Genomic DNA, 56004 nt, shown 5'->3' on the forward strand with positions numbered 1-56004 from the left:
TCTCCGCGCCCCACATGGTGAACGCCGCCACCCGCTCCAGGGTGCTGACGGTGGCCGAGGAGCTGGGGTACCGGCCCAACCGGGCGGCCAGGGCGCTCACGACCGGGCGCACCCACAATCTCGGCCTGATCGTGGCCGACATCGCCAACCCGTTCTTCCCGCCGCTGATCAAGGCGGCCCACGCGGCGGCCCGCCAGCGCGACTACCACCTGTTCGTGGCCGACACCGACGAGGAGCCGGCCGCGGAGGAGGAGCTGGTGCAGGCGTTCTCCAAGCAGGTGGACGGCGTGGTGCTGTGCAGCCCGCGCTCGTCCAACAAGGCGCTCGAACGGCTGGCCGAGCGGGTGCCGTTCGTGGTGATCAACCGGCGGCTGCGCGGCGCGGCCACCGTGCTGATGGACGTGGGCCACGGCGCCAGGCTGGCGGTCGAGCATCTGGCCGGGCTCGGGCACACCCGGGTCGCGCTGGTGTCGGGGCCGGCCGGCTCGTGGACGAGCGCCGAGATCCGTACGGCCGCCGAGCAGGTGCCGGACGTCGACCTCGTCGTCGTGGGCCCCAACGCGCCCACCGAGCGCGGCGGGTACGCCGCGGCGGCCCGCGTGCGGGACTCGGGGGTGACCGGCGTGCTGGCCTACAACGACCTGGTCGCGATCGGCCTGATCGAGGGGCTCGGCGATCTCGGGCTGAGCGTGCCGGCGGACGTGAGCGTGGTGGGGATCGACGACATCGTGCCCGGGCGGCTGTCACGGCCGAAGCTCACCACGGTCGCCATGCCCACGGCCGCCGCCGGGCGGCTGGCGGTCGATCTGCTCATCCAGGAGGTGACGGCCACCACGTCGCTGGAGACCCGGCTGGTCATCAGGGACTCCACCGCGGCTCCACGATAGCGGGCTCTGCAAACGGTTGTACTAAACCGGATCGTAACTCATCTGACTTATTTGCGGGACGAGCTTGCTAGCAGGGGAAATGCGGTCGCGATATATCGGTAACGGCTATGTAACGTCTGCAAAGGGTTGACGGAACTTTCCTGCCAGCTATAGGAAAGCGCTATCCATTCGCTTCTTGCCGGAAGGTCCGTGATGACAGAAGTTTCGGTGGCGAGCGGGCCGGCAGGTGGCGGCCACCGATCCACGAAACGGTCCCGCCGTGAGGCACGGGCCGCCTACCTCTTCCTGGCGCCCTGGTTCGTCGGCCTGCTCGTCATCACGATCGGCCCGATCTTCGCCTCGCTCTACCTGTCGTTCACCGACTACAGCCTCCTGGAGGAGGCCAAGTGGGTCGGGCTCGACAACTACACCAAGATGTTCACCGAGGATCCGAGGTTCCTGAACTCGCTCAAGGTGACCACGGTCTACGTGATCGTCTCGGTGCCGCTGCAGTTGGCCTTCGCGCTCGCGCTGGCCCTCGTGCTCGACCGCGGGCTGCGCGGGCTGCCCATCTACCGCTCGATCTTCTACCTGCCCTCGCTGCTGGGCGGCAGCGTCGCCATCGCGATCCTGTGGCGCAAGGTCTTCGGCGCCGACGGCCTGGTCAACGCGGTGCTGTCGATCTTCGGCATCCAGGGGCCCGGTTGGGTGGGCCACCCCGACTACGCGCTGGGCACGCTGATCCTCCTGCACGTGTGGACGTTCGGCGCGCCGATGATCATCTTCCTGGCGGGGCTGCGGCAGATCCCGAGCAGTTACTACGAGGCAGCCGCCGTGGACGGGGCCGGCTGGCTTCGTCAGTTCCGCTCCATCACGCTGCCGCTGCTGACGCCGATCATCTTCTTCAACCTCGTGCTGGAGCTCATCAAGTCGTTCCAGTCGTTCACCCAGGCGTTCATCGTGAGCGGCGGCAGGGGCGGCCCGGCCGACTCCACCCTGTTCTACACGCTCTACCTCTATCTCCAGGGGTTCAAGAACTACGACATGGGCTACGCCGCCGCGATGGCCTGGGTCCTGCTCCTGATCATCGCCGGGCTGACCGGGGTGAACTTCCTCGCTTCCAAGTATTGGGTCTTCTATGGCGACACGAAGTAGGCCGATCCCGGTGCTGTTCCGCCCGCTCAACGGCGGACCCGTGGTCAAGCACATCCTGCTGATCGGCTTCGGCCTGGTCATGCTCTATCCGCTGCTCTGGATGATCTCCAGTTCGCTCAAGCCGGAAGAGCTCATCTTCCGCGAGCCGGGCCTTTGGCCCAGCCAGGTCACGACCGAGAACTACACCGAGGGCTGGTACGCGCTGAAGCACCCCTTCGGCTACTACCTGTGGAACTCAGCGGTGATCACCGTGCTGTCGGTGGTGGCGAACCTGGTGGCCTGCTCGCTGGCGGCCTACGCCTTCGCCCGGCTGAACTTCCCGCTGAAGAAGCTGTGGTTCGCGATCATGCTGGGCACGATCATGCTGCCGCACCACGTGACGATCGTGCCGCAGTACATCATGTTCTCGAAGCTCGACCTGATCAACACGATCTGGCCGCTGGTCATGCCCAAGGTCCTGGCCACCGACGCGTTCTTCATCTTCCTCATGGTGCAGTTCATCCGCACGCTGCCGCGGGAGCTGGACGAGGCGGCGGAGATCGACGGCGCCGGCTACTGGCGCATCTTCATCAGGGTCGTCATGCCGCTGTGCATGCCGGCGCTGGCCACCACCGCGATCTTCACGTTCATCTGGACCTGGAACGACTTCCTCAGCCAGCTGCTCTATCTCAACAATCCCGACAATTTCACCGTGCCGGTAGCGTTGCGCACGTTCCTGGACGCCAGTAGCGATTCGTCGTGGGGGCCGATGTTCGCCATGTCGATCATCGCGCTCGGCCCCATCTTCGGGTTCTTCCTGGCAGGCCAGAAATACCTGATCCGTGGTGTGGCGACCACGGGCCTGAAGTAGTTCGTCCACCCCCCAACAGAGAACATCCCCTAGGAGGTAGAGCCGTGAGCTCTGGCAAGAAGATGTGGTCGGCGGCACTGCTCGCCACCGCTGTGCTGGCGGTCACCGCGGCCTGCGGCAGCGGCGGTGGCGGCGGCGAGCCCGCCGACGGCAAGATCAAGCTGCGCTTCTCCTACTGGGGCAGCGACGCGCGGCAGAAGATGACCGAGGAGGCCATCAAGAAGTTCGAGGCGAAGAACCCGACGATCGACGTCGAGGGCGAGTTCTCGGACTGGGCCAGCTACTACGAGACGCTGTCCACGAAGGTCGCCGGCAGCGACGCGCCCGACGTCATGAGCCTGGAGATCCGGGGCCTGCGCGAATACGCCGAGCGCGGCACCCTGGCCGACCTGGCCAGCAAGGTCAACACCGCCGACGTCGACGCGAAGGTGCTGACCACCGGCGCCATCGACGGCAAGCAGTACGCCATCCCCACCGGCGTCAACGCCTTCTCGCTGCTCGTCAACAAGTCGCTGGTCGAGCAGGCCAAGGCGGAGCTGCCTGACGACAAGCAGTGGACGTGGGACGACTACATCGCGCTGGCCAACAAGGTCACCGCCGGCAGCGGCGGCAAGGTCACCGGCACGCAGCTCAGCTGGAACCCGGCCTACCTGCAGATCTACGCCACCCAGAAGGGCGAGCAGTTCTACGCCGGCAACAAGCTCGGCCTGACGCCGGAGACCATCAAGGAATGGTGGTCGATCATGCAGAACCTGATCAAGGGCAAGGGCGCGCCCGACGCGGCCAAGAGCTCCGAGATCGGCGCCACCAGCATCGATCAGTCGCTGCTCGGCACCAACACCGGCGCGATGGGCATGTGGTGGAGCAACCAGCTCGGCGCGGCGGCCAAGGCGTCCGGCTCTGACCTCGACCTGCTGCGGATGCCGAAGATCAAGGGCGCCACCGCCGGCGGCATGTTCCTGCAGCCGGCCATGTTCTACAGCGCCTCGTCGAAGTCCGAGCACCCCGCCGAGGCGGCCAAGTTCATCGACTACATGATCAACGACCCCGAGGCGGGCGCGATCATCCTGAGCGACCGCGGCCTGCCCGCCAGCTCCAAGGTGCTCGCGGCGGTCAAGGACAAGCTCCCTGACGCCGACAAGAAGACGCTGGCCTTCCTCGACGAGGCCAAGGGCGAGCTCACCGACCCGCCCGCCGCCCCGCCGAAGGGCGCCAGCGCCATGGAGGACATCCTCACGCGCTACTCGGAAGAGGTCATGTTCGGCCGGATGGCCCCCGACGACGCCGCGCAGAAGTTCATCACGGAGGCCAACGCCTCCATCGCTGGTTGATAGGAGAAGCATGAGGTACGCGTTCGTCGGGCTCGGGCACCGCGCGCAGATGTACGTCGACGCGCTGCTCGGGGAGTGGCGCGACGCCGGCACCATCGTCGCCCTGTGCGACACCAACCGGACCCGCATGGACTATTACGCCGAGCGGATCGGTCAGGAGGTGCCGCGCTTCGCGCCCGCGGAGTTCGGCAAGGTGCTCGAGCTCGCCGACGCGGTCATCGTCACCACCGTCGACGCCACGCACGCGAAATACGTGTGCGCGGCGCTCGACGCCGGGCGCGACGTCATCGTGGAGAAGCCGCTCACGATCGACGCCGACGGCTGCGCGGCCATCGCCGCGGCCGCCGAGCGCAGCTCGGGCAAGCTGATCGTGACCTTCAACTACCGGTACTCGCCGCGCAACTCCGCCGTGCGCCGCCTGCTGATGCAGGGCGCGATCGGCGAGGTGACCTCGGTGCACTTCGAGTGGATGCTGGACACCATCCACGGCGCCGACTACTTCCGCCGCTGGCACCGCGGCCGGGCCAACTCCGGCGGGCTGCTGGTGCACAAGTCCACCCACCACTTCGACCTGATGAACTGGTGGCTCGATTCGGCGCCCGAGCTGGTCTTCGCGCAGACCGCCCTGCGTTTCTACGGCGCCGACAACGCCAGGAAGCGTGGCGTGGGCGAGCGTCCCGAGCGCGCCCAGGGCGCGCCAGGCCTGGGCACGGACCCGTACCTGCTGGACATCTCCAAGGACGAGCGGCTGCGGCGCCTCTACCTGGAGGCCGAGCACGAGGACGGCTACATCCGCGACCAGGACGTCTTCGGCGAGGGCATCGACATCGACGACAACATGTCGGTGATGGTCCGCTACGCCAACCGCGCCGTCATGACCTACTCCCTGCACGCCCACTCCCCGTGGGAGGGCTACCGGGTGGCCTTCAACGGCACGGCAGGGCGGCTGGAGCTGGATGTGGTGGAGCGGGAGTGGACGCCCCCGCACGCCGCCATCGACCCGAGCGCGGCGGCCAAGGAGCACGCGACCGGCTCGTCGGAGCGGCTCACGCTGCGCCGGCACTGGAGCGAGCCGGAGGAGGTGCCGATCGAGACGGGGGCCGGCGGGCACGGCGGCGGCGACCGGCTGCTGCTGAACGACGTCTTCCGCGGCCCCGACAACGACCCGCTGGCCCGGCAGGCCGGCTACCGCGACGGCATCCGCAGCGTGCTGACCGGCCACGCGGCCAACGTCTCCGCCCGTACCGGGGCTCCCGTGCACCTCGCGGACGGCGGCACGCGTGTTCGCTGAGCTGGCCGGCCTCGCGCAGGCCCAGCTCGGCCTCTATCCCAGCCTGCCGGGGCCGGAGCTGGCCGCGGCGGCGCGGGAGGCCGTCGGGGTGCTCGACCTTGAGGCGGCCGGCGTGCGGGTCGAGCGCACTTGGAGCGCGGACGGCCTGGACGGCGAGGAGCTGTCGTGGTCGGTGGGCTTCGGGCCGCGTACCCACGCGTACCTGCTCAAACCGGCCGGTGCGGGCGGCCCGCTGCCCGGGGTGGTGGCGCTGCACTGCCACGCGGGCATGAAGTGGGCCGGCAAGGAGAAGATCGCCGACGGACCTGAGGGGCCGTCCCCCGAGGTGCGCCGGCTGCGGGACGAGATCTACGGCGGGCGCGCCTTCGCCGGGGAGCTGGCCAGGCGCGGGTTCGCGGTGCTGGCCCACGACGTGTTCGTGTGGGGCAGCCGCCGCTTCCCGCTGGAGCTCCCCGACGGCCCCCTGAGCGAGGCCGACCGTCCGCTGAGCGAGGCCGACCGTTACGACCAGGCCGCCAAGGAGCACGAGCACGTCGTGGCCAAGCAGTGCGCGGCGCTCGGCACCTCGTTCACCGGCGTCGTCGCGGGGGAGGACCTCGCGGCCGCGGCCTACCTGCGCTCGCGCCCCGACGTCGGCCTCGTCGGCTGCGCCGGGCTGTCGGGCGGCGGCGCGCGGGCCGCGCTGCTCGGGGCCTTCGACCCCGAGATGAGCGCGGTCGTGGTCACCGCGATGACCTCCACCTTCCGCGAGATGCTGGCCGCGCACGTGCCCCTGCACACCTGGATGTTCTGGCCGCCGGGGCTGCCGCGGCTGGGCGACTGGCCGGACCTGGTCGCCGCCCGCGCCCCGCGACCGCTCATGGTCCAGTACGCCATGCGCGACCGCCTCTTCCCCGAGGACGGCATGCGCCGGGCCCACACGATCATCGGCGACCGCTACGCGCAGGCCCCGGAAGCCTACGAAGCGGTCTTCGCCGACGTGCCGCACAGCTTCGACGTGCCCATGCAGGAACGGGCCTTCGACTGGCTGGGCGCGCACCTGAAGGGCTGACCGCCGCCCGTTCCTGCCACGGGCGGCGGTCGTCTTGTCAGTTCCCCTGCTTCCAGGTGGCGATCAGCTTGTCGTAGTCGACCGTCTCCGGCTTGCCGCGCTCGTCGGCCAGCTTCGGCGCGGGCGCGCCCGGCTGGTCGTACCAGTACTGGGCCGGCCGCTCCTGGTTGAGCTTGGGCGCGCACTGGCCGCCGTACCCCTGCCGCTCGCGCGACAGGCGCTCCAGGCGGGACAGGATGTCGTCCTGCTGCTTGGCCAGGTTGTCCATCGACTGCTGCGGCGTGGTCTCGCCGGTCACGGCGGTGGCCACGTTCTGCCACCACAGCTGCGCCAGCTTCGGGTAGTCGGGCACGTTCGTGCCGGTCGGCGTCCACTGCACGCGGGCCGGCGAGCCGTAGAACTCGATCAGGCCGCCGTACTTCTTCGCGTTGTCGGCGAAGTAGTCGCTCTTGATGTCCGACTCGCGGATGAAGGTCAGGCCGACGATCGACTTCTTCAGCGAGACCGTCTTCGACGTGACGAACTGCGCGTACAGCCAGGCCGCGGCCCTGCGCTCCTGCGGGGTGTTCTTCAGCAGCGTCCACGAGCCGGCGTCCTGGTAGCCCAGTTTGTTGCCGTCCTTCCAGTACGCCCCGTGCGGGCTCGGCGCGATGCGCCACTTGGGCGTGCCGTCGCCGTTGACGACCGGCAGCCCCTCCTTGGTCATGTCGGCGGTGAACGAGGTGTACCAGAAGATCTGCTGGGCGATCGAGCCCTGGGCGGGGACGGGGCCCGCCTCGCTGAAGTTCATGCCCGCGGCCTCTCTGGGCGCGTACTTCTTCAGCCAGTCCACGTACTTGGTGAGCGCGTAGACCGCGGCCGGGCCGTTGGTGTCGCCGCCGCGGGTCACCGAGGAGCCGACCGGGCGGCAGTTCTCCACCCTGATGCCCCAGTCGTCCACCGGCAGGCCGTTGGGGATGCCGGGATCGCCGTTGCCCGCCATGGACAGCCAGGCGTCGGTGAAGCGCCAGCCCAGCGACGGGTCCTTGCGGCCGTAGTCCATGTGGCCGTAGACCTTCTTGCCGTCGACGGTGCCGTTGCCGTTGACCTTGGTGGTGAAGAACTCGGCGATGTCCTCATAGGCCGCCCAGTTGACCGGCACGCCCAGGTCGTAGCCGTAGGCGTCCTTGAACTGCTTCTTGATCTCCGGGTCGGTGAACCAGTCGTAGCGGAACCAGTAGAGGTTCGCGAACTGCTGGTCGGGGAGCTGGTAGATCTTCTTGTCCGGGCCGGTGGTGAAGCTGATGCCGATGAAGTCGTCCAGGTCGAGCGTGGGGGAGGTGACGTTCTTGCCCTCACCCGCCATGTAGTCCGACAGCGGGACCACGTAGTCGCCGCGCGAGTGGGTGCCGATGAGGTCGGAGTCGTTGACGTAGGCGTCGTAGATGTTCTGGTCGCCCTGGATCTGCGTCTGCAGCTTCTCGACGACGTCGCCCTCCTGGATCAGGTCGTGCTTGATCCTGATCCCGGTGATCTCGCTGAACGCCTTGGCGAGCTGCTGCGACTCGTACTCGTGCGTGGTGATCGTCTCGGAGACCACGTTGATCTGCATGCCGCGGTACGGCGCCGCGGCCTTGATGAACCAGTCCATCTCCGCGAGCTGCTGGTCCTTGGACAGCGTGCTCGGGGTGAACTGCTCCGTCACCCATCTCTGGGCCGCCGCCTTCCCGTCGGCCTCCTTGAAGTCGCTGGTGGGCTTGTCCGCGCCCTGGGTGCAGCCTGCCGCCATCATGACGAGCACTGTCAGACCTGCGGCCGCGGACCTGCCTGCCCGATGCCTCATCGTTCAGCTCCTTCTCTGTTAGCCCCACATGCCGATCACGACCGCCACCAGCAGCGCGCAGCCGAGCGCGAGCCACATGGACAGGTCGGTGACCGCTATCCAGCCGGCCAGGACGACGGCGGCGCTGATCAGCCCGATGTAGAGCCGGTCGCCCCGGTCGGTCTCGATCCGCAGGAAGCCCCGCCTGGCCACGGGAGGGGAGATCCGGCCCCAGACCGCCATCACGGCCAGCAGCACGACCAGCCCGGCGAAGACCAGGGCGGTGGGCAGCGTCCAGACCATCCAGTCGAGCACGGCTAGACCCTTCCCAGGGCGAAGCCCTTGGCGATGTAGTTGCGGACGAACCAGATCACGATCGCGCCGGGCACGATCGTGAGCACTCCCGCCGTCGCGAGCAGGCCCCAGTCCACGCCCGCCGCGCTCACCGTCCGCGTCATCGTCGCGGCGATCGGCTTCGCGTTCACCGAGGTGATCGTCCTGGCGATCAGCAGCTCGACCCAGCTGAACATGAAGCAGAAGAACGCGGTCACGCCGATCGCGGACCGGATCATCGGCAGGAAGATCTTGACGAAGAAACGCGGCAGCGAATAGCCGTCGATCGCCGCGGTCTCGTCTATTTCCCGCGGAATTCCGGACATGAATCCTTCCAGGATCCACACCGCCAGCGGGACGTTGAAGAGCATGTGCGCGATGGCCACGCCGAGATGCGTGTCGAACAGGCCGACGCTCTGATAAATCTGGAAGAACGGCAGCAGGAATACCGCCGGCGGGGCCATGCGATTGGTCAGCAGCCAGAAGAACAGGTGTTTGTCCCCGGCGAACCGGAAACGCGAGAAAGCGTAGGCGGCGGGCAGCGCCACGATGAGCGACATGACCGCGTTCAGCGAGGTGTAGACGATGGAGTTCAGATAGCTCGAATACCACGAGGAGTCGGTGAAGAAGGTGGCGTAGTTGTCGAACGTCACGCGCTGCGGGATGAGCGAGAAGCTGCCGAGGATGTCCTCGTTCGGGCGGATCGACATGCCGAACATCCACAGCAGCGGCAGCATGAGCGTGGCCACGTAGAGCCAGAAGACCGTGCGCGCCCACGGCAGCCGCCGGCCGGTGGTCCTGGTCATGGTCCTCACCTCCCCGACCTGGTGAGCACGGTGAAGAAGACGTAGCAGAGGATCTGCACGAGCAGGAAGTAGAGCAGCGAGAACGCCGCCGCCGGCCCCACGTCGAACTGGCCGACCGCGATCTTCGACAGCAGGATGCTGAGGAACGAGGTCGCGTTGCCAGGCCCGCCGCCGGTCACCACGAACGGCTCGGTGTAGATCATGAAGCTGTCCATGAACCTGAGCAGGACCGCGATCGTCAGCACGCCGCGCAGTCTGGGCAGCTGGATGTGCCGGAACGTGGCCCACGCCGAGGCGGCGTCGATCTGCGCGGCCTGGAAGTACGGCTCGGGGATCGAGCGCAGCCCCGCGTACGCCAGCAGCGCCACCAGCGGCGTCCAGTGCCACACGTCCATGAGCAGCACCGTGATCCAGGCGTCCGTGGAGTCCAGCGTGTAGTTGAAGTTGACGCCCAGCACGTTGTTGATCGTCCAGCCGCCGAGCCCGATGTCGCCGCGGGCGAAGATCTGCCAGATCGTGCCCACCACGTTCCACGGGATGAGCAGCGGCAGCGCGACCAGCACCAGCGCGACCGACACCCACACGCCGCGGCGCGGCATCACCACCGCCAGCGCCACGCCCAGCGGGATCTCCAGCAGCAGCACCTGCGCCGAGAACAGCAGCGTGCGCACCAGCGCCGCGCGCACCTCGGGGTCTCTGGAGATCGAGCGGAACCACTCCAGGCCGACGAAGACCCGGTCGACCGGGCTGAAGACGTCCTGGACGGAGAAGTTGACCACGGTCATCAGCGGGATCACCGCCGTGAACGCCACGGACACGACGACCGGCAGGACCAGCCACCAGGCCCGGTTGTCCTTGCGCTTCAGCGCGGGACGCGACTCCTCCGTCCGAACGTCGCCCTGTTCGCTCACCTCTGGCCCCCTTCGTTCAGGGGTGCGAGTGAGCCGCACCTGACCTGGTCCCTGAACAGGAACGTGCGCTCGACGGGGAAGTGCAGGAATGTGCGCGTGCCCGGCTCGTGGGCCGAGCCCGCCTCGGTCTTGGCGACCACCTGGTGCTCGCCGACCGTGGTGTGGACCAGGTCGTACGCGCCCATCCGATCGGTCCCCCTCACCCGGGCCGCGACGCCGGGGGAGACGCGCTCGGCGGTGATCCGGACGAACTCCGGCCGCACCCCGATCCGCACCGGGCCCGGCGGCAGGCCGTCCGCGACCGCACCGACCACGGACTGCCCGACCTTGACGACGTCGCCGGTCACCTCCGCGGGCAGCACGTTCATGCCGGGGGAGCCGATGAAGTGGCCCACGAACTCGTGCGCCGGAGACAGGAACAGCTCCGCCGGCTCGCCCGCCTGCACGATCGCCCCGTCGTTGAGCACCACCACCTCGTCGGCGAACGTCAGCGCCTCCGTCTGGTCGTGCGTGACGTAGACCAGCGTGTGGCCGGTGTCGCGGTGGATCTCCTTGAGCTTGCTGCGCAGCGTCCACTTCAGCGCCGGATCCACCACGGTGAGCGGCTCGTCGAGCAGCACCGCGGCCACCTCGTGGCGGACGAGGCCGCGGCCCAGGCTGACGATCTGCTGGCGGCCCGGGTCGAGCCGGCGCGAGCGGCGGCGCAGCACCTCCTCCAGGCCGAGCAGCCGCGACACCTGGCGGACGCGGCGGTCGATCTCCTGTTTGGGCACCTTGCGGTTGCGCAGGGGGAAGGCGAGGTTGTCGTAGACCGACATCTCCTCGTACAGGACGGGGAACTGGAAGACCTGCGCGATGTTGCGGCCCGCGGTGGGCACGCCGGTGACCTCGCGGTCGTCGAACCAGATCCGGCCGACCGTGGGGGTGAGCAGGCCGGAGATGATGTTCAGGAGTGTGGTCTTGCCGCAGCCGCTCGGGCCCAGCAGCGCGTACGCCCTGGAGCCGCGCCACGTCCAGGTCATCGGCTTCAGCGCCCACGTCCGGCCGCCGTCGTAGCTGTGGCCGACGCCCTCCAGCCGGATGTCAGCCATGCAGGTCCACCTCCGCGGCGCTGGTGCCGAGCAGCCGGCCGCCGTCCTGGTCGAACACGAAGACGTGCGCCGGGTCCACGTACGCGCGCGTGCTCTCGCCCGGCGTGAACTGCTGGGTGCCGGGCAGGTGCGCGACCAGGTGGTGGCCGTCCTGGAGGAGCAGGTGCAGGAAGGTCGCGCTGCCGGTCACCTCGGCCAGCCTGATCTCGGCCGGCAGCTCCAGCGCGGCGGTGACCGGCGCGCTGCCGATCGTGACCTGGTGCGGGCGCACGCCGAGCACGACCCCGTGGCCGGTGGCGTGCGCGCGGGGCGCGGGGAAGGAGGCGCCGAGCACCTCGATGCGGCCGTCGCGGACGACGCCGGGCAGCAGGTTGAGCGGGGGGTCGCTGAGCGTGGCCGCCACGGCCAGCGTGGGCGGGTGGGCGTACATGCCGGCGACGTCCCCGACGTGCCTGACCCGGCCCTCGCCCAGCACCACGGTCGGCGCCGCGAACGTCAGCGCCTCGTTCGGGTCGGCGGTGGACCAGAGCACGACGCCGCCCGAGCCGGCGAACATGGCCTTCAGGTCGGCGCGCAACTGCTCGCGCAGCTTGAAGTCCAGGTTGGCCAGGGGCTCGTCGAGCAGCAGCAGGTCCACGGGGCGGGCCAGGGCGCGGGCGATGGCGGTGCGCTGCTGCTGCCCGCCCGACAGCTCGGCGGGCCGGCGCCCCAGCAGCTCGGCCAGGCCCATGAGCTCGGCCACCTCGCGCACCCGGCGGTCGACGCCGTCGCGGCGGAAGCGCGGGTCGAGGCGGAGCGGGGAGGCGATGTTCTCGTAGACGGTCAGCGACGGGTAATTGATGAATTGCTGATAGACGAAGGCGACCGATCTTTTCCGCACCGATATTCCGGTGACGTCTTTTCCGTTGACCGTCACCCGGCCTGTCTCCGGGGCCAGCAATCCGGCGGCGACGCGCATCAACGTCGTCTTTCCCGCCATCATCGGGCCGATGACGGTGGTCATTCCTGGTGCTAATTCGAGATTGACGTCGTCCAGCCAGGTCTCTCCGCGCTGTCGCACGGAGATGCCGTCGAGAATCACCGTCACAGTGCCCGGTCCTCTCTGCTTCTCTCCCTTCTAACACGACTTGAAGGTGGGCGCAAAGCTTTGTTCTGGTGTATTTGATGGCGGAGTGACAGATGTTTTCTGTCGTTGTCAAGGGCGGGAAGGACGTGAACGGTTCGAGCTATCGCGGCGGTCGCCCTGGGCCAGGTCATCGGCGTCGGCGGGTGATATTTCGCGACATGGCGGCATAGGGCGGGCCGGGGGGTCGGGGCCGAACCAACCCCTGGTGGCCAACAAGCGTTGACATCTCGGAAGGGGCGTGGGTATCGTCAACATGTGTTGGCCAACAAACGTTGGCTTGCCAAGGAGGAATCGTGATCACCACCGATGTGCTCGTCGTCGGCGCCGGCCCCGTCGGGCTCACCGCCGCCGTCGTCCTGACCCAGCTCGGCCACGACGTCGTCATCGTGGACGGGCAGGCCGAGGGCACGAACACCTCCAGGGCCGCCGTCGTGCACTCGCGCACGCTGGAGCTGCTGGAGCCGTACGGGGTCAGCCCGGCCCTGGACGCGCGCGGGGTGCACACGCCGCGCTTCACCATCCGCGACCGCGACCGGCTCCTGGTGCCGGTGCCCTTCGAGGGGCTGCCGACGCGGTACCCGTACACGCTGATGATCTCCCAGGCGGACACCGAGGCGTACCTGCTGGCCCGGCTGGAGGAGCTGGGCGGGAAGGTGCTGCGGCCGGTCCAGGTGACCGCGATCGAGCAGGACGACTCCGGCGTCACCGCCACCCTCGCCGACGGCAGCGCCGTACGCGCCTCCTACCTGGTGGGTGCCGACGGGATGCACAGTCTCGTGCGCGAGCAGTCCGGCATCGGCTTCGGCGGCGGCACGTACGCCGAGTCGTTCTCCCTGGCCGACGTGCGGCTGACCGGCGGCGTGCCGAGCGACGAGGTCGTCCTGTACTTCTCGCCCGACGGCCTGGTGGTCGTCGCCCCGCTGCCCGACGGGTTCCACCGGATCGTGGCCACCGTGGACGAGGCCCCGCACGAGCCCGACGCGGCGTTCGTGCAGCGCCTGCTCGACACGCGGGGGCCCGAGGCCGAGCCCGCCGTGGTGAAGGAGGTCGTCTGGGGTTCCCGCTTCCGCGTGCACCACCGGATCGCCGACACCTACCGCCACGGGCGCGTCCTGCTCGCCGGGGACGCGGCGCACGTGCACTCGCCGGCCGGCGGGCAGGGCATGAACCTCGGCATCGAGGACGCGGTGAAGCTGGGCGAGGCGCTGGCCGGCGTGCTGGCGGGCGGGCCCGACTCCCTGCTCGACGCCTACGCGGGCGCGCGGCGGCCGGTGGCGGAGAAGGTCGTGCGGCTGGCGAGCCGGCTGACCTCGCTGGCCACCGCGAGCGCCGCCCTGCGCCCGCTGCGCAACGCGGTGCTGCGGCTGGCCGGCCGCCTTCCCGTCGTACGGCGCCGCCTGGCCTGGCAGCTCTCGGGCCTCGACCGCCGCTGACGGTGTGGCCCCGTCCAGGAAGAACGGGCCCTGCGGCGTCCGGGAAGAACGGGCCCTGCGGCGTCCGGGAAGACGGGCGCTACGGCGTCCGCGGGGAACGCGTGCTTACGGCAGGATCGCGTCCACGTAACCGCCGTCCACCCGCAGCGCGCCACCTGTCGTCGCGGAGGCGAGCGCCGAGCTGAGGTAGACCACCATGTTCGCGATCTCCTCGGGCTCGATCAGCCGCTGGATCAGCGACTGCGGCCGGTGCAGCCGCATGAACTCTCGCTGCGCCTCCTCCCAGGGCAGCTTCTTGTCCACGAGTTGGTAGACGAACTCCTCCACGCCGGCCGTGTGCGTCGGGCCCGCGATCACGGAGTTGACCGTCACCCCGCTGCCCGCCGCCTCCTTGGCGAAGCCCCTGGAGACCGCCAGCAGCGCCGTCTTCGAGGTCCCGTAGTGGATCATCTCGGAGGGCGTGACGATGGCCGAGTCACTGGCGATGTTGAGGACGCGGCCCCAGCCGCGCTCGCGCATGCCCGGCAGGTACGCGCGGGTCAGGCGGACCGCGGTCAGCACGTTGACCTCGAAGAAGCGGCGCCACTCGGCGTCGCTGATCTCCAGCGGCGGCTTGGCCTCGAAGATGCCCAGGTTGTTGACCAGGACGTCCACCTGCGGCAGCGCGCCCAGCACCTGCTCGCAGCCCTCGTCCGAGGAGACGTCGCCGGGAACGGCGACCAGGTCGTGCGCCGAGCCTTCGCCGTCGAGTTCCTTCGTGATCCGCTCGATCGCCGTCGCCACCGAGCGCTCGCTGCGGCCGTTGATCCCCACCCGGGCTCCTGCCCTGGCCAGCCCCGTGGCGATGGCCGCCCCGATGCCCTGGGTCGAGCCGGTGACCAGCGCGGTCTTTCCGCTGAGGTCGATCTGCATGTCGTCCCACCCCCTGCCGTCATTCTCCGCGATCACCTCCGGGCGGCCCGCACCGGGGGTGCGGTGCGTAGGCTGGGTGAAGGGCTGGGGGAGGCGTGGAAGGGGCGTGGGTGCACCGGATCCTGTGGCTCGTCGTGGCGGTCGCCTTCGTGGCGGGCATGATCATCCCCCGCGACCCCGAGCCGGAGGAATGTCCGGCCCGCGACACCCGGGTCATGGCCCCCTACGCGGTCACCGGCTACTGGGTGATGCCGCGCGCCGACCTGTGCGTCACGCGGCGCATGGTCGAGGCCGTCCACGCCATCGGCGGCGACACGCTGATCACCTTCGGCCCCCGGTTCGCCGCCGGCCAGGACCCCGACTTCGACGGCTGCCTCGTCGACGGCCGGCCGTGCGCCGAGGTGCCCGGCAAGCGCGTCCGCCAGGTCTACTCCTACGCGAGCGGCGAGGAGTTCGGGCCGGGTCTGCTCCGCTGCCCCGGGATCGACCGGCGGATCGAGACCGGCGACCGCGTCGTCTATCGGCTCACGCTGGCCGGGTCCTGCTCCGACGCCGAGCACGACCTCGTCCTGATCTCCACCGACGGCGACGGGCTCGGCCACCTGATGCGGGAGGCGAGCGCGTACGGGATGACGGTCTTCCCCGGGCTGCCCGCCGCGCCGCAGCGGCAGGGCAAGCCGTGGGAGCCCGACCTCGGCCACCTCGCCGCGCTCAACGCCTTCACCGCGCGGGTGCTGGCCGACTACGGGCGGCGGTTCGGTGGGCTGAGCTCCTTCGGTGGGATGTACCAGTCCTTCGAGCTGGCCATGCGGGCGCGGTCCGAGCGCGATCCGATCATCGAGCTGTACGCGGCCCAGCATGCCGTCGTCGCCGCCGCGCTGCCGGGCAAGAGGCTGGTGGTCAGCCCGTACATCGACGCGCGCAGGGGGCGCGGCTTCCCGCCCGCGCAGGCGGGGGAGGGGCTGGCGGACATCGCGGCCACCCGCGCGGGCCTGCCCATGGCGGTCGCCGTCCAGGACGGGCGGGGCACCGGCAAGGTGCCGGTGTACGCGGCGCACGAGGCCGGCGCTTCGGTCGCGCCCCGGCTGGTGCCGGTCGTGGGCGAGGTGAGCAACGCGCGGGCGTACCACGGCTCCACTGGCGACTACGTGGAGGCGGCGGCGCGGCGGGTGCCGGACGGGGTGGAGCTCTGGGTGAACGTCGAGGGCTTCGAACCCACGCCCGCCCCCGGGGAGTGCGGGCGGCTCGACCCGCTGCCGCCGCGCGGGCGGACCACGAAGAGCCGGCTCGACCTCCAGGTCATGGCGGCGGGGCGGCACGCCGCGAAGATCATCTCGTACGGATGGGACCCGTTCTTCACCTGCCAGGCCCGCTACGACACGCCGTCGCTGGCCGACGACATCGCGGCCGGGTGGCAGCAGCCGATCATCGTCAACGCGTACCCGAAGGAGCTCGGCGGGCGGCCCGGCGTCCTGGTCGAGGGCCACAACCTGCGCGGGGGGACGCTGAGCTTCGAGGGGGTGGCGGTGCGGCAGGAGTGGTACGGACGGGACCGGCTCGAATCGGCCTGGGCCCCCTACGTGCCCTCCTCCCCTTGGACCTTCATCACGGCCACCAACGCGGCCGGCCACTCCAGCACGAACCCGTACATACTGCCGCTCAGCCCGTGAGCGCGGCCACCAGGATGTCGGCCAGCAGGGCCGCCTGGCTGCCGTCCTCGTCCAGGTCGGGGTCCAGGATCGTCACCTCGAGCCCGACGGCTCCCGGCAGCGCCAGCAGCCCGCGCAGCAGCTCGGTCAGCTGAGCGGCGTCGAGCCCTCCCGGGGTGGGGGAGTCGACGGCGGGCAGGATGGAGGGGTCGAGCACGTCCGCGTCCACGTGGATCCAGAACCCGTCGAGCTCGTCACGGCCGAGCACCTGCGTGGCGCGGTCTCTCAGGTCGTCCAGGTCGCCGGCGGGGACGTACGCCAGCCCGCTGTCCGCGATGTCCCGCAGATCCTCCTCGTCCCGCACACCCAGCACGATTACGTCCTCGTCCCTGACGTACGGCCGCAGCCCGCCGATGTCGGTCAGGTAGTCCTCGCCCCGCCCGGTGACCAGCGCCAGATCCTCGCCGGCCGCCGAGCCGACATGTGGGGAGTTGCCCAGGTGGCGGAAGTCGGCGTGCGCGTCCAGGTACGCCAGCCCGTACCGGCCCGCTTCACGCAGCGCCAGCGCGGGGCCGAGCAGGATCGAGCAGTCGCCGCCGAGCAGCACGGGGAACCCGCCGTCGCGCCTGATGCCACTCACCCGGCCGGCCAGGGCGCGGGCGTAGGCGGCGATGGCGGCTCCGTTGCGCACGCCGTCGCCCGGTTTCCACGTGGCCACGTAGCGGGGCGGGACGAGGGCGCCGGCGTCGGACGCGCCGAGCCGCCGGACGAGGCCGGTGTCCCGCAGCGCCCACGGGGCCTTGTAACAGCCCGGCACGACGCCGGGGGCCGGTGGGCGCAGGCCGAGGTTGGATGGGGCGTCGAGGATGACCAGATGTCTGTCAGGAGTTAATGTGTTCATAGTCCTGACGTTAGCAAAGAGGAGAGCGGATGCGCCAGTACGCCGAGACGGGCCTCGTGGCGATCGACCTGGCCAACACCTGGGACGAGTATCTGGACGACCCGGAACGCCTGCCAGACGTCCCGGCGTTGCGACGCTTCTGCACCGAACTGGGCGTGCCGGGTTTCTCCGATCGCCGTACCGGTTCCGTGAGTGCGGCGGATCTGGACGAGGTGCGGGCCGTGCGGTCGCGGCTGCGGCAGGTCCTGGACGGCGATCCGGCGCAGCGGGCTCGGGCGCTGGCGCGATGGGCGGACGAGGCGCCGATGCGCGCGGTCGTGGCGGAGTCGGCGGGCACCCCGGTCCTGCGGCTCGCCGCCCCCTCGGCCGCCTCACTCGGACAGCGGCTGACGGTGCGGGCGGTGACGGAACTGCTGGACCTCGCCGCGTCGGGCGACTGGGAACGGGTGCGACTCTGCGCGGCCAGCCCCTGCCAGGACGCCTTCGTCGACAGGAGCCGCCCGGGCCGGCGCCAGTTCTGCTCGACCCGCTGCGCCAACCGCGCCCACGCCGCCGCCTCCCGAGCCCGCCACCGCTGAGTGTGCGTCGCCGCCCCCGCGCGGACCCGTCCCCTGACCGCCCACGCCGCCGCCTCGCGGGCCCGTCACCCCTTGAAGGCCCGCGCCGACGTCGGCCGGGGGGCGGGGTGGGCGGAGGCGACAGGCGGGAGATGGCAGCCGGGGGCGGGAATTGTCGGTGCGGGCCGCTAGCTTTCGATCATCACCTGATCCGAAGGAGTCATTGGTCCATGTACCGCCAGGGCGACATCCTGCTCATGCCCATCCCCGAGGAGACCGCCCCCGTCGTGTCGCTCTCGCAGCCCAGGGACGCTCGTGGGCGGCTGGTGCTGTCCTACGGCGAGGCCACCGGGCACGCCCACGCCATCCCCGGCCCCGGCACGCTGTCCCGCGGTTTCCTGCACCTGCCGGTCGGCGGCCGGCTCGTGCACGAGGAGCACGCGGCGATCACGCTGCCGAAGGGCTGGTACCGCGTGATCAGGCAGCCGAAGGACGTGCCGGGCCCCCACCGGGTGATGACCGGCTGACGACGGCCGCCACCCGGCGCCCGACCGGGGTCACATGCCCGGGAAGGCCCCGATCCTTCGGCGGCGCCCACACCTCCCGTAGCGGCGCCCACGCCTCCCGAACACGGAGGAGCCGAAAGGTTCGGTCCCGCCCGAGACCGAATGCGTCATCCCGTCCTGGCCGGCCTCACCTGCGGCGGTAGGGATCGTCGTAAGGCTGCGACGACTGCTTGACCGCCTCCATGACGGGCCGCATGGCCGGCCCGGCGACGTAGTAGCGGCCTCTCGCCTGGCCCTCCGAGGTCAGCCAGCCGAGCCGGCACATCTCGCGGATGTCGCGCACGGCCTGCTGCGAGCTGAGGCCGGCATCCTGCTGGTACACGGTCCGCCGTACGCGCGACGTCCAGAAGGCCGGAAGGAGGGCGAAGACGGTCCGCTCGTCCAGCCCGTCGGCGACGGCCGCCTCCGACAGAGCGGACCACGCTCGCCTCAGCAGATCGACCCTGCGCCTGGCCTGCTGGGCCATCAGATGGTGAGCACGCAGGCAGAACTTGATCCACCCGTGCGTCGGCCGGTGCGGACTCCACTTCGGGCCGCCCACCTCCTCCAGGATTTGGTAATAGGAGTAGGTGTTCTGCCCCCGTCCCAGCCACTCCTCGATGGAGGAGAACTCCGGCGGCAGCAGCGCCTCCCTGGCGAACACCAGCGTGGACAGCGCCCTCGACATGCGCCCGTTCCCGTCGGCCCAGGGGTGGATCTTCACCAGATTCAGGTGCGCCATCGAGGCCCGGACATGGACCGGCGCGTCCAGATCACCCTCGTTGAGCCATTGGACGAGCTCGTCCATGAGCCCGGGCAGCAAACTGGCAGGAGGCCCCGTGTAGGCGGCGACGGTCGGATCGTCAACGCTCGTGATGTAGACCGGCCCCTGCCGGAGCCGGCCCGGCCGCTTTCTCCTGTGCGGCTCCTGCATCATGAAGTGCAGGCCGTTGAGCAGCCCGAGGTCGTAGCTGAACTCGGTGCCAGCATCGGAGAGCGCCTGAATATAGGTCATCGCCCGCTGGTAATTCTCCAACTCCCGCCGTGTCACGTCGCTGGTCTCCAGCGGCGCTTCTCCGGCCATCAGCGCTTCCATGTCGTCGACCGAAGCCCCATAACCCTCGATGGAGCTCGAACCGACGACAGCCCTGGCGGTGAGGCTCCGCCGCAGCTGTTTCGTCCACTGTTCCTCCGGGCGGAGGTGTATGCGAAGGTCGTGGCGCATCTCTTCGAGGTCCGCGAGAACTCGGAGATCGGCGGCGGTCAGCTGCGGCGTTGCGTAGAGCATGACTCGATGATACGAAAATAGTGTCATCGAAGGCGGACGATGCCGGTTACTCCTGGAGGTTGGCGGACAGGAGGTCGAGCAACGGCTCGCGGCGTACGCAGCGTTCCAGGAGGAACGAGTCAGCCAACGCGAGCAGTTCGTCGTCCCCGAGGTCGCGGAACAGTTCCGCGTACTCCGGCAGCAGCGCCTGCGCCAGCAGGATGTGCCTGATCAGGTCGTCGGCCTGGTAACGCGCGCCCCACGGGTACGGGTCCCAGCGGGGGAACTCGGTCTCGATCAGCGTGTGCAGCGGCGCCAGCTCGTCCGCCGACTCCTCCATCGTCGAGCCCCACCGGTCCGCCCCGAGCCGCCGTTTCTTGGCGATGAACGGGCCGAACCGGTCCAGGTACGGCCCCGCGGCGTGCACCAGGCCCTGCAACCCGACGTCCTTGTACGTCCAGAGCGACCAGCCCGCCCCGTGCCCGTCGTAGATGTCGAGCTGGTCGCGCAGGATCTGGTAGCGCTGGGCGTCCACAGCCGGGTCGCCGGTGTAGACGGGGCCGAACTCGCCCACCCACAGCGGGGTGCCGGTCTCGCGCTGGAAGCGGGAGCGCCGGGCGAACGTCCGCTCCAGTTCGTTCTTGTCGCACCACTCGCCGCGCGTGTATCCCGGGTACGGGCCCCCGTGGGCGAACCCGGCCAGCGCGTAGTCATGGAGGACAAAAACCGTGTTCTCATACATCTCCCGAAATATCGAGAAATCGGTGCTGTAGGTGTTGCCGTCCAGGAACAGGATGTGGCCCGGATCGGCGGCCCTGATCGCCTTCACCAGCCGGTCGTAGAACGGCCCGATCACCTTGCCGGTCAGGTCCCCAGGCTCGTTGACCGGGTTGTATCCCGCCACCCACGGATGGTCGCGATAGTGGTCTGCGATGACCTCCCACAGGTGCACCGCCCGATCCTGGAAGTGCCGGTGCTGCCAGAACGCGGCCACGTGCGTCGGGTTGTCGGAATGCCAGTGCTGGTTCTGGGAGCCGGGCAGCGCGTGCAGGTCGATCACGCTGTAGACGCCGTGCTCGCCCAGCAGCCCGATCACCCGGTCGAGGTGACGGAAGCCGCGCCCGTCGATCTCCATCGGGCGGTCGTCGGACTCCCAGTGGCGGTAGTTGACCGGGATGCGCACACAGTTGACGCCCAGCCCGGCCAGCAGCGCGGCGTCCCGTTCGGTGAAGAACGAGGTCAGCAGCCGGTCGAAGAACAGCTCCGCCCGGTCGTCCCCGAGGACGGAGCGCACGGCGTGCCGCATGGAGGTCTCGTTAGCCGGATAGCCGGTGATGAAGTTCTCCATGTTCATCCAGCCCCCGAGACCCACCCCCCGCAGGCGTACCGGTGTGTCGTCGTCCCGGACGAGATGGGTTCCGGACACGTGCAGCATGAAGTCTGATCACCCCTTCGTGGCACCGGCGGTGAGACCACCGACCAGGTGACGTTCCGCTATGGCGTAGAACCCGAGCGCGGGCACCATGGCCAGGATGAGATAGGCCAGGATGCGGGCGGTGTCGGAGGCGTACTGGCCCTGGAACTGCTGGATGCCCAGCGGCAGTGTCCAGCTGCTCTCCTCGCTGAACACGACCAGCGGCAGCATGAAGTTGTTCCAGCTGCCCACGACGGCCAGCACGGAGACGGTGGCGATGGCGGGCCGGGCCATCGGCAGCAGGATCCGCCAGAAGAACCCGAACGGCGAGCACCCGTCGATCGTGGCCGCCTCCTCGATCTCGCCCGGGATGCTGCGGAAGAAGCCGCGCAGGATGATGATCGTCAGTGGCAGGCCGAAGGCGGCCTGCGTGAGGATCACGCCCAGCGGGTTGTCCAGCAGCCCGAACGTGCGCAGCAGCACGAAGATCGGCAGGATCGCCACCGCGAACGGGAACATCAGCCCCGCCGTGAACAGGGTGAAGAACAGCTCCCTGCCGCGGAAGGCGAACCTGGCGAAGACGAACCCCGCCAGCGCCGCCAACGCGACCGTCAGCACGGTCGTGACGACCGCGATGAACGTGCTGTTCCAGACCTGCAGCCAGAACGAGCCCGAACCCAGCACGTCGGTGTAGTTGGCCGTGATCCACGCCTCCGGCAGCCCGAACGGGTTGCCGGACAACTCGCTGTTGTCCTTGAAGCCGCCGAGCAGCGCGTAGCCGACCGGGGCGACCATGAACAGGCCCACGACGATCGCGATCACGTGCAGGGGCAGCGTGTTGCGCCGCGGCGTGGCCGGTTTGCGGCGATCACGTTTCATGGCCGTCCTCCCGCGCTGGTGGTGGCGCCCTCAAGGTCACGGCGCATCACGAAGCGCTGGTAGAGCAGGGCGAAGACGAGGCTGAGGGCGAACATCACCACGCTGATCGCGCTGGCGTAACCGACCTGGGAGCGCTTGAACCCCCAGTCCATCATCGTGACGGCCATCGTCTCCGAGGAGTGCGAGGGCCCGCCGCCGGTGAGGATCCAGACCAGGTCGAACAGCTGGATCGTGTAGATGACGGACAGGAAGACGCTGATCCGGATCGTCGGGCCGAGCAGTGGCAGCGTGACGTACCTGAACGTCTTCCACCCCGTGGCCCCGTCGATCTGGGCGGCCTCGATCAGCTCGTTCGGGATGTTCTGGCGGCCGGCCAGATAGATCATCATGTGGAAGCCGAAGTACTTCCAGGTCATGACCAGGAACAGCGACGGCATCACCATGTTCGGATCGGCCAGCCACTCCGACTCCCAGCCGAACACCGACAGCAGCTGGTTCGCCATGCCCGAGCCGGGCGAGAGGATCAGCGAGAACAGCACGCCGGTGATGACCTCCGACAGCACGTACGGCGCGAAGAACAGCACCCGGTAGAGCGCCCGCCCGCGGATGCGCTGGTTCAGCAGCATGGCGATGGCCAGCGAGAACGGCAGCTGCACGCAGATCGACAGCAGCACCAGCACCAGCAGGTGCCCCATGTCCTGGGCGAAGATCTCGCTGGTGAACAGCCGGGTGAAGTTGTCCAGGCCGATGAAGTTGGTGGGCAGGCCGCCGAAGCCGTTCCACCTGAACACGCTCGAATAGAGGGCCACCAGCATGGGGGCCACGACCAGCAGGAGGAACAGCACCAGCGCGGGCAGCAGGAACAGGGCGATGCTCACCCAGCGTCCCCTGCGCCTGGCGGCGGGGGCGGGGGCCGGAAGCTTGACCGCCTCCGGCCCTCTCGTGAGAGTCGTCATCCTTCGCTCTTCGCGACCTCGGAGATGTCCGCGCCGACCTCTTCCGGCGTCTTCGTGCCGGCGATCAGCTCGGCCACGCTGTCGTTGACCTGCTGGCCGACGGCCGGCGGGTAGGCCTGGTCGAGGTAGAGCTGGTAGCCGCTGGCACTGGCCAGCATGGTCGCCACCTGCTTGAGGTTGGGGTCCTTGACCGCGCTCTCCTCGCCCTTGAGCACCGGCAGCACGCCGCCCGCTTCGACGGCTTTGCTGTGGTTGCCCATCTCGGTCATGAACTTGACGAAGTCGACGGCCTCCTTGGGCGCGTCCGTGCCCACGGCCAGCCCGCCACCGCCGCCGAAGGCGTCACCGGCCGAGCCCTTGCCGCCCTCGACGGAGGGGAAGGCGAAGAAGCCGAGGTCGTCGCCGAGGCCCTTGCCCGCGTCGGCCTGCACGCTCGGCGCCCACTGGCCCATCAGCTCCATGGCCGCCTTGCCGTTGCTCACGGTCGCGGACTGGCCGTCGGGGGTGGAGTAGGCGGCGCCGAGGAAGCCCTTCTGGAACGGCTGCAGGTCGGCCAGCGCCTTGACCTGCTGCCCCGCGGCCACGAAGTCGGGCTTGGTGAAGTCGTGGTCGACGGCGGCCTGCTTGAGCGCGTCCAGTCCGGCGATGCGCATCGCGAGGTAGGCCCAGTAGTAGTGGCCGGGCCACTTCTCCTTGCCGGCCAGCGCGATCGGGGTGACGCCCGCGGCCTTCAGCTTCTTGACGTCCTCGAGGAACGCCGACCACGTGGCCGGCGCCTCGGTGATGCCCGCCTTCTCGAAAAGCTTCTTGTTGTACCAGAAGCCCACCATGCCGATGTCGGTCGGCAGGCCGTACGTCTTGCCGTCCAGCTGGTACGCGCTCAGCGCGGCCGGCGTGAAGTTCGGCAGCACGTCGGCGACGTCGGCCGAGATGTCCTTGACCAGCCCGGCGTCGATCTGCTGCTTGAGCACACCGCCGCCCCAGCTGGCGAAGACGTCGGGGGCGTTGCCCGACTGCGTGATGGTGGTGAGCTTGGCCTTGTACGCCTCGTTCTCCAGCACCGTCGCCTTGATCGTGACGTGCGGGTTCTTGGCCTCGAACTCCTTGGCCCGCTGCGCCCAGAGCGACTTGAGCGGCTCGGCGGTCGACAGGTGCCACCACTCCAGCGTGACCTTCGCGGGCGAGCCGCCCGCGCTCTGCTGTGGAGCGGGTTCACCTCCGCCACCACAGCCTGCCAGGAGGACGACGGCGGCGGCCAACACCAGACTGCGTCTCATAGGGGTCCCTTCCTCAGCTGGGCGAAAGTTTCGTGAACCCCCCGATAATTTCGATGCCGCGATCGTAAGTAAACGCTGTGTAAAGCGTCAACACCTCGGATGGGAGCGATCCCAAACCGAAACTTTCGGATACACTCCCGATTTGTGTCAGCGAAGAGGCGGGTGACGATCGCACTGATCGCGGAGGAGGCCGGAGTCTCCATCCCGACGGTCTCCAAGGTCATCAACGGGCGCCCGGAGGTCGCCCCGGCGACCCGCCATCGGGTCGAGCGGCTGCTCCAGGAGCACGGCTACCAGCGCCGGATCAGCCAGGACGACACCCCGGCGGGCCTGGTGGACCTGGTGTTCGCGGAGATCGAGTCGCCCTGGGCCATGGAGATCGTCCGCGGCGCGGAGATCGCCGCCCACGAGGCAGGCGCCAGCGTCGTCATCTCGGTCCTGCACACCCACGCCGGCCCCGGTCGCGACTGGCTCGAACGCCTGGCCGCCAGGCGGACCGACGGCGTGGTGATCGTCGCCTCACGCCTGTCGACCGGCATCCAGGCCCAGCTCAGCGCCCGTTCGCTGCCGTTCGCCGTGGTGGACCCCGAGGGCGAGCCCGCTCCCGGCGTCGTGTCCGTCGGGGCGACCAACTGGAACGGCGGCCTCGCCGCCACCCGTCACCTCCTGGAGCTCGGCCACCGGCGCATCGGCATGATCAGCGGCCCGGCCGACATGCTGTGCAGCCAGGCGCGCATAGACGGTTATCGCGCGGCTCTGGAGACGGCCGGCCTGCCGGTCATCCCCGACCTGATCAAACGTGGCACCTTCCTCGTCGACTCCGGCCACGACCAGGGCCACGCCCTGCTCTCCCTGCCCGAGCCGCCCACCGCCATCTTCGCGGGCAGCGACCTCATGGCCTTCGGCGTCTTCGAGGCGGCCCGCCAGCGCGGGCTGCGCGTTCCCGAGGACCTGAGCGTGGTGGGCTTCGACGACCTGCCGCTGGCCAAGTCGGCCTGGCCGCCGCTGACGACCGTACGCCAGCCGCTGCAGGAGATGGCGGCCCTGGCCACGCGGACGGTGCTGGCGATGGGGCACGGCGACGTACCGGAGACGAAACGGGTCGAACTGGCCACGGAGCTGATCGTCAGGGACAGCACGGCCCGCCACGAGCCCTAGCGGGTGGCGATGAGCTCGCGCAGGCGGACGGCGTATGCGCGGGGATGGCTGGTGTTGCCGTTGTGGCCGCCGGGGAACTCCACCGGCACGGTGCCCAGCCGCCTGGCCAGCTCGACCGCGCACCGCCGGTCGAAGACGGTGTCCGGCGTGGCGATTCCGGTCGCGGGGACGATCCGGGCCCGGCAGCCGGCCACATCGAGCTCGTCGTCGATGACGGCGCGGAAGTCGTGCCGGAGGAAGAAGCCGAAGTTCGCCTCGCGCTGGGGTGTCATGGGTTGCGGGGTCAGGTCAGGCTCGGTGTCGTCGCCGGTGATGCCGAGCACGCGCGCCACCTCCTTGAGCGCGGCGGGGAGCCCGGCCCGCAGGTAGAGCTCACGGATCTCGGCCAGCTCGGCGCGGTGCCGGGCGCGCTCGGCCGCGGGCAGCAGCCAGGGTGAGACGGGCTCGTGGGCGATGAGCAGGCTGAGCTGCCCGGGATGGCGGACGGCCAGGTGGAGGCCGATGGAGGCGCCCAGACTCTGGCCCAGCATGACGACGGGCTGGTCGGTGAGGTGCGCGAGCAGCCGGTGCACGTCGTCGGCGTGCCGCTCGACGGTGACGGTGCCGTCTTCGCCGGGGTCGATCGTGCTGCGGCTCAGGCCGCGCCGGTCGTACGTGATCACGGTGTGGTCGGCGGCGAGCAGGGTCACCAGGTCGATGCTGCGGTCCGCGTCGCCCTCGCCGCTCTGGGAGATCAGCAGGAGCGGCCCCGAGCCGCGCAGTTCGTAGTGGAGGCGGGCGCCCGGCACGCGCAGGAGGTCTGTGCTCATGCACGCCACTCTAATTCATCATTTTTGATGCATCAAATTTGATGGATTAGCCGCGCAGGTCCGGGATGAGCTGATCCGCCAGTTCCTCCAGAGCCGTCACCGTCCGGCGTACGCGCTGCGGATCCTCGGTCCCCAGCGCGGCCGCCAGCGCGTCGTCGATCGGGGTGTCCCTGATCTGCGACACCCGCTCCGACACCTCGGGCGTCTCCCGGATGATCGTGCGCCGCCGGTCTCTCGGATCGGTCTCGGCCGTCACCGCGCCCGCGGTGCGCAGCCGCGCGATGGCCGCCGACACCGCGCTCTGCGGCAGCCCCGTGCGGGCGGCGATCGCGCCCACCGTGGTGTCGGGGTGGGCGCGCAGGTCGCTCACGACGATCAGGACGGTGCGCACGCTCGTGGACTGCTCGCCGATCCCCTCGGTCGGCATCGCCTCCTCGCCGATCTTCATCAGAGTCCGGCCCAGCAGGAACAACTCGACCCCATTCACGCGCAGCACCCTACAGGCGGGGGTCGGTAGGGCCGGGTGGCGTGACGACGTCGGTAAGGTCGGGTGGCGTGACGACGGAGCTGGAGAGTCTTGCCGAGCGGCTGCGCGAGTTCGCGCGCGTCAGGGAGTGGGAGGGGTTCCACACGCCGAAGAACCTCGCCATGGCGCTGGCGGGCGAGGTGGGCGAGCTGGTGGCGGAGTTCCAGTGGCTCACGGCCGAGGAGTCGGCCAGCCCCGACCCCGACACGCTGGCCAGGATGCGCACCGAACTCGGCGACGTGACCCTCTATCTGGTACGGCTGGCGGACGTCCTCGGGGTGGACCTGGTGGAGGCGGCGCGGGCCAAGCTGGAGGACAACGACCGCCGCTACGACGCCGAGCGCTACCGCGGCTCCGCCAGAAAGGCCCCGCCCTCCTGACCGCAGGTCTTTGACGGCTCAGCGGTGCGGACAAATGCACCATAGGGTGACCCCATGAAATTCGGGGTGCTGGGGCCGCTGGCCGTCTGGACCGACGCGGGGGAGGTCGTGACGGTCCCCGGCCTCAAGGTCCGGGCGCTCCTCGTCGACCTGCTCGTCCACGAGGGCCACCCCGTCTCCGCCGACCGGCTCGTGCACGACCTGTGGGGCGAGGAGCCGCCGGGCAACCCGGCGGGCGCGCTGCAGGTGCGCGTCTCGCAGCTGCGCAAGGCGTTCGAGGACGCCGAGGCGGGCGGCAAGAACCTCGTCGTGTCCCGCGCCCCCGGCTACCTGCTCCGCACCGACGAAGGCGCTCTCGACGCCGTACGGTTCGCGGAGCTGCTGGCCAGGGCCGAGAGCACCGAGAGCCCGCGCACCAGGGCCGGGCTGCTGGCCGACGCGCTGGCGCTGTGGCGCGGGCCCGCGTACGCAGACTTCGCCGACGAGGAGTACACGCGCTCGGCCGTGCACCGCCTGGAGGAGCAGCGGCTGTCGGCGCTGGAGCAGCACGCGGAGGCGCGCCTGGAGCTGGGCGAGCACGGGCTGCTCGTCGGCGAGCTTGGCGACCTCGTGGGACGCCATCCGCTCAGGGAACGGCTGCGCGCCGTTCACATGCGCGCCCTGTACCGGGCCGGGCGGCAGAGCGAGGCGCTGGCCGCGTACGGCGAGCTGCGCGACCGGCTGGCCGACGAGCTGGGCCTCGACCCCGGGCCCGAACTGGTCGCGCTGCACCAGGCGATCCTCGGCCAGGACCCGGCGCTGAGCGTGCCCACCGGCCGTCCCGTGACCAACCTGCCCGCCCCCGTCAGCAAGCTGATCGGCCGGGAGGAGGCGCTGGCCGAGGTGTGCGCGCTGGTCGAGGAGGAACGGCTGGTGACGCTCACCGGCAGCGGCGGGGTCGGGAAGACCCGGCTGGCGCTGGAGGCGGCGAACCGGCTGGCCGACGGCTTCGCCGACGGGGCCTGGCTGGTCGCGCTGGACCAGGCGTCCCGGTCGCCGGCGGAGGCGGTGATGGCGGCCCTGGACATCAGGGAGGAGGCCGGCCCTGTCCCGGGAGCGGACCCCGGCGCACCTGCCACCGACGGGACCGGCCGGTCGCCGGCCGAGAGCGGCCGGTTCGGGGGCGCGGCCGGCGTTGGCGGGGATCTCGCGGTGCTGGGCGGGCGGCTGGCCGCCGCGCTCAGGACCCGGCGCACGCTGCTCCTGCTCGACAACTGCGAGCACGTGGTCGACCAGGTCGCCGAGCTGGCAGAACTGCTCCTGCGGGCCTGCCCCGACCTGCGCATCCTGACCACGAGCCGGGAGCCGCTGGCCGTCTCCGGCGAGGTGCTGTGGAGCGTGCCGCCGCTCGACGTCCCCACCAGCGCCGACCTGGCCGCCATGGCGCGCTCCAACGCCGTACGGCTGTTCGTCTCCAGGGCCGCCGCCTCCGCCAGGGGCTTCGCGCTGGACGCCGGCAACGCGCAGGCCGTCGCGCAGCTGTGCCGCCGCCTCGACGGCATCCCGCTGGCGCTGGAGCTGGCCGCGACCCGGGTGCGGGCTCTGGGCGTGCACGGGGTGGTGTCCCGGCTGGACGACAGGTTCCGGCTGCTGGCCTCGGGGCAGCGCGGCGCGCCGGCCCGCCAGCAGACGCTCACCGCCGTGATCGACTGGAGCTGGGACCTGCTGTCCGAGGACGAGCGCGTCGTCCTGCGCCGCCTGGCCGTACACGCCGACGGCTGCACGCTGGAGGCCGCCGAGTCCGTCTGCGCGGCCGGCGGCGAGAGCGGGCTCGACGTCCTGGATCTGCTCGCCCGCCTGGTCGACCGCTCTCTGGTGGTGGTCGTGGACGCCCCCGCCGGGATGCGGTACCGGCTGCTGGAGTCGGTGTCGGAGTACTGCCTGGCCAGGCTGTCGGAGGCCGGCGAGCTCGATCTTGTACGTCTGGCGCACCTGCGCCACTACCTGGACCTGGCCGTACGCGCTGAGCCCTGCCTGTATGGGTCCGACCAGCGCGACTGGCTGCTGCGCCTGGACGCGGAGGCGGCCAACATGCGCGCGGCGCTCGACACTGCGGTGGCCCGGCGGGACGTGGGCGGGGCGGCGCGGCTGGTCAACGCGCTGGCCTGGTACTGGTTCCTGCGCGGCAGGCTGGCCGAGGGCCGGCGCGCGCTGGCGACCGCCCTGGCCATCCCACGCGCCTCGGATGGCGGCGCTCAGGACGTGGTCGCTCAGGACATGGTCGCTCGGGACGGGGCTGGTCCGGACGGGGGCGCTCAGGGCGGCGACGACGACCATGGGGCGCTGGCGCGGGCTGCGGGCTGGGAGGTCGGGTTCGCTCTCATGGTGGGCGAACGAGCCGACTGGCAGCCCGTGATCGAGGCCATCGAGGACCCGGGGGAGCGGGCCAGGGCCGAGCTGTTCGCCGGGCTGCACGTCGAGGACATGCCGACCGGGCAACTGCTGGCGGAGCGGGCGCTGGTCACGTTCAGGGAGCTGAACGACCGGTGGGGCATCGCCACCGCGCTCACCCGGCAGGCCATGGACGCCTTCACCCTGCGCGACGTCGAGGCGCTCGAACGGATCGCGGGAGAGAGCGCCCGGCTGTTCACCGAGCTGGGGGACCGGTGGGGGCTGCTGCGGGCCACCGAATGGCTCGCCTCGCTGGCCCAGATGTCCAACGACGTCGAACGGGCCGTCCAGCTGTTCGGCGAGGGACTGCGCATGGCCGAGGACCTCGGGCTGTGGTCGGAGGTCTCTACGCACACCGCCTGGCTCGGCTGGGTCGCCATGCAGAGCGGCGACTTCGACCGCGCCATCGAGCTGTCCGGCCGGGCGCTGAAGCTGGCCGAGGCCCAGGGGTACAGCAAGGGCTCCACCATGGCCGAGATGGGCCTGGCCTACGCCGCCCGCCGGTCGGGACGTTTGGAGGTGGCCGAGCGGCACCTGCGCCACCTGCTCGAAGGGCTGTCACGCGACCCCGGGGTGGAGCCGGCCCTGCACCTGCCTGACACGCTGCTCGAACTCGGCTACCTGATGGAGCTGCGCGGCGACCGGCCCGCCGCCATGGACCTGCACACCGAGGCGCTGGTGGCCGGTGGCAAGGTCGGCGACCCCCGGACGATGGCGAGCGCCGTCGAGGGCGCCGCCGCGGCCGCCGATTCGGCCGAACTGACCGCGACCCTGCTGGGCCTGGCCGACGCGGCCAGACGACAGCACCAGTCGCCCGCCGGGGTGCCGGAACAGATCGACATCGAACGGGCTTCGGCGCGGGCGCGGGAGGAGCTGGGGGAGGCGGCGTACGCGGCGGCGTACGCGAAGGGAGCGTCGTACAAGCTCGACGACGCCCTGAGCCTGCTCGGGTGAGGCGGCGCCTCCCGACGACGCCCGCGACCTGCTGACCCCACTCTGGCAGCCGAACGGTCGGACTGGCGGCGCTCAGTTCGTGGGTCGGGCGGAGGTGTTCGAGGCTGCGCGCCAGGCCAGCAGGCCCGCGCCCATCAGGCCGGCCTGTGGGCCCAGGCGCGAGGCCCGGAGGGCGGGGGCAGGGCGGAAGGTGAGCCTGGCCGCCAGCCGTTCGCGTAGCGGCACGAGCAGCGCTTCCCCCGCGAGTGACACCCCGCCGCCGATGACGATCTCCGCTGGGTCCAGCGTCAGCGTGTACGTCGCCAGCGCCACGGCCAGGGCTTCCACCGCCTCCGCCCACACCGCGGTGGCCCGCGCGTCCCCCGACGCGACCAGCTGGACCACCTCCTCGGCCGAGCCCACCCCGCACCGCGCCGCGACGGCCGAGCCCGACGCGTACGCCGCCAGGCACCCCTTCTGCCCGCACCCGCAGTCGGCCCCGTCCGGCCACACCGGGATGTGCCCGATCTGCCCGGCCCATCCTCCGGCGCCTCCGTACAGGGACCCCGACAGCACCACGGCGCCCGCGATCCCCGTGCCGATCGGCAGGTACAGCACGTCGCGCCCGCCGCCCCCGTACGCGAGCTCCGCCTCCCCGGCCGAGCGCACGTCGTGGCCCAGCGCGACGGGCAGGTCCCCGTCGGCGAGCGGGCCGGCGAATGCGGCGACGGGCACGTCACGCCAGCCGAACGCGGCCGAGAAGACCGCGTGCGTAGGCGTCACCAACCCCGGCACGGCCACCCCTACAGCAACCGGCCGCCCTCCGCCCCGGCTCCCGCCCGGGATGCCGCTCCTGTCCCCACCCAGGTCCCCGCGCCGGTCTGCGCCGGGGGCTCCGCGCAGGTCGTCGCTCAGGTCCGCGCCCGGGATCCCACTGCGGTCCCCGTCCCCACCCAGATCCTCAGCCCCGGCCCCGCCCCAGGCGTCGTTCCGGGGGTGGGACAGGTCGGTGACGAAGGTGGAGATGGCCTCGATGACTCGGTCAGGGCCCTCGGTGCGCGGGGTGGGGCGGCGTTCGAAGTGGAGGATTGTCCCGTCTCTGGCGATGAGTCCGCCTTTCATGGTGGTTCCGCCGACATCGATCGCCGCGACATAGTCCATCGGGACATCGTCCCCCACGAGGTGATCGCCACTCAGAGGCGGGCCCCGGCCGGCTCGGCGGTCCCGGCGGGCTGACCGGGTTCGACGTGTGCGGCCAGGCGGTCGAAGAAGTCGAGCCAGCCCGCCTTCGCCTGCTCGGCGTGCTCCTGGTCGGTGTTGACGCCGTACTGGTGGAAGTGCATCTCGGTCCTGCCGTCCACCTCCGCCAGGCGGATCGTGACGACGGACGCGGGTGCGTCGCCGGGGTTGTCGGGGTCGCCGGTGGTGAACACCAGCCGCGCCGGTGCCGACACCTCCCGGTACGTCCCGCCCATCGTCACCTCGAACCCCTCCTCGCCCACCAGCGTCGTCTGCCAGGCCCCGCCCGGCCGCGCGTCCAGGGTGATCCGGCCCACCGGCGTGGACAGCGTCTCCGGCCCGAACCAGCGGGAGAACCGCTCGGGCTCGGTCCAGGCGGCCCACACCGTCTCGCGGGGGGCGTCGAAGTGGCGGATGAGGTCGTACTCGGCGGTCTGGCTCATCGTCCCGATCCTCCATGCTCTGTGGCTCGATGACCTCAACGGTGCCGCGTGCGGCTTACGATCCCCTTCTCCTGACCTTTAGGCGCGTGACAGGGTGGAGCGCATGAGGATCATTCGCGCGGCAAGGGTGCTCACCGGACGCCGGGGAGAGGTGATCACCGACGGAGAGGTTCTCATCGATGGCGACCGGATTGTCTCGGTCGGACCGCGCGGCAGCGCGCGAGAGGCAGGCGCCGGCGGTGGGGCGGCCGGGGACGATGGGGTCGGCGAGGGTGACGTCGGCGAGGGTGTCGAGGTGCTTGATCTGCCGGAGCACACCGTGCTGCCCGGCCTGATCGACGCCCACGTGCACCTGGGCTTCGACGCCCAGGTCGACCCGGTGACCAGGCGCAGCCCCGAGAGCGAGCGCCACCTGCTGCTGCGGATGGCGGAGAACGCCCGCAAGCTCGTCTCCGCCGGCGTCACCACGGCCCGCGACCTCGGCGGGCGCGACTTCCTCGACCTGGCGCTGCGTGACGCCATCGAGGAGGGCCTGGCCGTCGGGCCGCACATCCTGGCCGCCACCAGGCCCATCACCATCACCGGCGGCCACTGCTGGTACATGGGCGGCGAGGCCGACGACGAGCCCGCCGTGCGCCGCGTGGCCAGGGAGAACCTGCGCGCGGGCGCCGACTGCCTCAAGGTGATGGCCTCGGGCGGCCTGATGACGCCGGGCGCGCCGCCGAGTTGGGTGCCGCAGTACACCACGGAGCAGTTACGCGCCGTCGTCGAGGAGGCGGCCACGCGCGGCAAGGGCGTCGCCGCCCACGCCCACGCGCACGCGGCGATCCGCAGCGCCGTCGAGGCCGGGGTCGCCACGATCGAGCACTGCACGTTCTTCACCTCGTCGGGCCACCGCTACGACGCCAAGCTCGTCGAGCTGATCGCCGCCGCCGGCACGTACGTCTGCCCCACCGCGCACGGCGTGTTCGACCGCATCCGCAAGGTGTACGGACAGGAGATGCAGGAAGCTTGGCTGCAGGGGGTCTCCTTCATGCGGGAGGCGGGGGTGCGGCAGATCGCGGGCACCGACTGCGGGTTCGCGGCCGGCGGGGTGGCGAACCCGGCCGACCTGTACGTGGGCGGCCTGGAGGTGTTCGCGATGGCCGGTTACGGCAACGCGGAGATCATCGAGCTGGCCACCGTGCTGGCCGCCGACGCCTGCGGGGTGGGCGAGGTCACCGGCAGCCTCGACCCCGGCAAGCGGGCCGACCTCATCGCCGTCGCGGGCGACCCGCTCGAACGCCTCGCCGACCTGCGCAACCTCGCGCTCGTCCTGGTCTCGGGGCGTTCCGTCGGCCAGACGGCCGTGGACACCGTGACCACGTCGGTCGGCTGACCACCCCGGCCCCCATGAGGCCGGGTCCCGTCGAAGCAGGCCCGTCAAAGCAGGCCACGTCTCGTAAAAAGGCAGACGCCAAGCCCATCGCAGGCCGCGTCCCATCGAACAAGGAGATCTCATGTTGCCCTGGTCCGCCGAGCTGGCCGGACGGCTCGATCACCACGTCGTCGACAGCGCGCTGCTGCGGGGCAACCCCTTGGGCGACCCGCACGAGCGCCCCCTGGTCGTGTACGTCCCGCCGGGCTACGACGACGACTCCGAGCGCCGCTACCCCTCCATCTACGTGCTGCTCGGCTACACCGGCCACGTCGCCATGTGGTTCAACCGGGCTCCGTTCCGCCAGCCGTACCCGGAGCTGGCCGACGCGTTGTTCGCCGGCGGCGACGTGCCGCCCGCCATAGTCGTGTACGTCGACGCCTGGACCGCGCTCGGCGGCAGCCAGTACCTCGACTCGCCCGCCACCGGCCCCTACCACTCCTACCTGCGCGACGAGATCGTCCCGTACGTGGACGCGCACTACCGGACGATCGCCGACCGCGACCACCGTGCCGTCACCGGCAAGTCCAGCGGCGGCTACGGCGCCATGGTGAGCGCCATGCTGGCGCCCGACGTGTTCGGCGCGCTGGCCACGCACGCGGGCGACGCGCTGTTCGAGGTCTCCGCCCGGCCGCACTTCCCCGGGCTGGCGCGCAGGCTGCGTGACATGTACGACGGCTCGTACGACACGTTCCTGACCGACTTCCGCGGCCGTCTGGCCGGCACCAAGGACGGCGACCTCGAACTGCTGGAGATGTACGCCTACTCGTCCGCCTATTCCGCCGACGCCGACGGGACCGTGCGCCTGCCGTTCGACGACACCGGAGCCGTCGTGCCCGAGGTCTGGGAGCGCTGGCTCGAACGCGACCCGGTCATCATGGCCGGCGAGCCCCGCTACGCCGAGGCGCTGCGTTCGATGCGCGCCATCTGGGTGGACGCGGGCCGCCGCGACGAGTACTTCCTCGACTTCGGCGCCGTGGCGTTCCACCGGGCCGTGGAGGCGGCGGGCGTGCCGGGCGAGCGGATCCACTTCGAGCTCTTCGACGCCGGGCACGGCGGCATCGAGTACCGCTACCCGCCGGCCCTCGCCTGGTTGTCGCGCCGGCTCAGCAAGTGAACCCCGCCCGGCCGTGGCGGTCACCGGCGGGTGCCGGTGACCGTTAGGCTGCCGCAATGGAACTGAAGGACCAGGTACGCGAGCTGCGCCGGCAGGGCCGATCTCCCAAGGAGATCGCCCGCGCGCTCAAGGTGTCCCCGTCGGTCGTCGCGCCGCTGGTGCGCGCCATCGCCGCCGAGACGGCCGACGCCGCGGAGGGCGGCGCCGAGGCCGAGGTCGTCGGCTGCTGGATCAACGCGGGCTGGAGCGAGGGGCTCGGCTTCGACCCGAGCACCGGCTGGGTCGACGACGCCCCCGACTCCGGCGCCGGCGGCGCGGTCTCCGTGCTCATCGCCCGCCGCCACACCTGGGACCGGCTGCACGTCTGCGGCTACCTGGCCGACGTCTACTGCCTGGGCGTGAAGAACGTCATCGGCCCCGACGTGCTCAACGACCGCGACCTCGTCCGCTTCCGCGAATACTTCTTCGGCGAGTACGCGGGCTGGCAGGAGGTGCCGATCGAGCTGGTCAGGCAGCTGGTGTACGGGTCCGTCGACTACGCGCGCACGCTCGGGTTCGAGCCGGGCGACGGCTTCACGCTCGGCTCCGAGCTGCTCGGCAAGTGGGAGGGCGGCTCGACGATCACGTTCGGCCGCTCCGGCAAGCCCTTCTACCGGGAGGGGCCGCAGGACGACGGGGCCAAGATCGTCCGCAAGCTGCGGCGTCGGTTCGCCGACGACGAGTTCGACTACGTCCTCGCGGGCCAGTGACGCGCTTCGGTCATAGCGGGACGGTGACGCGTTTCGGCTGCGTCAGCGCAGGCCGGTGACGCGCATCGTCAGGTTGAGCCGGCCGGAGGCCAGCCCGGTGGCGGGATCGCCCGTCCCCGGGTAGACCTTCGGCACGCCGTGGTAGGCGAAGCGCGACGGCCCGCCGAACACGAACAGGTCGCCCGAGGCGAGCCGCACGTCGGTGTACGGCCGGCCGCGCGTCTCGGGGTTGCCGAAGCGGAAGAGACAGGCGTCGCCGATGCTCAGCGACACCACCGGGGCATCCGACTTCTCGTCCTTGTCCTGGTGCATGCCCATCTTCGCCTGGCCGTCGTAGAAGTTGATCAGGGCGGTGTCGGGCTCGTACGCGCTGGGCTTGTACGCGCCGGGCTTGTACGCGCCGGGCTCGTACGGCTGCGGCGCGGTCACTCCGCCGTCGGCGCCCTCGGCGCGGGCGGCGGAGCTGTAGGCGTCGGACAGGGCGCGGCGGCCCAGGTCGGCCAGCCACCCGGGGAAGTCCGCGACCTGCCGGCCGTTCACGTCGTGGGCCAGGCGGGTGTAGCGGTACGGCTGCCAGTGCCAGCCCAGGCAGACGGTCTGGACCGACATGACGCCGCCCCTCGGCAGCACGGTGTGCCGGATCGGCACGGGGCTCTGGGCCCAGGCGCGGCAGGCTTGGACGAGGTGGCGCTGCTCGTCGAGGGTGAGCCAGCCGGGCACGTGGACCGCCCCGGGGGCGATCTCACGCGGGGGGAGCGGGATCACGATATTTCCCGAAAAATCACGTTTCGGCCGATCTGCCAGGCATTTCCGTCGTGGTCGGCACCGCGCATGCCCTCCAGTGTCCCAGGCGGGGCCAGCGCGACCGCGCGGGCGGTGGCCGCGAAGCCGTACGTACGCGCAGGCTCCCACTCCGTGCTGCGCCGCAGCCGCTCGCTCATGCCGGCCCACCCGCGCGGCGCGCCCGCCACCACCCAGGCGTCCGGCTCACCCGCCGTGAACCGCCTGGCCTGCCGCAACCAGGAGGCCGCCTGCTCCGGCCAGCCGACCACCGCCAGCACCGTGCCGGCCCAGGCCCGCGCGAACGCCTCGGCGGCGGGCCCGCCGTCCCGCCCGTGCCCGATCACGACCGTCCGGGCGCGTTGCGCCCGGACAAGCTCCACAACCCGCGCCAACTCCTCCGCGCAGAACCCGGCTCCCGCCGTTCCGGGCGTCACTTGGCGTCGTGGAAGACGAGGCCCAGCGTGTGCCGCAGGCCGGAGCGTACGGTGCTCACCCCGTGCCGCACCGGCGCGGCCGACCAGCCGCGCGACGACCGGACCGGCCGGTCCCGCGTGGTGAAGATCAGCCCGTGCCCCTGCGGCAACAGGGTCACCGTGCCCCGCGACTGCGCCCGGGGCCGCTGCTCGACCAGCAGGAACTCGCCCCCGGTGTAGTCCGCGCCCGGCCGGTCCAGCCCGATCACCACTTGCAGCGGGAAGACCAGGTCCCCGTACAGGTCACGGTGCAGGGCGTTCCAGTCGTCGCTGCGGTAGCGCAGCAGGATCGGCGTCGGCCGCTTCTGACCGGCCGCGTGGCACATGTCCAACCATTCCCCGAAATCGTCCGGCCACGGCGCGGGCTGCCTCAGCCTGGCCGCCCAGTCGCGGGCGATCGGCAGCAGCCGGGGATAGAACGCCGCCCGCAACCGTTCGACCAGTGGCGGGAGCGGATGATCGAAGTAGCGGTACTGCCCGGCGCCGAACCGATAACGCTCCATGTCGATGGTGGCCCGGAAGAATCCGGCCTCCTCGTACAGCCCGGCGATCTGCCCGCATTCCTCCGCGGTGAGCACCTGCGGCGTCAGCGCGCACCCGTACGCGTCCAGCTCCCCGGCCAGCCCGGCCCAGTCGGCCCGCTCCAGAGTCCTCATCATGAGGCGCTCCAGAGCTGAGGCTGCAGCACGCCTTCCAGCGTGAGCAGGGCGTGCTTGCGTTCGAGGCCGCCGGCGTACCCGGTCAGAGCGCCGTTCGCGGCGACGACGCGGTGGCAGGGCAGCACGAGGAGCAGCGGGTTCGCGCCGACGGCCGCCCCGACGGCGCGGACGCGGTCGGCGGGCGCGCCGATGCGCGCGGCCAGTGCGCCGTAACTCGTCGTCGTGCCGTACGGGAGCGCCGCCACCGCCGCCCACACCCGCTCGTGGAACGCGCTGCCCTCCGTGCGGAACGGCAGCTCGAACGCGGTGCGGTCGCCCGCGAAGTACTCGCCGAGCTGCCGCTCCGCCTCGGCGAACGCGCCCGGCTCCCGCCGCCACCCCGCCCGCGCCGAGGTCACGTCGAACGACACGCGGGTCAGCACGGAACCGTCCCCGGCCAGCAGGATCTCCCCCAAGGGGCTGTCGATCGTGGTGTAGATGTCCATACCTGTTACAACACCGCCGCCCGCTCACAGGTCGGCGGTTTTCGGACCTCGCGGCACCCCCTTTTCCCTCCGCATTGGACGATCATCGAACGGGCGGCGTACCCTCACCGCAATGGCGAGCTAGGAGTGAGCATGGCCGAGTCGCGCGAGCACACCTTCACCGGCGCCAAGGGCCGCAACACGGTCCGCGAATGGCCCCATGACCGGCCTCGATACGTCGCCGTCCTGGTCCACGGCTATGGCGAGCACATCGGCCGCTACGAGTACGTGGCCGACCGCCTCGTCCGCCACGGCGCCGCCGTCTACGGCCTCGACCACATGGGCCACGGCAAGTCCGAGGGCGACCGGGTGCTCATCGAGGACTTCGAGGACGTGGTCACCGACGTGCACACCGTCGAGGAGCGAACCAGGGACGACCATCCGGGCGTCCCCGTCGTCGTGATCGGCCACTCGATGGGCGGCATGATCGCGGCTCGTTACGCCCAGCGTTACGGCTCCGGTCTGACCGCACTCGTCCTGTCCGGGCCGGTGATCGGGGAATGGGCGATCGTGCCCGAACTGCTCACGTACGAGGAGCCGCCGGACACCCCCATCGACCCCGCCACCCTCTCCCGCGACCTGTCCGTCGGCGCCGCGTACGCCGAGGACCCGCTGGTGTGGCACGGGCCGTTCAAGCGCACGACGCTGGAGGCGTTCGCGACGGCGCTCGACACGATCGCCAAGGGCGGCACGTTCGGCGCCCTGCCCACGCTGTGGGTGCACGGGGACGACGACCAGCTCGTCCCGCTGCCCGGCAGCCGCTCGGGCATCGACGCCGTCAGGGGCGGCGACCTCACCGAACGCATCTATCCGGGGGCCAGGCACGAGGTCTTCAACGAGACGAACAAGGACGAGGTGCTGGACGACGTGACCTCCTTCATCGACCGCACCCTCCCCACCTGACCCCGCGCGAACGCCGGCCTTGACCACCACTCGACGACGGGCCCGGTCGCCGGGGTCACTTGACGAGCAGCCAGGCGTGACCCGAGCCGCTGGTCCGGGTGAGCTCGACCTTCCAGCAGCCCGCCTTCGGGAACACGAACCCGGTGCCCCACTCCTGCCCGGGCCGCCTCCAGGTCGATCCACCGTGCTGCTCAGGGCCCCACGCCAGCCTGGCCGTGCGCCCGTCCGGGAGTGTGGCGCGTACCCGCAACGGCCCTTCGCCGGTCATCCGCCACACGATCTTGATCTCCTTGTCCCGGCTGAGCGGCGGCGGCCCGACGAACAACAACCCCCACAACTCGGCACCCGCCGCCGTCCCCCGCACCTCGGGAAACCCCTCACCCAGGAAGACCGGCGTACCGTTACACCCCTTCCCCTCCGTCACCACGGGAGCCGGCTCGCTCGCAGAAGGAGCCGCCGGGGTCCCTTCAGGGGTCGCCGTGACGCTCGCACCTGCGGCAGCCCGGGACGTACCGGAAGCCTTGGCACCGACTTCACCCGAGCCGCCCCCACCACCCGCACATCCCCCGACCGCCGCCACCACCACCGAACAGACCGCCAGCACCCGCAGCACCCTCATCACCACAACAACCCACCCCTTCCCGTCACCTCCCTTACTCGCGCTCAGCGGAAAAGGTTCTTGGCGGGGCCGGTAGCAGCGATCACCCCTCGAACACCGGCAGGGTGAGCGACGACGGATGCTCCGCGTCGTGGAAGATCTCGAAGCGCGTCGGCCGGGTCCGCACCGCCTTCCCCACGGGCTCCCCGGTCCCGTGGTTGCGCGCGAACCGGGGGAACGCCCCGCCCGCCACCTGCACCCGCAGCCGGTGCCCAGGCTGGAACCGGTACCCGGTCGGCTGCAGCTCGACCTCGGCCCTGACCACGCCCGCGCTCCCGGTCGGCAGTCGCAGGATGCCGTCGGTGACGTTGCGCGACACGCCGTCCCGATCGACGTCGCACAACCGGACGAACAGGTCGGCGTGCCCGGTGTCGGTGCGTACGTGCACGGTGGCCGAGACGGGCCCGATCAGGTCGAGCCGGCGGGGGAGCGGCGCCCCGGTGTAGACGAGCACGTCGGGACGGGCCTCGACGGCGCGGTTGTCACGCTGCTTCGACTCCCGCATATCGAGCAGCGGCCCGCCGGCCGAGCGCGTGGGATGCGCGGGATCGTAGGTGAAGCCGTCGGGCCCGCCGGTTCCCGGTCCGTCCCAACCGAGGGCCCGCCGATCGAGCAGATGCAGCTCAGCCGGTACGGACCGCGGCGGCGGCCAGTCGTCGAAGTCGAGCCAGGCGCCGGCTCCTTGGAGGTAGAGCCGTACCGGGGAGCGCTGGAGCTGGGCGGTGTCCCCGAGCAGATGCGCCGACAGCCAGGACACCTCCTCGGCCAGCAGCGCCCGCAAAGCGCCCAGGTCGTGCCCCCAGGGGCCGATCAGGATCCGGCTGTGCCGCCCGGCCGCGCGCAGGGCCGCAAAGTCACGTAGCTGCGCGGGCAGGAGCAGATCCCACCAGCCGGTCACCATGCTGGTCGGCGTTGTCATCGTGACGGCGGCGGCGGTGTGGTCGGTGTCGGCCCAGAAGGGGTCGTCCGCCTCGGTGTGGGCGGCGGCGTCGCGCAGGAACGGCACCCGCTTGCCGATGGCGGCCACGTCGGACCGGCCGATCGGCACGTGCGCCATGGCGCGCCGCACCCGGCTCTCCCGGCGCGGGTTCGGCAGCAGCCCGCTCAGCCACGCGTCCTCCTGCGTGCCGAGCAGCGCCGCCCAGGTCAGCAGGTTGTGCAGGGCGAAGACGCCGCCCGGATAGAACGTCGTCCTGAACTCGCCGGCCGTCACCCCCAGGCACATCGCCTCCAGCGGAGGATCGAGGTAGGGGCCGATCGCCCACTGCGTGTACCCGAGGTAACTCGCCCCCGCCGTCGCCAGCCTTCCGTCGCACCAGGGCTGCTCGCGCAGCCAGGCGGCGGTGGCGAGACCGTCCCGCCGCTCCTGGTGGAAGGCCGAGAACCGGCCGCCCGAGCTGAACGTACCCCTGACGTCCTGCACGACCACCTGCATGCCCCGCCTGGCCAGCACGCGGGCGGTGCCCGTCATGTCGAGCTTGTGCTTGCCGTACGGAGTGCGCATCAGCACCACCGGCAGCGGCTCGGACCCGCGCGGGCGGTAGCGGTCGGCGCGCAGAACGACCCCGTCGGGCATCGGCACGCGCAGCTCACGGACGACCTCGATGTCAGGCGTCGTGGCCTCGGGCAGACCGAGGAGTCGGTCGAACAGCCGGCTGAGCATGCCCATCAGACTCTCCCGAGGGGACCGTCGCCTTGAGGCGACGGGGGAATTGGGAGCGGGAGGGCCGTCAAGGCCCGAGCGTGCAGTGACCTGTCAGGTCCGCGCATCAGAGGTCTCCGTTCATCGCGCGTTAGATGGATAGCACGGTTATAATGATCGTGTGACTCGTCAGGTGCGCACTTCCCCGGGCGCGGCGTACGACCTCGGATACCACGTGGTGTGGTGCCCGAAGTACCGGCGCCCGGTCCTCGGCGGCCGGGTGAAAGACCGCCTGGAGGAGTTGATCCGCGCCAAGGCCGACGAGCACGGCTGGGAGATCGTGGCGCTTGAGGTGATGTCCGACCACGTGCACCTGTTCGTCAGGTCCCACCCGAAGAACTCGCCGTCGTACGTGGCCAACCAGTTCAAGGGGTTCACCTCCCATTACCTGCGCGCCGAGTTTCCGCACCTGCGTTCCCAGCTGCCCACGCTGTGGTCGCGGTCCTACTTCGTGGCCACGGTCGGCGCGGTGTCGGCCGAGACGGTGCAGCGCTACATCGAGACGCAGGACGAGCGGCCGTCCAAGGGCGGTGGCCGTGCGTAGGTCGTACAAGTTCCTGCTGCGCCCCACCAGCAAGCAGGCGGGGGCGCTGGCGGCATGTCTGGAGGACCACCGCACGCTGTACAACGCAGCCCTTGAGCACCGGCGTACGGCCTACGCCAAGGCGGGCGTGAGCGTCCGATACGGAGACCAGTCGGCCGAGTTGAAGCACGTCCGCGCCGACGACACCGGCGGGCAGGGCCGGTGGTCGTTCTCCTCTCAGCAGGCCACCCTGCGGCGGCTCGACAAGGCGTTCCGCGCGTTCTTCGACCGGGTCAAGGCCGGGCGTACGCCGGGGTTTCCACGGTTCAAGGGGCGTGGCTGGTTCGACTCGGTGGAGTGGCCGAAAGACGGCGACGGCTGCCGGTGGGACTCCCAGCCCGAGCACCCCTCTGCTACATTCGTGCGCCTCCAGGGCATCGGGCACGTCCGTGTCCACCGGCACCGGCCGGTCAGGGGCCGGGTCAAGACGATCAGCGTGAAGCGGGAAGGCTCCCGCTGGTATCTGGTTCTGTCGTGCGACGACGTGCCCGCCGAGCCCATGCCCGCCACCGGCGCGGTGGTGGGCATCGACATGGGCGTGGCCTGTCTGGTCACCACCAGCGACGGCGCGCACGTGGCCAACCTGCGCCATCTTGCTACGACCGCTGATCGTCTCGCGGAAGCCCAGCGCAACCTGGCCCGCAAGAAACGCGGGTCCAAGCGCCGCCGTAAGGCCGTCGCACGGGTGGCCGCCCTGCACGCCAAGGTCCGCCGCCAGCGGATCGACGGGGCACACAAGACCGCGCTGGCGCTGATCCGCAACTACGACATGATGGTGCACGAGGACCTGCGGATCACGAACATGACCCGCAGCGCGTCCGGCACGATCGATGCTCCCGGCCGGAACGTCGCGCAGAAGTCCGGCTTGAATCGCAGCATCCTGGACGCGGGTTGGGGGGTGTTCCTGACGATCCTCGCGCACAAGGCTGAAAGCGCCGGTCGAGAGCTGATCGCGGTGAACCCTGCCGGCACCTCCCGCACGTGCGCCCGCTGCGGGCACTGCGCGAAGGAGAACCGCCTCACCCAAGCCTCGTTTGCTTGTACGGCGTGCGGGCACGCCGCGCACGCCGACGTGAACGCGGCCAACAACATCCTCAGGGCGGGGCTTGCCCTTCGCCAGGCTGCGGAAGCGGCTTAGCGAGAAGCCGCTCCCTTCAGGGAGTGGAGGAGTCACGACAGATCCTTTCGCTCACGGCGGCCCAGAGTACGACTCACCATGCCGCAAATGCGGACATACCCGACACCGACTCGGAAACGCTCGCACGGAGACGATGACTTTTCCGCCCGCCCTGGGTCTGCACCTACGAGGAGGCGTTATGAGCGAGCAAGGAAGGGCGCTGGCGGCGGGCGTGGCGCTGCTGGAACGCGCCATCGACTACACCCTCGGCAGCCTGCACGCTGTCACCCCATCCGCGCTCTGCCGCGCCACACCGTGCGCCGGCTGGAACCTGCAACGGCTGCTGGACCACATGACCGACTCCTTGCAAACCCTCAACCAGGCCGCCACCGGCCCCATCCCGCTCCCCCCGATCCCCACTAACTCCGGCTATCCCTGCCCCCCACAGCAGGCCCCCGGAGGAAGCATCGCTACCAACCCCGACGGCCGATTGATCGGGCCGCCGTCACCATGTTCGCCGTCACCATGTTCGCCGTCACCATGTTCGCCGTCACCATGTTCGCCGTCACCGGGATCGCTGTCGCCTGGGCCGCTGTCACCCGGCCTGCGGTCACCCAAGCCCTTGCCCCCCGGATCATCGTCACTCGGACCGTCGTCACTCGGACCGTCGTCACCCGGACCGTCGTCACCCGGGCCGTCGTCGCTCGGGCTGCCGTCACCCGCCCCGACATGGGTGGGCAACCCGGCTCTCCTGGTGCGGGACGGCGCCACGGAGGTGCTCGGGCGATGGGCCGCCATGGCCGGCGACGACCTCGTCCCCGTAGGAGACCGGCACCTGACCAGCCCGATGGTGGCCGCGATCGGCGCCATCGAGCTCACCGCGCACGGCTGGGACGTGGCCAGGGCCTGCGGCGAACACCGCCCGATCCCACCACTCCTGGCCGAGGAACTGCTCGACCTGGCCCGCCTGTTCGTCACCGCCCAGGACCGCCCAGGCAGATTCGCCCCACCAGTGCCAGTCCCCGCCCACGCGACGCCGCAGGACCGCCTCCTGGCCCACCTGGGCCGCCACTCGGACTGGTTCCCGCACTGCTGACCGCTTGCCCGGGCACGTTCTCCCTACCGGTGGCCGTGCCCGCCTACGCGACGCCGCAGGACCGCCGCCTGGCTCGCCTCGGTCGTCATCCCGACTGTTCGCCAACAACTGACCGCCATCCGGGCGGGTTCGCTCCAGGTGCCGGTGTCCGGGTACGCGTCGGTGCAGGACCGCTGGCTGGCTTATCTGGGTCGCCGCCCGAACTGGTTCCGCCTACAACCCCTCGCCCGAGCATGTAGGCCCACCGGTGTCTGTGCTCGGCTACGCGCCGACGCAGGGCCGCCTGCTGCTCCTCTGGGGCGCCGCCCGGACTGGTTCGCCCTCGGCTGGGCCTGGCTGAGCCCTCGGCTGAGCAGCGGCGGTGCCCGGCAGTTCCAGCTGGGCCCAGCGGCTGAGCAGTGGCGGCCCTGCCGACCCTGGCTGAGAGGTGGGCCGTGGGGCGAACTAAAGGCCAGGTCGTCGGGCGGGCGGAGGGGAGCAGAGGGCCGACGGGTGGGAGTGGCGTGGTGGTGGCGACGGCCGCACGAAGAACGGTCGTCGCCACCACGTTGGCCGGCCTGTCCGCGTCGGATCCGACGCGCCGCTTCGCGGATCGGGCCGGACGGGTTTCCGTCCCCCCTTGGCACGGTGCGGCCTGCGTGGGCTTCCCGGCCGTGGTGACCGAGCGTCCGTTACCGATCTTCTCACCGTATCGGTCGTGACGTCGCGTATTCGCTTATAGCCGTGCCGGAACCAAACGTCTGGCTTTGTCGTACAGGATGATCGTACGGCGTAGGAGCGGTTGATGTGAGGGCGGGTGGGGCCTCAGTTGTGGCTGAAGTAGCCCGGGGTGACGGCCCAGCTGTGTACGAACCAGTCCGGATAACAGCTCAGCTGCACGCGAACCAATCTGGGCGGGGGCTGGGTCCTGGGCCAACAATCGGAGTGCCGACCGGGATGGGCCAGCAGTCGGGTCCTGCGGCGTCGCGTAGCCGGGCACAGGCATCGGTGCTGCTGGATGGGCGGTCAGCAGCACGGGCGGCGACCAAGGCGGGCCCGCAGGCGGTCCTACGGAGGCGTGTAAGCGGGCACAAGCACCGATGCCCCGAACGTACTCGGGTAAGGGTCAGTTTGAGGGCTCAGTCGCGGCTCAGTCCGGGGCTCGGCTGAGGGCTCAGTCGCTGCTCGGTCGGGCCCAGCTAGGGGTTAGCCGAGGCTCGGCTGCTGCTCAGGCTGGGGTTCGGCCGAGGGCGCAGTTGCTGTTCAGTTGGCCCAGTCGGGGGTTCGGCTAGGGCTTAATCTTCTGGTTCGTCGGCTTGGAGGACCTTCAGGACCTGGTCTCCGTATTTGGCCAGTTTGTTTTCGCCGACGCCGTTCACCTGGCTCAGCTCGGCCAGTGTGGTGGGCATGCGGGTGGCGATTTCGCGGAGGGTCGCGTCGTGGAAGATGACGTAGGCGGGCACCCCCTGCTCCTTGGCGGTGGCTCCGCGCCAGGAGCGCAGGCGCTCGAAGACGGGGGCGGCTTCGGCGGGGAGTTCGGCGGCGGTCTGGGCGGACTTGCCGCCGGAGGAGGCCACCTTGGCGCGGGCCGGGCGGGCGGTTTCGCGGCGCAGCATGACCTCGCGCTGGCCGCGCAGCACGGCGGCGCTGTCGTCGGTCAGCACCAACGCCCCGTAGTCGGACTCCACCGCCAGCAGCCCCTGGGCCAGCAACTGGCGCACCACCCCGTGCCATTCGGCGTTGCCCAGGTCGTCGCCGACTCCGAACACCTTGAGGGTTTCATGGCCGTGCTGCAGCACCTTGGCGGTCTTCTTGCCGAGCAGGATGTCCACCACCTGCCCGACCCCGAACTTCTGCCGCCGCTCCCGCGCCAGCCGCAGCACCGTGGACAGCACCTTCTGCGCCGGGACCGTGCCGTCCCAGGAGGCGGGCGGGGTCTGGCAGGTGTCGCAGTTGCCGCACGGCTGCGAGCCCTTCTGCCCGAAATAGTCGAGCAGCATGATGCGCCGGCAGGTGACGGTCTCGCACAGCGCCAGCATCGCGTCGAGGTGGAGCACCTGGCGCCGGCGGTGTGCCTCGTCGCCCTCCATCGCCATCCGCCGGTGCTGCACCACGTCGTTGAGCCCGTAGGCCATCCACGCCGTGGCGGGCAGGCCGTCGCGGCCCGCGCGCCCGGTCTCCTGGTAGTAGCCCTCCAGCGACTTCGGCAGGTCGAGGTGGGCCACGAAGCGCACGTCGGGCTTGTCGATGCCCATGCCGAACGCGATCGTGGCGACCACGATCAGCCCCTCCTCGCGCAGGAAGCGGGACTGGTGCAGGGCACGGGTCTGGGCGTCGAGCCCCGCGTGGTACGGCACCGCCGCAATGCCGTTGTCGACCAGGAACTCGGCCAGCTTGTCGACCGAGGAGCGAGACAGGCAGTAGACGATGCCCGCATCGCCGGGATGCTCCGTGCGCAGGAACTCCAGCAACTGGCGCTTGGGCTCGCTCTTCGACGCGATGCGATAGTGGATGTTGGGCCGGTCGAAGCTGGCCACGAAGTGGCGGGCCTGGTCGAGGCCGAGCCGGGAGGAGATCTCGGCATGCGTCGCGGGGGTGGCGGTCGCGGTCAGGGCGATGCGCGGGACGTCGGGCCACAGCTCGTGCAGCCTGGACAGCTCCAGGTAGTCGGGACGGAAGTCGTGCCCCCACTGCGCCACGCAGTGCGCCTCGTCGATGGCGAACACCGAGATGTCGCCCTTGCCGAGCAGCCGCAGCGTGGAGTCGACGCGCAGCCGCTCGGGGGCGAGGTAGAGCAGGTCGAGCTCGCCGGCCAGGAACTCCGACTCCACGAGCTGCCGCTCGTCGATACTCTGGGTCGAGTTGAGGAACCCCGCCCGCACGCCGAGCGCCCGCAGCGCGTCGACCTGGTCCTGCATGAGCGCGATCAGCGGTGAGATGACCACCCCGACGCCCCGGCGCACCAGCGCGGGGATCTGGTAGCAGAGCGATTTGCCGCCGCCGGTGGGCATGAGGACGAGCGCGTCGCCGCCGGCCACGACATGATCGATGATCTCCTGCTGGCCCTCACGGAACGCGTCGTAGCCGAACACGCGGTGCAGGACGTCGGTGGGGGTATCCATGCGGCTACCTTACGTGTTCGTGGGAGGGCGGGTCGTCGTTTCCGCCCACGGCAGACGGCCGACTGATTCCCCAATTTTTCGTGGGTCCGTGGGTGCCGTCGCTTCCGTGGGTGCTGTCGAGTCCGGGTTGCTGTTCGGGTCCGTGGTCCTGCGGGTTCCGTGGGTTCTGTCGGTTCCGTGGGTTCCGTCGGTTCCGTGAGTCCTGTGGGTTCCGTGGGACCCCTCGATCGTAGGCCGGGGCGGGTTCGTGCGCGACCTGAAGCCGCTCAAGCCCCCATGCGTCCGTACGCGACCCGAAGCCGTCCCAAGCCGCGTCCGTACGCTGTCCGAAGCCCTTCAAGGGCGCGCCGGCATCCTGCCATACAGAAGCAGTGACAGGGCCCCGAGGCTACAGGCCGTCGCGACCGCGGCCATCACCGCCGGGTAGCCCGCGACCTGCGCCAGCCCGGCCGCCAGCAACGGCGCCACCGCCTTGGCCACGGTGATCGGCAGCGCCAGAGCCCCGCTCAGCGACCCGTACGCGGCCGTCCCGTACCGGTCCGCCAGCAGCGCGGGACGGGCGATCGTGGACACCCCGAAGCCCAGCCCGAACAGCACCACCGCCACGACAGCCCCGCCCACGCTGCGCCCGGTCAGCGGCAGCAGCACCGCCGCCAGCCCCTGGAGGGCGAACATGACGGCCGTGATCGTCGCCACCGGCCAGCGCGTCTGGAGGCCGGTCGTCACCAGCCGCCCGGTCACGGACAGGACGCCGAGCAGCCCGGCCACGCCGGCCGCGAACACGGGTGCGTGTCCCAGGGTGATGAGGTACGTCACCAGCAGCACCCCCATGACCGCCAGCGCGCCCGTCTGCGTCAGGAAGGCCGCCACGAGCAGCCAGAACGGCCGTTCGCGCAGGGCAGTCGCGACGATCTCCCGCCGCGCGGCGTGGGGCGGCGCCGACCGGCTGCGCAGCGCCAGCCCGTGCAGGGGCACGGCGGTCAGCGCGTAGCCGGCGGCTAGGACGACCAGGGCCTGCCGCCACCCGTACAACTCCACGAGGAACCCGGTCAGCGGCAGGAAGATGCTGGAGGCGAACCCGGCCACCACCGTCACCGCGAGCAGCGCCCGCGCCCGCCGTTCCGCGTCGAACCAGGCCACGATCACCGCGAACGCCGCCTCGTACAGCACCATCGACGACGCCACCCCGAGCAGGCCGCAGGCGAGGTAGAGCTGTGTCACCGTACGGACCTGCGACCAGGCGAGCACGGCCAGCGCGCCCAGCACCGAGCCGAGCGTCATCAGCCCGCGTCCGCCGCGCCGGTCGAGCAGGCGCCCGACGAGCGGCGCGGCCAGGGCGGACACCAGCACCGCGAACGTGAGCGCCCCGGTGAGCTGGGCGACCCCGGCGTCCAGGTCGCGCGACATGGGCGGGATGAGCACCGAGTACGCGTAGTAGAGGACACCGTAACCGGCGGTCTGAGTGATCGCGAGTGCGCCGATCATTCGTGCGGACGTGCTTCGGGCGGCGGGCGCGATCACCTTTGATTGGTTCCCGTTCATGAGCAGGCGGACTCGGTGATACATGTCACTTTGTCCAAAGGCGGCCTCAACGACAGGCGTCCCGGGACGGGTCCGCCCCGAGCGGCGCTGCCGGACATAGCGTCGGAAGCATGAGCATTTCCTATGTGGTCACAGGCGGCGGGCGCGGGATCGGCAGGGCCGTGGTGGAGCGGCTGCTCCAACGCGACGGGCACTCGGACAGGCACACGGACAGGCACGCGGGCGGGCGCACGGACGAGCGCACGGTGGTGGTCGTCGAACGCGACAAGGAGGCCCTGTCCTGGGCCGGCCCCCGGGTCGTCCCCGTGATCGGCGACGCGGCCGACGAGGAGGTGGCGGCCTGGGCGGCCGATCTGGCGCAGGAGTCGGGCACGCTGGCGGGCTGGGTCAACAACGCGGCCGTGTTCCGCGACCTCTCCGTGCACTCGTCGCCGATCGCCGAGGTCAGGGCGCTGATCGCGGCCAACCTGGACCTGGCGGTGGTGGGCTGCGCGACCGCCGTACGCCACTTCCTGACCGCCGGCACCCCTGGCGCCATCGTCAACGTCACCTCGCACCAGGCCACCAGGGCGGTGCCCGGCAGCCTGCCCTACTCCACGGCCAAGGCCGCCACGGAGGGGCTGACCAGGGCGCTCGCGGTCGAGTACGGCAGGCACGGCATCCGGGTGAACGCCGTGGCCCCCGGTTCGGTGGCGACCGAGCGGTACCAGGATTTCCTGGCCGGCCTGACTCCGGAGGAGGCGGCGCGGGTGGAGGCCGACCTGGCCAGGCTGCACCCGCTCGGCCGGGTCGCCGCGCCGGCCGAGGTGGCCTCCGTCGTGGCCCACCTGCTCTCCGACGACGCCGCCTTCGTCAACGGCGCGACGATCCCCGTGGACGGGGGCCGGACCGTGCTCGGACTGGATCCGGAAGCCAGGGAATGAAAACCGTTGTCACCTGGTTGCAGGAGCCATGAGAAAGAACCTGCACCCCGCCTACCGTCCGGTCGTCTTCCGTGACCCGAGCGTCGGCTTCGCTTTCCTCACCCGCTCGACCCTGACCAGCGACAGGAGCATCGAGTGGGAGGACGGCAAGACGTATCCGGTCATCGACGTGGACGTGTCGTCCGCCAGCCACCCCTTCTACACGGGCCGTGGCCGCATCCTCGACACCGCCGGCCGGGTCGAGCGGTTCAACCAGAGGTACGGCAAGGCCTGAGGACGCTAGATGCCCATGGTGTCGGCCAGTGAGTCCATCTCCGCGGTCAGCAGCGTGGTCGTCCGGTGTCCCATCCCGGCGAACTGCCCCTGGACCTCCAGGCTCAGGACGCCCTGGAGCCGGCTCCACACCATGATGGTCCCGGTCAGCGCCGTGGCCGGGTCGCCGTCGGGCGCGTACGCCCGCACCCACTCGGCCACGGCGGGAGTCTGCTCCACCCAGCCCAGCATCTCCTCCCGCAGCGGCTCCACAGCGGGCCCGCACCGTCCCTGCCCGAACACCGGCAGGAACGGCCCCAGCACGTCCCTGGCCCGATCGACGCTCTCCGGCGGCGCCTGGTAGCCGGGCGACGGCGTGCCCGCGAGCAGTTGGAAGACGTGCGGGTTGGCCGTGACCCAGGTCAGGAAGGCCCCCCCGAGCCCGTGCAGGCGCTCGCGCGGCCCGCCGTCGCGGATCCCGGCGCGTACGGCAGCCGCCAGCTCCGCGTAGCCGTCGAGGATCAGGTCGGTGAGCAGGCTGTCGCGGCTGTCGAAGTACTTGTAGAGCGCGGGCCCGGTCATGCCCAGCTGCTTGGCCACCGCGTTGAGGCTCAGCGCCGCCGCCCCGCCGCCGCCGATCTGGGCGAGCGCGGCCTGCTTGATCTCGCTCTTGACCTGCTCCCGGTAGCGCTGCCGCGGTGTTGACATCCCCTCATTATCCGGGCTCATCAACACCCGTGACGTCATCCGCCCGCACGACGCGAGCCCGCACGTGACGTCATCCGCCCGTACGACGTGAGCGGCGGTGCCGCAGCACGGCCAGGTCGATCGCGGCGACGACGGCCACCGCGGCGGCGATGAGGGCCTCCCAGACCCAGACCTGCGCGCCGGTGCTCATCGCGAGCACGGCGAAGACGACCGCCGCCACCACCCCGAGCACGAGCGCGACGAGCGACAGGACACGACGCGCGCCCAGCGGGCTGCGCGCGGTGACCGGCTCGGTGCCCGCGCGGTTGCGCAGCCACATGATCGCACTCCTCTCAGTATCAGTCTCAGGCTCAGATCAGGATCAGTCTCAGGATCAGGCGGGATCAGGCCAGGCACCTCAGCGCGGCGGCGACGCGCGGGTCGAGGCCGTGGGAGGCGGGCAGGCGGCCCACTGTGGCCTCGACGAACTCCGGGTACGACAGCGTGGCCGTGACACCGTCCACGGCCGCCACGATCTGGTCGGCCGACTGCTCCACCCGCACCTTGGCGTCCTGCTCGGCGAGCACGAACCGGCCCACCGCCACCCGCCAGGCCAGCCGGCCGGGGGCCTCCTGCGCGGAGACGGGCGCGCCGACGTCGTCGGCGTGGGTGGCGTACTCGGAGTCGTAGTGGAAGGCCTGCCGGCCCGTCGGGTACGGCCCCGCCATCGTGTCGAGCAGGGCGTCGGGGCCGAGGGCGCGCATCTCCTCGCGGGTGGCGCCGTTCTGCGTCCGCCACTCCTCCAGGACCTCCTCGATGGGAAGCTCCCTGCGCTGCCGCACGCACCACTCGTTGAAGTCGTTGTAGCCGCCGATCCCCTCGTCGGCCAGGCGGCTCAGCAGCTCCTGGACGGAGCCGTGCAGGCAGGCCTGGTTGTACAGCTCCTCGCCGGCCAGGTGCGCCAGCACGTCGCGGACCGTCCAGCCGTCGCAGCGGGACGGGCGCAGCCAGCCGGCCTCGTCGAGCCCCGAGAAGTGCCGGTCGAGCCGGGCGGCCTCGGCGTCGAAGATGTCGAACGGGTTGAGGTCTTTGAGCAGGTCGTCGGGCATACCCGGGACGCTACCCGTCAGGTGCCGACTTTCACGACCTTGTCGCCGATGGCCGACTTGACCTTGGCGTACTCGCCGGCGCAGGAGGGCGCGCGCTCGGGCGGGACCCAGCCGCCCTTGGCGATCCGGTCGTACTTGGCCGGGTCTGTGCCGTACAGCAGGCAGGCGAACGTGGCGGACTCCTCCATGCCGGACAGATGGCCGATGCCCGCGTGGCCGGCCAGCAGGTGGCGGGCCTCGGCGGCGGCCACCACGCGCTTGGGGGCGTCGGCGGCCAGCGCGAGCGCCGCGAACTGGTCGGCCTGCGCGTCGCTGTCGGGCAGGCCGTTGAGCGTGGTCAGGGCGTGGCCGAGCTGGTGGTGGAAGAGCACGGACAGCGCGCCGTCCATGCGGTGCTCCTCGGCGTGCTCGCCGGTCTCCTCGGTCTCGGAGATGCCCTTGATCGTGTCGCGTACCTTGTCCACCAGCGAGTAGCACAGGGTGATCCGGCGCTTGTCGTGGTTCCAGCGGGCGGCGGGCTCGTCACAGTCCTGGGCGACGATCTCGACGCGCTCGGGCAGCCGGAGCCGCGTCTTCAGCACGCCGCTGTCCTTCAGCAACCGCCTGGCCTCCTCGGCGCCGCGGGAGCCGGGCTGCTCGTAGCGTACGGACAGTTCCGGGGCGGGGGCCGTCACCAGCGTGCTCGTCACGCTCAGGACGAGGGCGATCACCGGGTGCGGCATACGGGAGCTCCTTAGGGGGATCGATCAATGCAATGGGACTCACCATGCGGCGATTAAATGATCGATAAACCTTGGGAAAGGTAAAGACTCCCGGGAATGCCGGAGGCCCGGCCCACGAATGGGCCGGGCCTCAGACAATCTGGTGACTATCGACGCCAGGAGTAGACCCGCACGTAGTCGGTGCGGCTCGTGGTGCCCTCGAGCTCACGGTCGCCGTTGTAGACGGCGCGGAACGTGCCGCTCTTGTAGGCGCGCGTCTTGGCGAAGAACTTGCCACTACGCGAGGTCCAGTCGCTGGCGACCCACTTCCAGGCGCTGGAGCCGTTGGCGCGGTAGTAGATGCTCACGCGCTCGCCGCGGACGCCGTCCCAGTCGAAGCGGCTTTCGCGCTCCAGCAGGGTGCCGGAGAAGTAGATCGACCGGCCCTTGCGGACCTTGGAGGGGTCGGCGCTGAAGCGGGAGATCCGCGTCTGGGCCTTGTCCTTGGCGATCTCGACGGCGAAGAACGCCGAGTCCTCGGCGAGCTTCTTGCCCTCGCCGTCGAAGGCCACGGCGGTGGCCTTCCACTTGCCGGCCGGGTCGTTCTTGTTGAAGCCGATGGCGTAGCGCCAGCCCTCGAGCTCCTTGAGGCTCTTGCTGCGCATCGTGTGGAAGCCCTCGGCGGGGGCCACGCTGAACTCGACCTTCTTGACGTCGCGGCTGGCGCCGACGTCGAAGTACGCGGTCGTCTCGGCGTCGCCCTTGACCACGACGGGGTTGGGGCTGATGTCCCGGATGACGAGACGGGTGTCGTGCTTGGTGGTGGCGGCGGAAGCGGCGCCCGCGCCGGTGACGAGCATGGATCCGCCCACAAGGGCGGAAAGGATTCCTACTGCGATCTTCTGCATGAGGGTGCTGATTCCTCTCCCCGTATAGACAACTTCAGACCCGGCTCGGGGGGCCGGGTCCCTCTACTACTTTGAGTCATCAGTTGGGGAAAAGGTTCGCTAAAGTTGCAGAAAATATTTGATCACAGGTTTAACCTGGGACGATGTCCAAAAAATCCCTTTTGAGACTGCCCGAGCCACTACAGTCTGGCGCATGACTGACGTCTACACCCTGGGGGAGGCGCTGGGGGTCGTCTCCAGCGGGCGGGTCCGCCACGAGAGCGAGGCCAGACTGGACGTCTGCGGGCCCGAGTTCACCCTGGCCATCGCCCTGGCCAGGCTCGGCCACCGCTCCGCGTACCTGGGCAAACTGGGCGCCGACGAGCTCGGCGCCAGAGCGCTCACCGCGCTCAGAGGCGAGGGCGTGGACGTCCTCGACGTGCGCGTGGCCGAGGGCACGCGCACGGGCCTGGTCCTGAGGGAGACACGCGTGGGGCGCGAGCCCAGGATGATCCACTACCGCGCGGGATCGGCCGGCTCGCTGCTCACCCCCGGGAACGTGCCGATCGACCGGATCGCCGCGGCGAAGATGCTGCACGTGACCGGAATCACGGCCGGCCTGGGCAGGAACGCTCTGGAAGCCGTGCGCGCCGCCGTGAGCGCGGCCAGGAACGCCGACGTGGTGATCTCCTTCTCCGTCGAGTACGTCCCTGAGCTGTGGCCCTCCGTACGGGAGGCCGAGGAGGTGCTCAGCGAGCTGGCCTGCGCCTCGCACCTGCTCTTCCTCCGCCAGGACGAGCTCGACCTGGTCAAGCCCGCCCTCACCCCCGAGCGCGAGGTCGTGGTCGACCGGGGCGCCAAGGGCGCCAGCGTCCGGGCCGACCGGATGCGGTACGACGTGCAGGGCTGGCAGGTCCCCATCGTGGACACCTCGGGGGCGGGGGAGGCGTTCGCGGCCGGCTACATCAGCGCGGCGCTCGACGGCCTCACCCCCCAGGAACGCCTGCACCGCGGGGCGCTGCTGAGCGCCGCCGCGGTGACCAGCGCGAGCGACTGGCAGGGGTTGCCCACCAGAGCCGATCTGTACGGTTAGTTCACATTCAGGGTGAAGGTCGAGGTCGTGTTCCTGATGTCGGTGTGGTTGTTCGCCAGCCTGAGGCCGTTGATCGTGGCCGACCCGATCGCCGGGCCCTGACCCGGCTCGGGCAGCTCGTTCACCCAGATGCCGAAGCCGGACTTGGCGTCGAACGCGTCACCGCTCTTACGCGCCCCGCTGATCGACACGTTCGTGAAGATCGTGTCCCTGATCGGGTTCAGCGGGGTGGTCGGGTTCTGGTAGCCGGTCTGGAACATGATCCCGCTGTACGTCGGGTCCACGATGTCCAGATTGCTGACCCGGATGCCCTGGAACACCTTCGAGGAGGAGAACACCCACAGCGCCGGGAACGTCTGCTGTCCCCAGAAGTGCCCGCCCGCCCGTACCAGCGAGATGTTGTCGAACGTCGTCGGCGGGCTGGCGCCGAAGCCGTGCATCGGGTAGCCGAAGTCCAGCGAGCTGATCGTGATGCCCGAGTACACCAGCGTGTCGGCGATGTAGATGTTTCTGAACGTGTTGTCGTAGCCGCCGTACACGGCCAGACCCGCCGCCCGCCAGGTCAGTAGCGAGGTGAGGTTCTCGAAGACGTTGCCGGTCTGCTCGCCGGAGTTGTGGTCGGTGGCCGAGAACAGCGCGAAGCTGTCGTCACCCGTGGAGCGGGTCTCGACGTTGGTGACGTGGTTGCCGGTGCTGCCGTTGGTCAGGTTCAGGCCGTCGGCGAACACGTTCCTGATCCGCGCGTTCCTGATCGTCAGGTTGTCGGTGTTCGTGCCCCACAACATGCAGACCTGGTGCTCGATCCAGACGTTCTCGATCGTCAGGTTCGCCACGTTGGTCAGGTCGAACACCTTGCCGGGGCCGTCGATGCGCTCGACGTAGTTCCCGAAGTAGGCGAAGCCCGCGAACGTGGTGCCGTTGGCGGTGGCGTCGGCGCGGAAGCCGACGTCGGTGTTCTGCTGCCCCGAGGGGGCGTGGAACCTGGTGAACCACGGGCCGGCGCCGACCACCTTGATCGCCTTGCCGTAGACCTGGAACTTGCCGGTCGTCTGGTAGTCGCCGGCGGGCAGGTAGACGCCGGTCAGGCTCGCGTCCATCCGGGCCTTGTCGAGGGCGTTCTGCACGTCCTGGTGCCCGAAACCGGCCGGTACGGCGTACTTCGCCGGGTCCGGGTTGCCGGCCTGGGTGACCTGCTCGAAGTCCACGAAGTCGATCGCGTAGGTGGAGGTGTTGGCCGCGTCCTTCTGCAGCCTGATCCTGGCGCCCGCCGGGACCGTGGTGCCGAGCAGCAGGTTCGCCTCGTCGTAGATGTGTCTCGGCGGGCCTGAGCCGGGGTTGTTGTTCGGGCTCGACTCGGCCCCGTACAGCCAGGCGTAGCGGGAGGTGAGGTTGACGGCCTTGAGGAAGCTGCCGTTGACGTAGACGTTCAGGGTGGAGTCGATGCCGCCGCCGCCCGGGGCGTCGGGGATCGAGAAGCGGGTGACCAGGCTGTTCGTCGGCGCTCTGGTGGTGAACTCGACGTAGGCCCCGGTCTGGCCGAGCGTCACCGCGCGCCGCCCGGAGGCCTCGCCGGCGATCGTGCCGACGTCCCTGCTGGGGCCGACGCGG

At 70.6% G+C, this 56004-nt stretch carries 54 protein-coding genes (2 of these 54 running past the window's edge); 23 read left to right on the forward strand and 31 right to left on the reverse strand.

Features of this window, described 5'->3' with window-relative positions:
- From AB0C27_RS51160 to AB0C27_RS51185, 6 genes are all read left to right on the forward strand, one after another.
- Positions 1-887: the 3' portion of a LacI family DNA-binding transcriptional regulator gene (locus AB0C27_RS51160; RefSeq protein WP_357861744.1), read on the forward strand. Its footprint begins 67 nt before the window's first position; the window shows 887 of its 954 coding nt (coding positions 68-954); its start codon lies beyond the left edge, outside the window; its stop codon occupies positions 885-887.
- Between the two features lie 192 nt (positions 888-1079).
- A complete protein-coding gene (locus AB0C27_RS51165; protein WP_357861746.1) occupies positions 1080-2021 on the forward strand; it encodes a sugar ABC transporter permease in 942 nt (313 codons plus the stop codon).
- Positions 2005-2871: a carbohydrate ABC transporter permease gene (locus AB0C27_RS51170; RefSeq protein WP_346104547.1), complete on the forward strand. Its 867-nt coding sequence runs from the start codon at positions 2005-2007 to the stop codon at positions 2869-2871. Before AB0C27_RS51165 ends, AB0C27_RS51170 begins: the two co-directional genes overlap by 17 nt.
- 44 nt (positions 2872-2915) lie before the next feature.
- Positions 2916-4202, forward strand: a complete 1287-nt coding sequence (locus AB0C27_RS51175; RefSeq protein WP_357861748.1) for an extracellular solute-binding protein — start codon at positions 2916-2918, stop codon at positions 4200-4202.
- A gap of 10 nt (positions 4203-4212) precedes the next feature.
- Positions 4213-5493, forward strand: coding sequence for a Gfo/Idh/MocA family oxidoreductase (locus tag AB0C27_RS51180; protein WP_357861750.1), 1281 nt, complete (start codon positions 4213-4215; stop codon positions 5491-5493).
- Complete coding sequence (locus tag AB0C27_RS51185) at positions 5483-6544, forward strand: hypothetical protein (RefSeq protein ID WP_357861752.1); 1062 nt, start codon at positions 5483-5485, stop codon at positions 6542-6544. Before AB0C27_RS51180 ends, AB0C27_RS51185 begins: the two co-directional genes overlap by 11 nt.
- Positions 6545-6581: 37 nt before the next feature.
- Here AB0C27_RS51185 and AB0C27_RS51190 read toward each other — a convergent pair whose 3' ends face one another.
- The 6 genes from AB0C27_RS51190 to AB0C27_RS51215 are packed head-to-tail and all read right to left on the reverse strand — an operon-like array spanning position 6582 to position 12573.
- Entirely contained in the window at positions 6582-8366 is a 1785-nt protein-coding gene (locus AB0C27_RS51190; RefSeq protein WP_357861754.1) for an ABC transporter substrate-binding protein, read from the reverse strand.
- 18 nt (positions 8367-8384) lie between these two features.
- Complete coding sequence (locus tag AB0C27_RS51195) at positions 8385-8660, reverse strand: DUF2160 family membrane protein (protein WP_357861755.1); 276 nt, start codon at positions 8658-8660, stop codon at positions 8385-8387.
- 2 nt (positions 8661-8662) lie between these two features.
- Complete coding sequence (locus AB0C27_RS51200; protein ID WP_346104558.1) at positions 8663-9484, reverse strand: carbohydrate ABC transporter permease; 822 nt, start codon at positions 9482-9484, stop codon at positions 8663-8665.
- 5 nt (positions 9485-9489) lie between these two features.
- The gene (locus tag AB0C27_RS51205) at positions 9490-10395 is read right to left on the reverse strand and encodes a sugar ABC transporter permease (RefSeq protein ID WP_357861757.1); all 906 of its coding nucleotides are present in this window, start codon (positions 10393-10395) and stop codon (positions 9490-9492) included.
- The gene (locus AB0C27_RS51210; protein WP_357861759.1) at positions 10392-11486 is read right to left on the reverse strand and encodes an ABC transporter ATP-binding protein; all 1095 of its coding nucleotides are present in this window, start codon (positions 11484-11486) and stop codon (positions 10392-10394) included. Before AB0C27_RS51210 ends, AB0C27_RS51205 begins: the two co-directional genes overlap by 4 nt.
- Complete coding sequence (locus AB0C27_RS51215) at positions 11479-12573, reverse strand: ABC transporter ATP-binding protein (RefSeq protein ID WP_357861761.1); 1095 nt, start codon at positions 12571-12573, stop codon at positions 11479-11481. Before AB0C27_RS51215 ends, AB0C27_RS51210 begins: the two co-directional genes overlap by 8 nt.
- 332 nt (positions 12574-12905) lie before the next feature.
- Here AB0C27_RS51215 and AB0C27_RS51220 point away from each other — a divergent pair, with 332 nt between their 5' ends.
- Complete coding sequence (locus AB0C27_RS51220; RefSeq protein WP_357861763.1) at positions 12906-14045, forward strand: FAD-dependent monooxygenase; 1140 nt, start codon at positions 12906-12908, stop codon at positions 14043-14045.
- Between the two features lie 105 nt (positions 14046-14150).
- On the opposite strand, the gene AB0C27_RS51225 is transcribed toward AB0C27_RS51220, so the two are convergent.
- The gene (locus AB0C27_RS51225; protein WP_357861765.1) at positions 14151-14957 is read right to left on the reverse strand and encodes an SDR family oxidoreductase; all 807 of its coding nucleotides are present in this window, start codon (positions 14955-14957) and stop codon (positions 14151-14153) included.
- A 95-nt stretch (positions 14958-15052) separates the two neighbouring features.
- Here AB0C27_RS51225 and AB0C27_RS51230 point away from each other — a divergent pair, with 95 nt between their 5' ends.
- Positions 15053-16627 carry a DUF4434 domain-containing protein gene (locus tag AB0C27_RS51230; protein WP_357861767.1) on the forward strand — a complete coding sequence of 525 codons (1575 nt, stop codon included), beginning with the start codon at positions 15053-15055 and terminating at the stop codon, positions 16625-16627.
- On the opposite strand, the gene AB0C27_RS51235 is transcribed toward AB0C27_RS51230, so the two are convergent.
- A complete protein-coding gene (locus tag AB0C27_RS51235) occupies positions 16617-17507 on the reverse strand; it encodes an arginase family protein (protein ID WP_357861769.1) in 891 nt (296 codons plus the stop codon). The genes AB0C27_RS51230 and AB0C27_RS51235 overlap by 11 nt on opposite strands.
- A 29-nt stretch (positions 17508-17536) precedes the next feature.
- Between AB0C27_RS51235 and AB0C27_RS51240 the strand changes: the two genes are divergently transcribed.
- Together AB0C27_RS51240 and AB0C27_RS51245 are read left to right on the forward strand one after the other, a co-directional pair.
- On the forward strand, positions 17537-18085 hold the full coding sequence (locus tag AB0C27_RS51240; RefSeq protein WP_357861770.1) for a CGNR zinc finger domain-containing protein: 549 nt from the start codon (positions 17537-17539) through the stop codon (positions 18083-18085).
- A 209-nt stretch (positions 18086-18294) separates the two neighbouring features.
- Complete coding sequence (locus tag AB0C27_RS51245; RefSeq protein ID WP_346104574.1) at positions 18295-18591, forward strand: hypothetical protein; 297 nt, start codon at positions 18295-18297, stop codon at positions 18589-18591.
- 166 nt (positions 18592-18757) lie between these two features.
- Here the strand turns inward: AB0C27_RS51245 and AB0C27_RS51250 are convergent, their stop codons facing one another.
- Genes AB0C27_RS51250 through AB0C27_RS51270 form a run of 5 tightly spaced genes read right to left on the reverse strand, consistent with a single transcriptional unit; the run spans position 18758 to position 24402 of the window.
- Positions 18758-19897, reverse strand: a complete 1140-nt coding sequence (locus tag AB0C27_RS51250) for a Fic family protein (protein WP_357861772.1) — start codon at positions 19895-19897, stop codon at positions 18758-18760.
- 46 nt (positions 19898-19943) lie between these two features.
- Entirely contained in the window at positions 19944-21311 is a 1368-nt protein-coding gene (locus tag AB0C27_RS51255) for a cellulase family glycosylhydrolase (protein WP_357861774.1), read from the reverse strand.
- A gap of 9 nt (positions 21312-21320) precedes the next feature.
- Positions 21321-22169 carry a carbohydrate ABC transporter permease gene (locus AB0C27_RS51260; RefSeq protein ID WP_357861776.1) on the reverse strand — a complete coding sequence of 283 codons (849 nt, stop codon included), beginning with the start codon at positions 22167-22169 and terminating at the stop codon, positions 21321-21323.
- On the reverse strand, positions 22166-23125 hold the full coding sequence (locus AB0C27_RS51265; RefSeq protein WP_357861778.1) for a sugar ABC transporter permease: 960 nt from the start codon (positions 23123-23125) through the stop codon (positions 22166-22168). The genes AB0C27_RS51260 and AB0C27_RS51265 overlap by 4 nt, the downstream gene beginning before the upstream one ends.
- Positions 23122-24402, reverse strand: coding sequence for an extracellular solute-binding protein (locus tag AB0C27_RS51270; RefSeq protein ID WP_357861780.1), 1281 nt, complete (start codon positions 24400-24402; stop codon positions 23122-23124). Before AB0C27_RS51270 ends, AB0C27_RS51265 begins: the two co-directional genes overlap by 4 nt.
- A gap of 99 nt (positions 24403-24501) precedes the next feature.
- Between AB0C27_RS51270 and AB0C27_RS51275 the strand changes: the two genes are divergently transcribed.
- Entirely contained in the window at positions 24502-25560 is a 1059-nt protein-coding gene (locus tag AB0C27_RS51275; RefSeq protein WP_357861782.1) for a LacI family DNA-binding transcriptional regulator, read from the forward strand.
- On the opposite strand, the gene AB0C27_RS51280 is transcribed toward AB0C27_RS51275, so the two are convergent.
- Both AB0C27_RS51280 and AB0C27_RS51285 read right to left on the reverse strand, forming a co-directional pair.
- Entirely contained in the window at positions 25557-26369 is an 813-nt protein-coding gene (locus AB0C27_RS51280) for an alpha/beta hydrolase (protein ID WP_357861784.1), read from the reverse strand. The genes AB0C27_RS51275 and AB0C27_RS51280 overlap by 4 nt on opposite strands.
- A 46-nt stretch (positions 26370-26415) precedes the next feature.
- A complete protein-coding gene (locus AB0C27_RS51285) occupies positions 26416-26856 on the reverse strand; it encodes a MarR family transcriptional regulator (protein WP_326629723.1) in 441 nt (146 codons plus the stop codon).
- A gap of 68 nt (positions 26857-26924) precedes the next feature.
- Between AB0C27_RS51285 and AB0C27_RS51290 the strand changes: the two genes are divergently transcribed.
- Both AB0C27_RS51290 and AB0C27_RS51295 read left to right on the forward strand, forming a co-directional pair.
- On the forward strand, positions 26925-27275 hold the full coding sequence (locus AB0C27_RS51290; protein ID WP_357861786.1) for a nucleotide pyrophosphohydrolase: 351 nt from the start codon (positions 26925-26927) through the stop codon (positions 27273-27275).
- Between the two features lie 54 nt (positions 27276-27329).
- Positions 27330-30659 carry a BTAD domain-containing putative transcriptional regulator gene (locus tag AB0C27_RS51295; protein WP_357861788.1) on the forward strand — a complete coding sequence of 1110 codons (3330 nt, stop codon included), beginning with the start codon at positions 27330-27332 and terminating at the stop codon, positions 30657-30659.
- A gap of 72 nt (positions 30660-30731) precedes the next feature.
- Here the strand turns inward: AB0C27_RS51295 and AB0C27_RS51300 are convergent, their stop codons facing one another.
- The gene (locus AB0C27_RS51300) at positions 30732-31799 is read right to left on the reverse strand and encodes an ROK family protein (RefSeq protein ID WP_357861790.1); all 1068 of its coding nucleotides are present in this window, start codon (positions 31797-31799) and stop codon (positions 30732-30734) included.
- 32 nt (positions 31800-31831) lie between these two features.
- Positions 31832-32320 (reverse strand): SRPBCC domain-containing protein, encoded by a 489-nt coding sequence (locus AB0C27_RS51305; RefSeq protein WP_357861792.1) that lies wholly within the window; start codon positions 32318-32320, stop codon positions 31832-31834.
- A gap of 103 nt (positions 32321-32423) precedes the next feature.
- On the opposite strand from AB0C27_RS51305, the gene AB0C27_RS51310 reads away from it, so the two are divergent.
- The 3 genes from AB0C27_RS51310 (at position 32424) to AB0C27_RS51320 (ending at position 35603) form a co-directional block, all read left to right on the forward strand.
- Positions 32424-33698 carry an amidohydrolase family protein gene (locus tag AB0C27_RS51310; RefSeq protein WP_357861794.1) on the forward strand — a complete coding sequence of 425 codons (1275 nt, stop codon included), beginning with the start codon at positions 32424-32426 and terminating at the stop codon, positions 33696-33698.
- Positions 33699-33819: 121 nt separating this feature from the next.
- Positions 33820-34854, forward strand: a complete 1035-nt coding sequence (locus AB0C27_RS51315) for an alpha/beta hydrolase-fold protein (RefSeq protein WP_357861796.1) — start codon at positions 33820-33822, stop codon at positions 34852-34854.
- A 56-nt stretch (positions 34855-34910) separates the two neighbouring features.
- Positions 34911-35603, forward strand: coding sequence for a helix-turn-helix domain-containing protein (locus tag AB0C27_RS51320; protein WP_357861798.1), 693 nt, complete (start codon positions 34911-34913; stop codon positions 35601-35603).
- A 42-nt stretch (positions 35604-35645) separates the two neighbouring features.
- Here AB0C27_RS51320 and AB0C27_RS51325 read toward each other — a convergent pair whose 3' ends face one another.
- The 4 genes from AB0C27_RS51325 to AB0C27_RS51340 are packed head-to-tail and all read right to left on the reverse strand — an operon-like array spanning position 35646 to position 38003.
- The gene (locus AB0C27_RS51325; RefSeq protein WP_357861840.1) at positions 35646-36371 is read right to left on the reverse strand and encodes an alpha-ketoglutarate-dependent dioxygenase AlkB; all 726 of its coding nucleotides are present in this window, start codon (positions 36369-36371) and stop codon (positions 35646-35648) included.
- On the reverse strand, positions 36365-36766 hold the full coding sequence (locus tag AB0C27_RS51330; RefSeq protein ID WP_357861800.1) for a hypothetical protein: 402 nt from the start codon (positions 36764-36766) through the stop codon (positions 36365-36367). Before AB0C27_RS51330 ends, AB0C27_RS51325 begins: the two co-directional genes overlap by 7 nt.
- A 50-nt stretch (positions 36767-36816) precedes the next feature.
- Entirely contained in the window at positions 36817-37518 is a 702-nt protein-coding gene (locus AB0C27_RS51335; protein WP_357861802.1) for a 2OG-Fe(II) oxygenase, read from the reverse strand.
- Complete coding sequence (locus AB0C27_RS51340) at positions 37515-38003, reverse strand: methylated-DNA--[protein]-cysteine S-methyltransferase (RefSeq protein ID WP_357861804.1); 489 nt, start codon at positions 38001-38003, stop codon at positions 37515-37517. Before AB0C27_RS51340 ends, AB0C27_RS51335 begins: the two co-directional genes overlap by 4 nt.
- Before the next feature lie 132 nt (positions 38004-38135).
- On the opposite strand from AB0C27_RS51340, the gene AB0C27_RS51345 reads away from it, so the two are divergent.
- Positions 38136-38945 (forward strand): lysophospholipase, encoded by an 810-nt coding sequence (locus AB0C27_RS51345; protein ID WP_357861805.1) that lies wholly within the window; start codon positions 38136-38138, stop codon positions 38943-38945.
- Positions 38946-39000: 55 nt separating this feature from the next.
- Here the strand turns inward: AB0C27_RS51345 and AB0C27_RS51350 are convergent, their stop codons facing one another.
- Together AB0C27_RS51350 and AB0C27_RS51355 are read right to left on the reverse strand one after the other, a co-directional pair.
- Complete coding sequence (locus tag AB0C27_RS51350) at positions 39001-39369, reverse strand: hypothetical protein (protein ID WP_357861807.1); 369 nt, start codon at positions 39367-39369, stop codon at positions 39001-39003.
- A gap of 277 nt (positions 39370-39646) precedes the next feature.
- Positions 39647-41272 carry a CocE/NonD family hydrolase gene (locus tag AB0C27_RS51355; RefSeq protein ID WP_357861809.1) on the reverse strand — a complete coding sequence of 542 codons (1626 nt, stop codon included), beginning with the start codon at positions 41270-41272 and terminating at the stop codon, positions 39647-39649.
- Between the two features lie 166 nt (positions 41273-41438).
- On the opposite strand from AB0C27_RS51355, the gene tnpA reads away from it, so the two are divergent.
- The 3 genes from tnpA to AB0C27_RS51370 all read left to right on the forward strand — a co-directional run bounded on the left by tnpA (position 41439) and on the right by AB0C27_RS51370 (position 44101).
- The gene (gene tnpA / locus AB0C27_RS51360; RefSeq protein ID WP_357861842.1) at positions 41439-41849 is read left to right on the forward strand and encodes an IS200/IS605 family transposase; all 411 of its coding nucleotides are present in this window, start codon (positions 41439-41441) and stop codon (positions 41847-41849) included.
- The gene (locus AB0C27_RS51365; protein ID WP_357861811.1) at positions 41842-43026 is read left to right on the forward strand and encodes a transposase; all 1185 of its coding nucleotides are present in this window, start codon (positions 41842-41844) and stop codon (positions 43024-43026) included. Before tnpA ends, AB0C27_RS51365 begins: the two co-directional genes overlap by 8 nt.
- Positions 43027-43759: 733 nt before the next feature.
- The gene (locus AB0C27_RS51370; protein WP_357861813.1) at positions 43760-44101 is read left to right on the forward strand and encodes a hypothetical protein; all 342 of its coding nucleotides are present in this window, start codon (positions 43760-43762) and stop codon (positions 44099-44101) included.
- 1274 nt (positions 44102-45375) lie between these two features.
- Here the strand turns inward: AB0C27_RS51370 and recQ are convergent.
- Positions 45376-47202 (reverse strand): DNA helicase RecQ, encoded by a 1827-nt coding sequence (gene recQ, locus AB0C27_RS51375; RefSeq protein ID WP_357861815.1) that lies wholly within the window; start codon positions 47200-47202, stop codon positions 45376-45378.
- Between the two features lie 336 nt (positions 47203-47538).
- Complete coding sequence (locus AB0C27_RS51380) at positions 47539-48687, reverse strand: MFS transporter (RefSeq protein ID WP_357861817.1); 1149 nt, start codon at positions 48685-48687, stop codon at positions 47539-47541.
- A gap of 167 nt (positions 48688-48854) precedes the next feature.
- Between AB0C27_RS51380 and AB0C27_RS51385 the strand changes: the two genes are divergently transcribed.
- A complete protein-coding gene (locus AB0C27_RS51385; RefSeq protein ID WP_357861819.1) occupies positions 48855-49667 on the forward strand; it encodes an SDR family oxidoreductase in 813 nt (270 codons plus the stop codon).
- 28 nt (positions 49668-49695) lie between these two features.
- Positions 49696-49941, forward strand: a complete 246-nt coding sequence (locus tag AB0C27_RS51390; protein ID WP_357861820.1) for a type B 50S ribosomal protein L31 — start codon at positions 49696-49698, stop codon at positions 49939-49941.
- 5 nt (positions 49942-49946) lie between these two features.
- On the opposite strand, the gene AB0C27_RS51395 is transcribed toward AB0C27_RS51390, so the two are convergent.
- The 5 genes from AB0C27_RS51395 to AB0C27_RS51415 form a co-directional block, all read right to left on the reverse strand.
- Entirely contained in the window at positions 49947-50627 is a 681-nt protein-coding gene (locus AB0C27_RS51395; protein WP_357861822.1) for a WHG domain-containing protein, read from the reverse strand.
- Between the two features lie 70 nt (positions 50628-50697).
- Positions 50698-50946, reverse strand: coding sequence for a DUF6343 family protein (locus AB0C27_RS51400; RefSeq protein ID WP_357861824.1), 249 nt, complete (start codon positions 50944-50946; stop codon positions 50698-50700).
- 64 nt (positions 50947-51010) lie between these two features.
- Entirely contained in the window at positions 51011-51715 is a 705-nt protein-coding gene (locus AB0C27_RS51405; RefSeq protein ID WP_357861826.1) for a maleylpyruvate isomerase family mycothiol-dependent enzyme, read from the reverse strand.
- A 17-nt stretch (positions 51716-51732) separates the two neighbouring features.
- On the reverse strand, positions 51733-52437 hold the full coding sequence (locus AB0C27_RS51410; protein WP_357861828.1) for a DUF4344 domain-containing metallopeptidase: 705 nt from the start codon (positions 52435-52437) through the stop codon (positions 51733-51735).
- 146 nt (positions 52438-52583) lie between these two features.
- Positions 52584-53324 (reverse strand): hypothetical protein, encoded by a 741-nt coding sequence (locus AB0C27_RS51415; protein ID WP_357861830.1) that lies wholly within the window; start codon positions 53322-53324, stop codon positions 52584-52586.
- 193 nt (positions 53325-53517) lie between these two features.
- Between AB0C27_RS51415 and AB0C27_RS51420 the strand changes: the two genes are divergently transcribed.
- Positions 53518-54396: a sugar kinase gene (locus AB0C27_RS51420; protein WP_346104631.1), complete on the forward strand. Its 879-nt coding sequence runs from the start codon at positions 53518-53520 to the stop codon at positions 54394-54396.
- On the opposite strand, the gene AB0C27_RS51425 is transcribed toward AB0C27_RS51420, so the two are convergent.
- On the reverse strand, positions 54393-56004 hold part of the coding region annotated (locus AB0C27_RS51425; protein WP_357861832.1) for a CARDB domain-containing protein (this coding region is incomplete at its 5' end). Its footprint extends 827 nt past the window's final position; 1612 of 2439 annotated nt are visible. The genes AB0C27_RS51420 and AB0C27_RS51425 overlap by 4 nt on opposite strands.

The sequence above is a fragment of the Nonomuraea sp. NPDC048882 genome (genome assembly GCF_040649755.1).
GTDB lineage: Bacteria > Actinomycetota > Actinomycetes > Streptosporangiales > Streptosporangiaceae > Nonomuraea > Nonomuraea maheshkhaliensis.

Excerpts from the sequence above, each read along its gene's own strand:
- AB0C27_RS51170 (WP_346104547.1), top strand. The coding sequence starts at position 2,005 with ATGGCGACACGAAGTAGGCCGATCCCGGTGCTGTTCCGCCCGCTCAAC.
- AB0C27_RS51190 (WP_357861754.1), bottom strand. The coding sequence starts at position 8,366 with ATGAGGCATCGGGCAGGCAGGTCCGCGGCCGCAGGTCTGACAGTGCTC.
- AB0C27_RS51265 (WP_357861778.1), bottom strand. The coding sequence starts at position 23,125 with ATGACGACTCTCACGAGAGGGCCGGAGGCGGTCAAGCTTCCGGCCCCC.
- AB0C27_RS51305 (WP_357861792.1), bottom strand. The coding sequence starts at position 32,320 with ATGAGCCAGACCGCCGAGTACGACCTCATCCGCCACTTCGACGCCCCC.
- AB0C27_RS51390 (WP_357861820.1), top strand. The coding sequence starts at position 49,696 with ATGAGAAAGAACCTGCACCCCGCCTACCGTCCGGTCGTCTTCCGTGAC.
- AB0C27_RS51245 (WP_346104574.1), top strand. The coding sequence starts at position 18,295 with ATGTACCGCCAGGGCGACATCCTGCTCATGCCCATCCCCGAGGAGACC.
- AB0C27_RS51345 (WP_357861805.1), top strand. The coding sequence starts at position 38,136 with ATGGCCGAGTCGCGCGAGCACACCTTCACCGGCGCCAAGGGCCGCAAC.
- AB0C27_RS51225 (WP_357861765.1), bottom strand. The coding sequence starts at position 14,957 with ATGCAGATCGACCTCAGCGGAAAGACCGCGCTGGTCACCGGCTCGACC.
- AB0C27_RS51250 (WP_357861772.1), bottom strand. The coding sequence starts at position 19,897 with ATGCTCTACGCAACGCCGCAGCTGACCGCCGCCGATCTCCGAGTTCTC.
- AB0C27_RS51280 (WP_357861784.1), bottom strand. The coding sequence starts at position 26,369 with ATGAGCACAGACCTCCTGCGCGTGCCGGGCGCCCGCCTCCACTACGAA.
- AB0C27_RS51340 (WP_357861804.1), bottom strand. The coding sequence starts at position 38,003 with ATGGACATCTACACCACGATCGACAGCCCCTTGGGGGAGATCCTGCTG.
- AB0C27_RS51385 (WP_357861819.1), top strand. The coding sequence starts at position 48,855 with ATGAGCATTTCCTATGTGGTCACAGGCGGCGGGCGCGGGATCGGCAGG.
- AB0C27_RS51235 (WP_357861769.1), bottom strand. The coding sequence starts at position 17,507 with ATGAACACATTAACTCCTGACAGACATCTGGTCATCCTCGACGCCCCA.
- AB0C27_RS51410 (WP_357861828.1), bottom strand. The coding sequence starts at position 52,437 with ATGCCGCACCCGGTGATCGCCCTCGTCCTGAGCGTGACGAGCACGCTG.
- AB0C27_RS51355 (WP_357861809.1), bottom strand. The coding sequence starts at position 41,272 with ATGGGCATGCTCAGCCGGCTGTTCGACCGACTCCTCGGTCTGCCCGAG.
- AB0C27_RS51270 (WP_357861780.1), bottom strand. The coding sequence starts at position 24,402 with ATGAGACGCAGTCTGGTGTTGGCCGCCGCCGTCGTCCTCCTGGCAGGC.
- AB0C27_RS51260 (WP_357861776.1), bottom strand. The coding sequence starts at position 22,169 with ATGAAACGTGATCGCCGCAAACCGGCCACGCCGCGGCGCAACACGCTG.
- AB0C27_RS51240 (WP_357861770.1), top strand. The coding sequence starts at position 17,537 with ATGCGCCAGTACGCCGAGACGGGCCTCGTGGCGATCGACCTGGCCAAC.
- AB0C27_RS51210 (WP_357861759.1), bottom strand. The coding sequence starts at position 11,486 with ATGGCTGACATCCGGCTGGAGGGCGTCGGCCACAGCTACGACGGCGGC.
- recQ (WP_357861815.1), bottom strand. The coding sequence starts at position 47,202 with ATGGATACCCCCACCGACGTCCTGCACCGCGTGTTCGGCTACGACGCG.
- AB0C27_RS51165 (WP_357861746.1), top strand. The coding sequence starts at position 1,080 with ATGACAGAAGTTTCGGTGGCGAGCGGGCCGGCAGGTGGCGGCCACCGA.
- AB0C27_RS51300 (WP_357861790.1), bottom strand. The coding sequence starts at position 31,799 with ATGGACTATGTCGCGGCGATCGATGTCGGCGGAACCACCATGAAAGGC.
- AB0C27_RS51320 (WP_357861798.1), top strand. The coding sequence starts at position 34,911 with ATGGAACTGAAGGACCAGGTACGCGAGCTGCGCCGGCAGGGCCGATCT.
- AB0C27_RS51255 (WP_357861774.1), bottom strand. The coding sequence starts at position 21,311 with ATGCTGCACGTGTCCGGAACCCATCTCGTCCGGGACGACGACACACCG.
- AB0C27_RS51415 (WP_357861830.1), bottom strand. The coding sequence starts at position 53,324 with ATGCAGAAGATCGCAGTAGGAATCCTTTCCGCCCTTGTGGGCGGATCC.
- AB0C27_RS51405 (WP_357861826.1), bottom strand. The coding sequence starts at position 51,715 with ATGCCCGACGACCTGCTCAAAGACCTCAACCCGTTCGACATCTTCGAC.
- AB0C27_RS51420 (WP_346104631.1), top strand. The coding sequence starts at position 53,518 with ATGACTGACGTCTACACCCTGGGGGAGGCGCTGGGGGTCGTCTCCAGC.
- AB0C27_RS51200 (WP_346104558.1), bottom strand. The coding sequence starts at position 9,484 with ATGACCAGGACCACCGGCCGGCGGCTGCCGTGGGCGCGCACGGTCTTC.
- AB0C27_RS51315 (WP_357861796.1), top strand. The coding sequence starts at position 33,820 with ATGTTGCCCTGGTCCGCCGAGCTGGCCGGACGGCTCGATCACCACGTC.
- AB0C27_RS51400 (WP_357861824.1), bottom strand. The coding sequence starts at position 50,946 with ATGTGGCTGCGCAACCGCGCGGGCACCGAGCCGGTCACCGCGCGCAGC.
- AB0C27_RS51275 (WP_357861782.1), top strand. The coding sequence starts at position 24,502 with ATGGGAGCGATCCCAAACCGAAACTTTCGGATACACTCCCGATTTGTG.
- AB0C27_RS51395 (WP_357861822.1), bottom strand. The coding sequence starts at position 50,627 with ATGTCAACACCGCGGCAGCGCTACCGGGAGCAGGTCAAGAGCGAGATC.
- AB0C27_RS51380 (WP_357861817.1), bottom strand. The coding sequence starts at position 48,687 with ATGATCGGCGCACTCGCGATCACTCAGACCGCCGGTTACGGTGTCCTC.
- AB0C27_RS51310 (WP_357861794.1), top strand. The coding sequence starts at position 32,424 with ATGAGGATCATTCGCGCGGCAAGGGTGCTCACCGGACGCCGGGGAGAG.
- AB0C27_RS51295 (WP_357861788.1), top strand. The coding sequence starts at position 27,330 with ATGAAATTCGGGGTGCTGGGGCCGCTGGCCGTCTGGACCGACGCGGGG.
- AB0C27_RS51180 (WP_357861750.1), top strand. The coding sequence starts at position 4,213 with ATGAGGTACGCGTTCGTCGGGCTCGGGCACCGCGCGCAGATGTACGTC.
- AB0C27_RS51335 (WP_357861802.1), bottom strand. The coding sequence starts at position 37,518 with ATGATGAGGACTCTGGAGCGGGCCGACTGGGCCGGGCTGGCCGGGGAG.